Raw genomic sequence first — 57,671 nt, 5'->3', positions numbered from 1 at the left:
TCGTCGCTGCGCTGGTCGCGATGAATGAGTACTGCGGCAAACCGTTAAACGACACGCGTCTGTTGGCGCTGATGGGCGAGCTGGAAGGCCGTATCTCCGGCAGCATCCATTACGATAACGTCGCGCCGTGCTTTCTTGGCGGTATGCAGTTGATGATTGAAGAAAACGGCATTATTAGTCAGCAGGTGCCGGGCTTTGATGAGTGGCTATGGGTACTGGCTTATCCGGGCATTAAAGTTTCCACCGCAGAAGCGCGGGCTATTTTGCCCGCGCAGTATCGCCGTCAGGATTGCATTGCGCATGGACGGCATCTGGCCGGTTTTATTCACGCCTGTTACTCGCGGCAGCCGCAGCTTGCCGCCGCGCTGATGAAAGATGTTATTGCCGAACCATACCGCGCGCGTTTACTGCCGGGCTTTAGCCAGGCGCGGCAGGCGGTATCGGAGATCGGCGCGCTGGCGAGCGGGATTTCCGGATCGGGGCCGACGCTGTTTGCGCTATGCGATAAACCGGAGACGGCGCAGCGCGTCGCGGACTGGCTGAGCAAACATTATCTGCAAAATCAGGAAGGCTTCGTTCATATTTGCCGGCTGGATACGGCGGGCGCACGAGTAGTGGGATAATCAATGAAACTCTATAATCTGAAAGACCATAATGAGCAGGTCAGCTTTGCGCAGGCCGTCACGCAAGGACTGGGCAAACAGCAGGGACTTTTTTTTCCGCACGAACTGCCGGAGTTTAGCCTGACGGAAATTGATGAGATGCTCAACCAGGACTTTGTCAGCCGTAGCGCAAAGATCCTCTCGGCATTTATTGGCGATGAAATACCGCAGCACATTCTGGAAGAGCGCGTCCGCGCGGCGTTTGCGTTCCCGGCACCGGTAGCGCAGGTAGAAAGCGATGTCGGCTGCCTGGAGCTGTTCCATGGTCCGACGCTGGCCTTTAAAGACTTCGGCGGGCGTTTTATGGCGCAAATGCTGACGCATATCAGCGGCGACAAACCGGTGACGATTCTGACCGCAACGTCAGGCGATACCGGCGCGGCGGTGGCTCACGCGTTCTATGGCCTGGAAAATGTGCGGGTCGTCATTCTCTACCCGCGCGGTAAAATCAGTCCGTTGCAGGAAAAACTGTTCTGTACGTTGGGCGGCAACATTGAAACCGTGGCGATCGACGGCGATTTCGACGCTTGCCAGGCGCTGGTGAAACAGGCATTTGATGACGAAGATCTGAAAACGGCGCTGGGGCTGAATTCAGCTAATTCGATTAATATCAGCCGCCTGTTGGCGCAAATTTGCTACTACTTTGAAGCCGTGGCGCAACTGCCGCAGGAGGCGCGTAACCAACTGGTGATCTCCGTCCCCAGCGGCAACTTTGGCGATTTGACGGCAGGGCTGCTGGCGAAGTCGTTAGGCCTACCGGTGAAACGCTTTATCGCCGCTACCAACATTAACGATACGGTGCCGCGTTTCCTGCAGGACGGGAAGTGGGCGCCGAAAGCGACGCAGGCGACCCTGTCGAATGCGATGGATGTCAGCCAGCCGAATAACTGGCCGCGCGTGGAGGAGCTGTTCCGCCGTAAAATCTGGCGTCTGACTGAGTTGGGCTATGCGGCGGTGGATGACACTACGACACAACAGACGATGCGCGAGCTGAAAGCGAAAGGTTATATCTCGGAACCTCATGCGGCGGTAGCGTATCGGGCATTACGCGACCAGTTAAACCCTGGCGAGTATGGCTTGTTTCTCGGCACGGCGCATCCGGCGAAGTTTAAAGAAAGCGTGGAGTCCATTCTGGGAGAAACGCTGGCCTTGCCTGAAGCGCTCGCCGAACGCGCCGATCTGCCGCTGCTTTCACATCATCTGCCTGCGGATTTTGCCGCCCTGCGTAAGCTGATGATGACCCGCCAGTAACCATTGCGCCCGGTGGCGCTGTCGCTTACCGGGCCTATGGGGTGGTGTCGATTTGTAGGCCGGATAAGGCGTAGCCGCCATCCGGCGATGCCGTTACTGCTCGTAGCGTTTAAAGACCAGCTCGTCTTGTGTGGAGGTTTCTTCATCAAAGAAATACCCTTCACGGTCAAACGCGGTAAGCTGTTCCGGCTTCGTTAAGCGGTTTTCAATAATAAAACGGCTCATCAGTCCGCGCGCTTTTTTGGCGTAGAAGCTTACCACCTTAAACTTGCCGTTTTTCTCATCAAGGAACACGGGCTTAATCAGTTCGGCATTCAGTTTCTTCGGCTTCACCGATTTAAAATATTCCTCGGAGGCCAGATTCACCACCACCCGATCGCCCTGCGCCTCAAGCGCTTCGTTGAGCTTATCGGTAATGATATCGCCCCAGAATTGATAAAGATCTTTGCCGCGCGGATTCTCCAGGCGAATCCCCATCTCCAGACGATAAGGCTGCATTAAATCCAGCGGGCGCAATACGCCATACAAGCCAGAGAGCATGCGCAGATGCTGTTGAGCAAAATCAAAATCCGCGTCGTTGAACGTTTCCGCCTGTAAGCCGGTATAAACATCGCCTTTGAACGCCAGAATCGCCTGGCGTGCATTATCCGGCGTAAAATGAGGCTGCCAGTCATGAAAACGCGTGGCGTTGAGATCCGCCAGTTTGTCGCTAATTCCCATCAGCCTGGAAATTTGCGGCGCCGAAAGCTGGCGGGCCTGTTGAATAAGCTGCTGGCTGTGATCCAACAGCTCCGGCTGGGTATAGCGGGTCGTGGCCAGCGGGCTTTGATAATCAAGCGTTTTTGCAGGTGAAATCAGAATCAGCATATCCAGTCCTTGCAGGGAATTTTCTGCGACTTTAGCAAAAAAACGCCGCAGAGTTGACCGATGGTTGCGATTGTCGGCTTAATCGCGCGATGCCGCATCCCAGGTGTCTGGCGCCAGTTGTGGTTCGATATCCGGGAAGCGCCGCGGATCGAACTGCGGTCTTACGCCCAGTTTCCGTTGTCGCAGATAATCGCTGGCGAGGGTATACACCACCGGTGAGAGCAACAAAATCGCCGTCAGATTGGTAATGGCCATACAGGCCATTACCATGTCTGCGAGCTGCCATATCAGCGGAAAACTGATAAGCGTACCGGCAATAACCATGCCAAGCGTCGCAAGGCGTAATAGCCAGATGGCCTTTGCGTTATGTAACCGCAGAAAAAACAGATTGTTCTCGGCGTAAATATAGTTGGCGACGATAGAACTGAACGCGAACAGAATGACGATAAGCGCGACAAAACTGGCGCCCCATTCACCGGTCAACGAAACCATTGCATGTTGGAGAAGCTGAATGCCTTCTGTTGACGAATGGGACGCGTGATTCCCCGCCAGCAGGATAATCATCGCGCTGGCGGTACAGATGATAATGGTGTCGCTGAATACGCCAATCATTTGCACAATCCCCTGCGCGACAGGGTGAGGGGGATACGACGTTGCCGCTGCGGCCGCATTAGGCGTTGACCCCATTCCCGCTTCATTAGAGAACATCCCACGCTGAAAACCGCTGGTAATAGCCTGAGTGAGCGTATATCCGGCTGCGCCTGCCGCGGCTTCCTGCCAGCCAAATGCGCTTTTGACTATCGAGGCGATAACGCCAGGCATTTGCTCAATATGCCAGAGGCAAATGAACACGCTGCCGGCGACCCACAATAACGCGATGATGGGAATCAGCCATTGCATCAGGCGGGCGACGCCTTTGATGCCGCGAATGATAATTAACAGGGCACAGAACGCCAGAGCAATGCCGGAGATAAGCGGCGGAATGTTGAAGGCGAAATGGAGCGCGCGTGAGACGGCATTCGCCTGCACGCTATTAAAAATCAACCCGTAGGCGACGAGCAGAAAGAGGGCGAAAACCACGCCCATCCAGCGCATTCCCAGCCCGCGCGCCATATACCACGCCGGGCCGCCGCGGAACTGGCCTGTCGGGTCACGTTCTTTATAAAGTTGGGCAAGCGAACACTCGGCGAAGGAGGTCGCCATGCCAATGATGGCCGAGACCCACATCCAGAATACCGCGCCGGGGCCGCCTGCGGCGATAGCCAGCGCCACGCCGGCCAGATTACCGCTGCCAATCCGCGCCGCGAAGCTGGTACACAGCGCCTGAAATGACGTCAGGCCGCCTGGCTGCGGGCTAAGGCTGCCTTTCAGACTGCGGCCAAATTGGCGAATATAACGAAACTGAATGAATCCGGTACGCCAGGTAAACCAACATCCTGCGCCGAGCAGCAGGTAAATCATTACCGAGCCCCAGAGTATTTCGTTAATAAAACTGAAAAACTCAGGCATTAACGTCCCTCTTGTTGATGCCGGCACGCTTTGATGATCCTGTATAAGCGTGACCCATGATGTAGATGACCTTGTCAGGCTAATATTAACGGCAGTTTACCATAAATACGGCGGCATCCTTTAATTGCGCATCAACCATTGGCAGATACGCAAACAATCCACAAGGGCAGCCAGGTGCATGTAGGCGGTTGCGCTGTGAGTGCGTCGTGTTATCATCAGGGTAGACCGGTTACATCCCCTAACAAGCTGTTTAAAGAGAAACTCTATCATGACGGACAAATTGACCTCCCTTCGTCAGTTCACCACCGTAGTGGCTGATACCGGAGATATCGCGGCAATGAAGCTGTACCAGCCGCAGGATGCTACAACTAACCCTTCTCTCATTCTTAACGCAGCGCAAATCCCGGAATATCGTAAGCTGATTGACGATGCTGTCGCCTGGGCGAAGCAGCAGAGCAGCGACCGCGCGCAGCAGGTTGTTGACGCGACCGATAAGCTGGCGGTGAATATTGGCCTGGAAATCCTGAAGCTGGTGCCGGGGCGTATTTCTACCGAAGTTGACGCGCGTCTGTCTTATGACACTGAAGCGTCTATCGCCAAAGCAAAACGTATCATTAAACTCTACAATGATGCGGGTATCAGCAACGATCGTATCCTGATCAAGCTGGCGTCCACCTGGCAGGGCATTCGCGCAGCCGAACAGCTCGAAAAAGAAGGCATCAACTGTAACCTGACGCTGCTGTTCTCCTTCGCGCAGGCGCGTGCGTGCGCCGAAGCGGGCGTCTACCTGATCTCGCCGTTCGTAGGTCGTATTCTTGACTGGTATAAAGCCAATACCGACAAGAAAGACTATGCGCCAGATGAAGATCCGGGCGTGGTTTCCGTAACGGAAATCTACGAGTACTACAAACAGCATGGTTACGAAACCGTCGTTATGGGCGCAAGCTTCCGTAACGTAGGCGAAATTCTGGAGCTGGCGGGCTGCGACCGTCTGACTATCGCGCCGGCATTGCTGAAAGAACTGGCGGAAAGCGAAGGGGCGATTGAGCGTAAGCTCTCTTTCTCCGGCGAAGTCAAAGCGCGTCCGGAACGCATTACCGAAGCCGAGTTCCTGTGGCAGCATCACCAGGACCCCATGGCGGTGGACAAACTGGCGGACGGTATCCGTAGGTTTGCGGTAGACCAGGAAAAACTGGAAAAAATGATCGGCGATCTGCTGTAATCATTAACGCGTGGCCCTGATATGGGTCACGCTACCTCTTCTGAAACCTGTCTGTCCTTCCCTTCGCAGTGTATCATTCTGTTTAACGAGACTGTTTAAACGGAATAATCATGAATACTTTACGCATTGGCCTGGTTTCCATTTCTGACCGTGCTTCCAGCGGCGTTTACCAGGATAAAGGTATCCCGGCCCTTGAAGAGTGGCTGGCATCTGCCCTTACCACCCCTTTTGAGCTGCAAACGCGACTGATCCCGGATGAACAGGCGATCATCGAACAGACCTTATGCGAGCTGGTGGATGAGATGAGCTGTCATCTGGTGCTGACCACTGGCGGTACCGGTCCGGCGCGTCGCGACGTCACGCCGGACGCGACCCTTGCCATCGCCGACCGTGAAATGCCAGGTTTTGGCGAGCAGATGCGCCAGATCAGCCTGCGCTTTGTGCCGACAGCCATTCTTTCCCGCCAGGTGGGCGTTATCCGTAAACAGGCGTTAATTCTTAATCTGCCTGGACAGCCAAAATCGATCAAAGAAACGCTGGAAGGCGTAAAAGCGGACGATGGCAGCGTTAGCGTGCCGGGCATTTTTGCGAGCGTGCCGTATTGCATACAACTGCTTGACGGGCCATATGTCGAAACCGCGCCGGAAGTGGTTGCCGCTTTCCGTCCGAAGAGCGCCAGACGTGAGAATATGTCGGCCTGACCGGAAAATACTGATAGTAGGGTTATTCCTCCCGGTGCGGGAGGAATAAAAGAGATTTAGTGTGCCTCGCCGATTGGCAGAATAGTGCGGCCAAATTGCTCGTTTAGCACTTCACCCATCGCCAGATAAATAGCGCTGGCGCCGCAAACCAGACCAACCCAGCCTGCGATATGGATAATGGCTTCGTTACCGGTGATATTGCCGACCGCCAGCAGAGCGAACAGCACGGTCAGGCTCAGGAAAACAAATTGCAGCGCGCGGGCGGCTTTCAGCGTACCAAAGAACATAAACAGCGTGAACACGCCCCACAGACCTAAATAAGCGCCGAGTAGCTGAGCGTCAGGCGCATCCGTCAGGCCCATTTTCGGCATCAGCAGGATAGCGACCAGCGTCAGCCAGAACGAACCGTAAGAGGTAAAGGCCGTTAAACCAAAGGTATTGCCTTTTTTATACTCCAGCAGACCGGCAAAAATTTGCGCGATACCGCCGTAGAAAATCCCCATCGCCAGAATAATACCGTCCAGGGCGAAAAAACCGGCATTGTGCAGGTTAAGCAGAATGGTGGTCATGCCGAAGCCCATCAGGCCCAGCGGTGCCGGATTAGCCAACTTAGTGTTGCCCATAATTCCTCAAAATCATCATAATTGAATGGTGAAATAGTTTCCCAGAATAACGAGTTCCGTATTCGGGGCGCGGCATAATAATCAGGGGGAAGAGGACTGTCTATGATCTAATAAGGGGGAAAAGAAAATATTTCCCCCTGTGAGGGCATTCACGCCTGAACGGCTGCCATCATTCGTCGCAGGCAGGCTATTTGCAACACCGCCGGAATAGTCACGCGATACGCGCTGCCGCTCATCGCTTTGACGCCGTTTAACGCCGCGCCGACCGGGCCGCCAAGACCTGCGCCGCGCAGTAATCCGTGACCCAGGATGCTCATTGCGGCATGGGTACGCAAAATGCGGGTAAGCTGGGTGGAAAGCAGGTGGGAGACCCCTTTTGCCAGACTGCGATCTTTCATGAGCAGCGGCAGCAGTTCTTCCAGTTCAGAAACTTTGGCGTCTACGGCTTGCAGAAATTCCTGCTTATGCGCCGCGTCCATCTTCTGCCAGGTATGACGTAAAAAATGCTCCAGCAGTTGCTGTTCTATTTCAAACGTCGACATGCTTTTATCTGCTTTGAGTTTTAGCCGTTTTGCGACATCCAGCAGAATCGCGCGGTACTGTTTTCCGTGTCCGCGCAATTTGTTGGCGATACTGTCGCCGCCGTAATGCTGAAACTCACCGGCAATGAGCTGCCAGTTACGGCGGTGTTGCTCCGGGTGACCTTCCATCGCTTTGAACAGCTCGTTATGACTAAGGACGCTCGACAAGCGAGCTTTACCCTTTTCGTTATGCGTCAGCAAACGGGCGAAATCGGCGAGTTGTTCTTCGCTACAATGCTGAAGAAAGTCTAAATCCTTGTCGTGTAAATAGGTGACGTTCATTTTCAGTCTGGCTTTTGGAATAGAAATAACAGCGATTAATCGTCGCCAATGACTTTAAGTCTCGCCATATCGGAAGAATTTACCGTATGGCCTGAGAAAGTAATCTTTGATACGCAGCGTTTGTTGTCGTTATCGCTATTAATATTGATCCAGCCTGTCGTCTGGCCCTCTTTGATTGAGGAAGGGACGTTCAGGCTTTGGCTGGCGCTACGCGCAGTTTTAAAATAGACGGATGCGCCGCTAAGTTCGATGTCGCCGTGATCCGCCGTGAGTTGAATGCGCTTCACGATGCGGCAGACGGGAATTTTCAGCGCGAGATCGTTCGTTTCATTTCTGGGCATGGCAATAACACCCAGTATTTTATGGTCGTTCGCGTGCGCGACGCTACTTAACGCCAGGCCGAAAAGCAGGCCGGCGGAAATCGTTAACACAGATCGCATGGAATTTCTCTTTGACGGGTTCAATAAGCAATTACCGTCTATCATACTCTGCTCATGACAACGATTCAGTTTTGTAATCTTTTCTTTTTATTACAATTTTTCTGTGAATAGTATTCGTTGTTTAATTTATTTCATGAATGTTTATCTGTCTGGTTTTCCATCGCGCCCTCTCGTCACTAAAAAATTTTTTCATCTCCCCCTTGATGACGTGGGTTACGACCCCATCTTGTAGTCAACCGCAGTGGTGAGTCTGAAAAAAAACGATTCAGGGTAGTTGAAACCGCACGTTTCGCCCTTATTACAGATTCACAACCACATGATGACCGAATTTTTAGTGGAGACGTTTAGATGGGTAAAATTATTGGTATCGACCTGGGTACTACCAACTCTTGTGTAGCGATTATGGATGGAACGCAGGCACGCGTGCTGGAGAACGCCGAGGGCGATCGCACTACGCCTTCTATCATTGCTTATACCCAGGATGGTGAAACTCTGGTTGGTCAGCCGGCTAAACGTCAGGCAGTGACAAACCCGCAAAACACCCTGTTTGCGATTAAACGCCTGATTGGCCGCCGCTTCCAGGACGAAGAAGTTCAACGTGACGTTTCTATCATGCCGTACAAAATCATCGGCGCCGACAACGGCGACGCATGGCTTGATGTGAAAGGTCAGAAAATGGCACCGCCGCAGATTTCTGCCGAAGTGCTGAAGAAAATGAAGAAAACGGCTGAAGATTATCTGGGCGAACCGGTAACTGAAGCGGTTATCACCGTACCGGCTTACTTTAACGATGCGCAGCGTCAGGCTACCAAAGATGCTGGTCGTATCGCGGGGCTGGAAGTTAAACGTATCATCAACGAACCGACTGCCGCAGCGCTGGCTTACGGTCTGGATAAAGAAGTCGGCAACCGTACTATCGCGGTTTACGACCTCGGTGGTGGTACTTTCGATATCTCTATTATCGAAATCGACGAAGTTGATGGCGAAAAAACCTTTGAAGTTCTGGCAACCAACGGTGATACCCACCTGGGTGGTGAAGACTTCGATACCCGCCTGATCAACTACCTCGTTGACGAGTTTAAGAAAGATCAGGGCATTGACCTGCGTAACGATCCGCTGGCCATGCAGCGCCTGAAAGAAGCCGCAGAAAAAGCCAAAATCGAGCTGTCTTCTGCGCAGCAGACCGACGTGAACCTGCCGTACATTACCGCAGATGCCACCGGTCCGAAACACATGAACATCAAAGTGACTCGTGCGAAACTGGAAAGCCTGGTTGAAGATCTGGTGAACCGTTCTATCGAGCCGCTGAAAGTCGCACTGCAGGACGCTGGCCTGTCCGTGTCTGATATCAACGACGTGATCCTCGTCGGCGGTCAGACCCGTATGCCAATGGTGCAGAAAAAAGTGGCTGAGTTCTTTGGTAAAGAGCCGCGTAAAGACGTTAACCCGGACGAAGCTGTGGCTATCGGCGCAGCGGTACAGGGCGGCGTATTGACCGGTGATGTAAAAGACGTACTGCTGCTGGACGTTACCCCGCTGTCTCTGGGTATCGAAACGATGGGTGGCGTGATGACTCCGCTTATCACCAAAAACACCACCATCCCGACCAAGCACAGCCAGGTGTTCTCTACTGCGGAAGACAACCAGTCTGCGGTAACCATCCATGTGCTGCAGGGTGAGCGTAAACGTGCGTCTGATAACAAATCTCTGGGTCAGTTCAACCTGGATGGCATCAACCCGGCGCCGCGCGGTATGCCGCAGATCGAAGTCACCTTCGATATCGATGCTGACGGTATCCTGCACGTCTCCGCGAAAGACAAAAATAGCGGTAAAGAGCAGAAGATCACCATCAAGGCATCTTCTGGTCTGAACGAGGAAGAAATTCAGAAAATGGTTCGCGATGCAGAAGCGAACGCTGAATCCGACCGTAAGTTCGAAGAGCTGGTTCAGACCCGTAACCAGGGCGACCATCTGCTGCACAGCACCCGTAAGCAGGTTGAAGAAGCAGGCGATAAACTGCCGGCTGATGACAAAACCGCTATCGAGTCTGCGCTGAGCGCGCTGGAAACTGCCCTGAAAGGCGAAGATAAAGCCGCTATCGAAGCGAAAATGCAGGAACTGGCGCAGGTTTCCCAGAAACTGATGGAAATCGCTCAGCAGCAACATGCGCAGCAGCAGGCTGGCTCCGCTGACGCTTCTGCAAACAACGCGAAAGATGACGACGTTGTCGACGCTGAGTTTGAAGAAGTAAAAGATAAAAAATAATCGCCCTTTGAACGGGTAATTACTGGCACGGGCGAAGAGGTTTCCTCTCCGCCCGTGCATGCATGTTAAGGGCAGATAAAAAGAGATGGCGAAAAGAGATTACTACGAGATTTTAGGCGTTTCCAAAACAGCGGAAGAGCGTGAAATCAAAAAGGCGTATAAGCGCCTGGCCATGAAATATCATCCGGACCGCAATCAGGGTGATAAAGAGGCCGAAGCTAAATTTAAAGAGATTAAAGAAGCCTATGAAGTGCTGACCGATGCGCAAAAACGCGCAGCCTACGATCAGTATGGTCACGCCGCGTTTGAACAAGGCGGTATGGGCGGCGGATTTGGCGGCGGCTTTAATGGCGGCGCTGATTTCAGTGATATCTTTGGTGACGTTTTTGGCGATATCTTTGGCGGCGGGCGTGGTCGCCAACGTGCGGCGCGTGGGGCTGATTTGCGTTATAACATGGATCTCACCCTGGAAGAAGCGGTGCGTGGCGTGACCAAAGAGATCCGTATTCCGACGCTGGAGGAGTGCGACGTTTGCCACGGCAGCGGCGCGAAAGCGGGCACGCAACCGCAAACCTGTCCGACCTGTCATGGTTCTGGTCAGGTACAGATGCGCCAGGGATTCTTTGCTGTACAGCAGACCTGCCCACACTGTCAGGGACGCGGTACGCTGATCAAAGATCCGTGTCATAAATGTCACGGTCATGGGCGTGTGGAAAAGAGCAAAACTCTGTCCGTTAAAATCCCGGCGGGCGTGGATACCGGAGATCGTATTCGTCTGGCAGGCGAGGGCGAAGCGGGCGAGCATGGCGCACCGGCAGGCGACTTGTACGTTCAGGTCCAGGTGAAACAACACCCTATTTTCGAGCGTGAAGGCAATAATCTTTATTGCGAAGTGCCGATCAACTTTGCGATGGCGGCGCTCGGCGGTGAAATTGAAGTGCCGACGTTAGATGGTCGCGTGATGCTGAAAGTGCCGAGCGAAACACAAACGGGCAAGCTGTTCCGTATGCGCGGCAAAGGCGTGAAGTCCGTACGCGGTGGCGCGCAGGGCGATTTGCTGTGCCGTGTGGTGGTTGAAACGCCGGTCGGTCTGAGCGAAAAACAGAAGCAATTGCTAAAAGATCTTCAGGAAAGTTTTGGCGGCCCGACGGGAGAGAAAAACAGCCCGCGTTCAAAAAGCTTCTTTGACGGCGTGAAAAAATTCTTTGACGATTTGACTCGCTAGCCTTTTTCCCGTTGTATTTTTCTTCAGCCCGGGTGTTTATCCGGGCTTTTTTCTGCCTGTACGCGCCCAGGCTTCTGCTAAACGCATCGTATCCTCTCATTTGTTGGTATTTTGTTTTACTGATAAACAAATTGATGTTAATCAGCAGGTTTGTATACGCTCATTCTTTAAAAAAACGTGATGTGATGACATTAACGATTGCTTTTTTAGATGCTGTGAATTGATTTATCTTGAGTATTATCTATATTGCTTTTTTTAGTTTCCGGAGGCAGACAGCGAATGGGATCGAAAGGTGCCAACAAGAGCTTTGATTATAATTTAATCAAAATTCTTGACGCTGTTATTTTGTCAGGAAATGCGGCTATGGCGGCAAAAAAGTTAGGCATTACACCGGCTGCTGTCTCTCTGGCGTTAAAGCGCCTGCAGAGTTATTACCCGGAAGAACTGTTTAGCAGAGGGAAAGGCGGGCTCATCCCCACAGCCAAGGCTGTCGACATTCACCAAAATTTCAGTCAGGTGATGAAACTGGTGGATGACACATTTCTCTGTAATAGCAAAAAAGATGAAGCATTCCAGATAACGTTATTAGGCAGTGATATTGTTGAAAGCTATTATCTTTCTCAGCTCTATAACAGCGATATATTTGAGCGTATTTTGATAAATCATTTTACTGTCAGAAATATGAGTCGGGAGCGTATCAGCGAACTTCTGTTTACTGCGCAAGGCGATCTGTTGATTGGTGCCGAACCTTTGCTGGAGTCCGGCATAGAGAATCAAATTATTGATAGTTTTAAATCATTTGTTTGTATCTGTAGCAGTAAACACATGCTGAGTACCCTGTCACAACTGTCGCTACATCATTTTTATTCTTCGCGTCATGCGTTATATCAGCCGGGGATGGGGGCTTCAGTGATATATCATGATAGCGAGTTATTTAAGGATGAGCTTTACTATACTGGCAGGCGTATTGTCGGCTACCGCAGTGATTCGCTTAACGGTTTGGTGAGCATGATCGAAAGAACCTCATTGATTGCATTGATGCCTTTAAAATTAGCGCTTTTTTATAAAAATCATCGTAAATATGACATTAAATTTATTCAGCCTCCGCCCGAACTGGCTTTTAAGTCAGTTCAGGTCTATGCATCCTGGAATAAAAATAGTAGAAATATATCGACGATTAATGAGATGGTAAGTATGTTACAAACGCTTTCCTCATTTCGTCGCTAATACACCTCATTTTTACGCTTTGATTTAATATGGTTTTAAATGATGTGCTTTGATTTTCACCCTCCTGACAGGGCGCTTACACTCCTTGTGTTAATTATTCATTTATAATGATTTCGGAGTGTTAAAATGTCTATTCCCAACCATGTGTCGACAACGGAAGTTGTGCTATTGGAGCTAGAGATCTTACTCACTATTATTTCGATTGGCGCGTGGGGAGGCTTTGTCAGCTATCTTTTACGCAAAGATAAGACAGAATATAATAGTTCTCATGAAAGTATTAAATATTGCTTAACGCAGATCGTGATTTCCTGCTTCACCAGCTTCTTGTTAAGCGCGATTGCGATCGAAAAAGAATGCAGTTTCAACATTGTTCTGTTGGCGGCAGGCTTAGGCGGTGTTTTCGCGAGTCCGATCTTAAAAATTCTTGGGCGGCGGATTAAAAAAATTATCGAAGGAAATAGTTCAGATTAATTATCATTCGCAATATCAGGCTCATCCGTGAGCCTTTTACGCGTCTTTTTTAAGCCTGATTCAGGTCACTCTATTCTTGATCCAGCCATAAATAAATTGTTCGTTATTGTGGTTTTTCTCAGCAACGTTTAAGTAGTACGTGCCCTGACTGCAATTGAGGGCTTTCACCAAAACGGCTTCTCCTTCCTGGCCTCGCCAGGCCAAATAATGTTCGAGAGCGGCAAGCGTCCGCGGGCCAATATTGCCATCCACATGAACATCCGGGTAGCGTTTACCTTGGTGATTAAAGACGTTCAACCAGCGTTGCAGCCACGCACTGGGGTGGTAAGCGCCTATGTTGACTGCCGCATCGCACAGCTCGAAGGAGACTGGCCACGATAGCGTCGAGATGACATCAAAGCCTGGTTTTATCCAGTAATCCTCTTCGAGAATCGCGTAGGCTTCAGCGCGGGTCAGATCCCGCATATCGCCAGCATAGCCATGCGCTCGCGCCGTGGCTTCGGTAATGCCCCAATGGGTGGCGCCGCCTTTATCTTTAGGGTTAAATACGTAACCGCCTTCAAGCGCAATAATTCCATCTATAATTGGATTCATCTTCCCTTTCCTTCGCTTAGTGAATATGCAGATACATGAGAGAACCTAACGTTACTGAAAATACGGTCGTCAGGGCGGCGATGGTTTGCCGTACAATCTGTTTTTTTCTTCCCTTTGTTTCGCTATCCGTCGCGATAATGGCGATATCACTATTCACTTTGAGGCCTTGTCTTGGAATGGTAATAAGAAGATCGTTAATACCAAGCGCTTTAAGGTCACGTCTGATTAAATAGAGAATCTGCGTTAGATTTGCATCATTAACATAGTGGCTTCGACTTCCCCATAACGCGGTGGTTATTTTTTGTCGCTCGATAATCTCCAGATGAGCATTCTCGATGATGAAACTGAGACATTTGGCTCTCATCGCAGTCATTTTAATAACCTGTGAATTTGAGACCGTTCTCAGTTCATATTTACCTTCATTGTAAATGCAGTTGCTATTAATGATATAAGTTTTCATAACGTCTTCCTTTAGAAATGTACATCCTGGTTGTCTGTGGTGACTATATTGTATGAGAAATGTCTTAATCCAATAAATGTCACTGGTTTTATTGTATTGTCATTGTCTATAGCGAGTGTAATCACATTATTTCATTGTAATTAAATGATATTTAATTACATGATAAATGATATTTACTATGTTCTCACCAGAACGGAGTAAGCGGGCGTTGAGAGGTGTTGTTTTCTCTTCGGCAGACGGCGTTGTTAACCTCATTTTTATGATTTTTATGTCATCTAAAAAGATGATGTTTTGTGATTAGCTATTTTTTATGTCTGTCACGATTATGGACCCCGCAGAACGAGCTGCGACAATTTTGAAACGTAAAAGGAAATTTGAAAATGGCTACAAGCAAACTGATTCAAGGCGATACGCTTACTGAAACTACCCATGCAGCGAATGGTTTTGACCCTGCAACAAGCGATGATAAAATAAGCTATACTTCCGCTCGTGTTGCGAAACCGGTATACAATAAATATAAAAACTCCACGACTAAACCGAAGGTATTCGGTTATTACACCGACTGGTCACAGTATGACAGCCGTCTGCAAGGCAATATGTCCCAACCGGGCCGTGGTTATGATTTAACCAATGTGTCACCGACGGCTTATGACAAACTGATTTTTGGCTTTGTTGGTATCACCGGTTTCAGAAAAATTGATAAAGAAAACCGCGACGTCGTAGCAGAAGCGGCAGCGCTGTGTGGCAAAGTGAAATATGAGCCGACCTTCCTCGATCCATGGGGCGATTTCCAGTCTTATATCAACCTGGGTTTTGAAACCAGTGGCTGGGATGTTGATCCGAAAACCGTGACCCAGGCTAACGCCAAAGGTATGCTGGGCGCGCTGCGTGATATGCAGGCAAAAGCGAAAGCCGCAGGTCACACGCTGGCGCTCTCCATGAGTATCGGCGGCTGGAGCATGAGTAACGGGTTCCACGAAACCGCCGCTTCTGACTCCTCTCGTAAAACCTTCGCCAAAGGCGTGGTGAAACTGTTCAAACAGTTCCCGATGTTCAGCGAAGTGGATATTGACTGGGAATACCCGAACGATGAAGGGGCGGGCAACCCGTTTGGTCCGGAAGATGGCGCTAACTACGCGCTGCTGATTGCCGAACTGCGTAAACAGCTGGATTCCGCTGGTCTGAGCAATGTGAAGATCTCTATTGCCGCTTCTGCTGTCACTACCATTTTTGACTATGCGAAAGTAAAAGATCTGTTGGCTGCCGGCCTGTATGGCATCAACCTGATGACCTATGACTTCTTCGGTACGCCGTGGGCGGAAACGCTGGGCCACCACACCAACCGCAAAGCGCTGGAAGAGGGCGGCTGGGCTGTCGAAACCATCGTTGATCACCTGCTGGCGGAAGGCTTCTCCGCTGACCGTATCAACATCGGTTATGCCGGCTATACCCGTAACGCTCGTCAGGTAGAAATTGAATCCCTGTCGCCGCTGAAAGGTTCTTATAACCCAGGAACAGGTGACACTACAGGTTCTTTCGAATCCGGCACCAGCGAATGGTATGACGTCATTTATAGCTACCTGGATCTGGAAAACCAGAAAGGCCGTAATGGTTTCAATGTTTACACCGACCAGGTCGCTGACGCTGACTACCTGTATAGCCCGGAATCTAAACTGTTTTTATCCCTGGATACGCCGCGTACTGTCAAAGCAAAAGGCGAATATGCAGCGAAACTGGGCCTGGGTGGCGTGTTTACCTGGACTATCGATCAGGACAATGGCGTGCTGGTTAACGCCGTGCGTGAAGGTCTGGGTTATGAAATCGAATCTGAAGTTATCGATATGGAACCGTTCTACTTCGAAGGTATCAATGTAGAAAATGATGAAGAGCAGAGCGATAGCGACGACGAGCAGAAGGTCAACCACGCGCCGAAAGCGGCGATTGAACTGATGGTCGTAGGCGGATCTACGGTACAGCTGTCTGGCGCAGGTTCTTCTGATGAAGATAACGATGAGCTGTCCTTTAGCTGGGGCGTGCCTTCGCAAATCGCTGTGGCAGACAAAACTGCAGAAATCATTGAGGTTGTGGTACCGGAAGTTAGCGAAAAAACAGCCTTTCAGTTCACCCTGTTTGTACGCGACTGCTACAACGAACCGTCCTCTCAACAGCGCTTTGTTCTGACGGCTGTGCCTGCGCTATCTCAGGTTCAACCGGAACCGGAGGAGGAAGAAGAAGAGATTATCGTTCCTGTACCGGACGAGGAAGAAGATACCACGCCGGCTGAGGATGATACGCCAGCAGATGACAAAACGTCACCTTACGCGCAGTGGGATGCTTTGACCGTTTATGGCGCAAACTGGGGTTCTTTCGAAATCGTTAGCTGGAAAGGCCATAACTATCAGGTGAAATGGTGGTCTATGGGCAACCAGCCTGACCTGAACTGCGGTGCCGGCGGTGCATGGACCGATCTTGGCGCTTACTAATACACGGTATTAAACACGATGTATTGGGCTTCATGATTCAAGCCCCGGTTTTCCGGGGCTTTTCTCCACCAGGGACAGAGGAAGAGTAGACCATGACCATTTCCATTCATGCCAGCGCATTTGACGTCAACAGCTGGTATCAAAAAATCACCTTAACCTTCATCAATGAGAGCGGTAATCCGGTCGATATGAACCATGCCGCAATATCATTCACGGCTTCCGGGCACATCGATCCATGGGGAAATAGCGGCGGTACGCTCAAAGGGAACCTGCCGCTTACGCTGAATGATAGTTCGTATGGCACGCTGGAAACTAACAACATCATCATTAATAACAGCGATGCATTACTTCTTCAGCCGGGCGAACGTGGGACGCTTTCTTTCAGCCTCGCGGCGACGCAGGTGCCGGTAAAAATGTCCGCCATTACCTTGACGCTGGCGTCATCTTCATCCGAAGACGCAGAGTCTGAAACCCTATCCGATGAGGAGGCGCCAGCGATACCCGCCGCAGATGAACAACCCGCTGAACCCGATGTGCCGGAAAAGGATAACGACCTTCAGGAACACGGCCTTACGCTTAACGTTAGCGAGTTGAATACCGCGAGTTGGTATCAACGCGTCACCTTTACGCTGACCAACCTCTACGCCCAGGCGATAGATCTCAATCAGCTTCAACTGAATTTTACGGCCAGCGCGCACCCCGATCCCTACAGTCCGTTTCAGGGAACAATGCTGGGGAATCAGGCCGTAACGCTGGCCAGCGATGGGGGATGGCCCATCGAGAAGAATACCATCACCATTAATCATGACGGCGCGCTGATGCTGGCGGCGGGGGATACCGCCGAATTACAGTGCTATCTGGCCGCCACGCAGACGCCAGTTGCCATCAGCGATTTGAGCGCGACGTTGGCCCATGACCCTGCCCGTCAGGGAAAAATTTGCGTTCACTTTCCTGCCATGACGCAGACCGTGGCGCTTAAACCGGCGATTGAGCTGCTGTTTCCTGCCGGCGAAACCCGGCGCGTTGTCGGTGAGTGGGGAGAGGTGCTGACAATAGGCGATCTTAGCGCAGGAACGTATCGGCTTACCGTACCGGTACTGGCGAATGATGAGATGCAAATCGCGCCAGTCGAGTCCTCTTTTACCGTTACGCTGCAATCCGGCGATGCCGTCGCGCAGGTCCAGGTATCCTGTCTGCCGATTGTCCGTTATGCCAGCGCGCGTCTGATGATTGACGCCCCTGTGCTTGGTAATGCGAAATTGACCGTTGAGATCGCCGATGCTACGCAAGCGGATGAGCGTACTGTCACGCTTATCGCCAACCAACCGCAGTTAATCACCCGGCTACTGGCGGGGCATCATTATACGGTCAATCTGCAGCCTGCGATGATTAATAACCGCTTTATATCGGCACCCATACAGCTTACGAGTTTTATCCCTGCCGCGGCGCAGGTTGCCGAGGTTGCTGTCGCTTACCAGCAGGCAGCGATCGATACGGCGAGTTTCGTGACGGTGGATGCCACTCTACTGGGCCTGCCTGATGGCGTTGCGCCGCAGCGTTATCTGTTCAGCAGCGGTAAATATCAATACTCATTAATGCTGGAGAGCGGTAGCGATCGGCAGACGTTGGCATTACGTTTTGCGCCCGGGCTGTATGATGTTCAGACGGACGATATTTTCATCGACAGCGTGCCGTGGCGTTGTGAACAGGCCGGGCCGCTACGGTTGTTGCAAAAGGTCAACCATGTGGCGCTGGAGTTTCTGCCCGGCGTGACGCTACAGGTAAAAGGTTGGCCTGATTACCTTGCTCATGGCGGCGTGACGGTTAACGCGCCAGAGACGGTTTCTCTTTATCGCGATATACCGTTTAGCGCGTTGTTTAAATACGATGGTTTTGACGGCGGCGGCGATCCGGTTCCGGCCGCAGAGGTTGACGTGAACGGGGACGGTTTTCTGGATTACGCGACGTTACCGATCCATAAAACCGTTGCGTTGGTGCGCCAGATAGAAAAAGAAGCCGGGCGTAGCGTTATGCCGGTAATGGTTATTTATACCGCGAATGCCAGCGGTGGTAGCGCCCTGGCGGATTTACAGGATGCGCAAAAGCTACGTAACCATTTTGGTAACTTTATTACCCAGTGTCTGGCGGCGCAGTCATACAAAGATGAGACGCATCCTGTCCCGGCCACCTTTGTGCTTAACCCGGATTTTCTGGGGGCGCTACAGCAAGGACCGTATGGCTACACCGTAGTGCGACAAAAAAACAGTGTGCCGGTGAATGCCCAACTGGCGGCGGCGATACAAGCATTACCGGCGATGGCTGGCTTTATCGCGCCTTCGTTGCCGACGTTTAGCGACGATCTCTACGGCTATATTCAGGCGGTGAACTATCTTGTTCGTCAGTTTGCCCCGGATGTGGCTTTTGGCTGGCAGACGAATGTCTGGGCGACAGGAACGGCGGACTGGGTGCTGCGCGATACCGCTGATCCGGTAGCTGAAGGGCAGGCGATCGCCGGATTTATTCATGAACTGGGGGTTTATAGCGGAGAATATGCGCCGGACTTTATTGCGTTTGATAAATTTGAGCGTGACTGTTTCAGTCCTGATGCGCTTGCCCACTATGGCTGGAATGCGACATGCTGGCTTAATTACCTGGCGATGGTCAAACAGGTGACGAAAGTGCTGCTGACGCCCGCCATGCTGTGGCAAATCCCTGGCGGCCATATGCCTACAGTAGAAGAGGGCGTCAGTAAAATCAGCGCTGCGCACTTTGCATCCGGCGGAACCTTTTTTATGGGTGACGCCCGCATTGGCAGCGATCCTGACACGTTCTCTTTGCAGCTACTCAATACGGCCTTAAATAGCGCGACTTACGGCGTCCCGACCGTCGGCGACTTTTTACGTAAAGATAAAGGGTATGACTGGAGCCAGATGCAGGCGCTGAACCTACCGGACTTTAACGTCTTTTCGATCTTATGGGGCGGTGGTTCCACTATCAGTATTACGACAATCCATTCTAACGGTGAAGACGGCGGCTGGCTGGCGGATAAAATGGTAGAGTATTATGCTGCCCCTCGCTATTTTAGATAATATCACTATTTATTTGCATTAATCTGGACTATTGGTTTGAGATTCGAAGGCGCGTTCTTTCGAATCTCTTTTCCTGCGGCCCCTGAACTCTCATTCTTTATGCGTAATTCGTTATTACTTTTCTGTAATTATTTTGTATTAAGAATTGTCTTAATTTTAAAAATATTGCGTATTAGTGCTTTTTGAATACAGAAATACTGTATAGCGATGTTATTTATTATTAATTTAAGCGCTTTTTTAGAGGTTATACTGTGGCGCTACATTGAGTAGACAATCGTTAATGAAAAAAATGATGAACGACGCTTTTGCTAAAGATAATAATGAGAATTTATTACACTCTTTTCTTTTTTCTCAGCAGGCTAAACCTCACGCGGCGATTGATGCCTTATTTTCGGCGTTGTTGCCATTTGGTCAACCGTTTACGCTGGGTATCGGCGATGAGTTTTATTTACAGGCAAATGATGAAAACTACATTGTATTACTGGAATCAGGCGTTGTTTCTTTCTGTCGTGATGACAACCGACTCCATATATCTTCATCGTTTGCGCCATCGGTCGTGGGTATGGTTGACAGCTATGGCGCTACCTATAACGCCCCCGCGCGACCGGAACATTTTTTGCTCGCAGAAACGGTTTGTACCGGTAGATTTGTTCGCCTGCCGGATTTTATAAAAATCGCCAATGAATGCGATTTGTGGCACGACGTGGCCCGTTGTCTGGCTTACCGTCTGATGGTGATGAGCGCGCGCGATCGTGAATTAGTCGGCGTCGATTCTTACCTGAAAGTTCGGGCGCTGCTGACTGAAGTCTGGGCTTATCCACAGGACTACCGGGAAAACATTATCGTGTTGAATTTTATTCAACGACGTACCGGGATATCGCGCAGTCGGACCATGAAGATTCTGTCTGAACTAAAAAAAGGCGGGTATATCCATATTGATAATGGGCGGCTGACGGCGCTCGGAAAACTGCCAGTGGCGTATTAATGCACTATATGAAACGATATATTTACATATCTCGATTGAATTTATCTATTATTGTTAATAAAATGTTATATTGAAAGTTGTTGTAAAGGCTGTTTTTAAAAAGTCAACATGGCTAAAGGGTATAAGCCGAACGACTGGTGTAAAGTTAATATAAAACAACAGGTTATATCTGGTCCTATAAAACCAAATGTCGATGATTGCAACTTGCCGTTGGCTTGCTAATAATTAATAACATCGTTATCTCATTATAACGTAAAGATTAACTCACGACGTTGAGTGGCTGTTTTATTGCTTCTGACATTTATGTCAGAACAAGAAGACGCTTTTTTTCGCATAAGAAAAAGTCGTGATATTGCTGTGAAGAAATATCAGCAGCCGTTTCGTTAAAAAATCTGATTACCCTCATTTTTATATTTAAAAGGAGCTTGAATGAAAAAGCCTGTACTAGCATTAATGGTCTCTGCGATTGCCTTTGGCGGAATGTTGTCCACTGCGCAAGCGGATACTACAACCGTCACTGGCGGTACGGTAAATTTTGTCGGACAGGTCGTTGACGCCGCCTGTTCTGTTTCCGCTGACTCTGTCGATCAGACCGTGACATTAGGCCAGGTTCGCGCCAGTAAATTAACCGAGGCCGGTATGGTGGCGAATCAAAAAGAAGATTTCACCATTAAACTGGAAGACTGCGATACTCAGACCAGCCAGAATGCGGCGGTGATTTTTAATGGCCAGCAGGACGCAAACCAGCCGGGTTCGCTGGCGAATACCGCTGGGGCAGGTTCGGCGACGAATGTGGCATTACAACTTTATGGACCAGATGGCCAGGCGCTGAATATCGGTGAATCGTCCAGTACTGTTACGTTGAACGATGGCGAAAACGTTATTCCGCTTAGCGTGGATTATATCGCTACCGGTACGGCGAGTGCCGGTAATGTTACCGCGACGGCGACATTTAGCATGGTTTATTCCTGATTCCTTATCGGGATTTTTTTCTCGCCTGTTGGGAGGCGAGAAAGGGGCGTTACGCGCGTCACGGCGCGTAACAAACCGACGGCATCAGGATATTACGCAGATGAAAAAAAACGTACCGATTTTTCTTCGATTATTGCTACTTCTGTCGGCGGCCGGCCTGTCGTTTGCCGCGCAGGCGGGAGGCATTGCGCTGGGCGCGACCAGGGTGATTTATCCGCAGGGAAGTAAGCAAACCTCCTTGCCGATTATTAATTCTTCTGCCAGCAATGTTTTTTTAATTCAGTCATGGGTCGCCAATGCCGATGGTTCACGCTCGACGGATTTTATCATTACGCCGCCTCTCTTTGTGATCCAGCCTAAAAAAGAAAATATATTACGCATTATGTATGTCGGGCCGTCATTACCGACCGATCGCGAAAGCGTATTTTATTTAAACAGTAAAGCGATACCCTCTGTCGATAAAAATAAACTGACCGGCAACTCCCTGCAAATTGCGACGCAAAGTGTGATTAAGCTATTTATCCGCCCGAAAAATCTGGCGGAGGCGCCAACCCATGCCCCGTCGACGCTTCGCTGCCGTAACGAGCGCGGCCAGCTAACGATTACTAACCCTTCGCCGTACTACGTTTCGATGGTTGAACTGTACAGCGCGGGGAAAAAACTGCCGAATACTATGGTACCGCCGAAAGGCGCGATCACTCTCCCGGCGACGCCCGGCCAGGTATCTTTGCGCACGGTAAATGATTTTGGCGCAACGACGCCAGCACGCGTTTGTTCAGCTTCATGATGTTATGCGTAATCAGCTTTTCATGACGCGATATTACTCCAGCGTAGCTAAACCTGTATTAACCCCGCTGGCGTTGGCTATCGCATTGACGCCTGTGCCGGGGTGGGCGGAAAACTATTTCAACCCGGCATTTCTGTCTGACGACCCGTCTGCGGTGGCCGACTTATCGACCTTTTCCCGTAATGCCCAGGCGGCGGGAATGTATCGCGTTGACGTTTACCTGAACAATACGTTTCTCACGACCAGAGACATTACCTTCCAGGCGGTGAAAACGACGGGAAAAAGCGCGCCCACCGATGACAGCGGATTACGCGCCTGCCTGACGCCTGAAATGCTTAAAAATATGGGGGTAAACACCGGGGCGTTTCCACTGTTGGCGAAGGCGGCGGCGGGAAGTTGCCCGGATCTTGCCAGTGCGATACCGGCCGCCCGGACCCGCTTTGATTTTGCGCAGCAACGTCTCGACATTAGCATCCCGCAGGCGGCGATGGTTGCCAGCGCCAGAGGCTATATCCCGCCACAATACTGGGATGAAGGAATTAACGCGTTGCTATTGAATTACACCTTTACCGGCGCGAATAGTCAGGATCGGAGCGCAGGCGGCAGTGCGGAGAACAGCTATTTTCTTGGGTTGAATAGCGGCCTTAATCTGGGGGCCTGGCGGTTACGCGACTATTCCACATGGAACGCGAATAGCGGCGATCAGAATAGCGACAGCGACTGGCAGCACATCAGTACTTATCTGGAACGTGATGTGGACTTTTTGCAGGGAGAACTGACGGCAGGCGATAGTTATACCCCCTCCGCATTATTCGACAGCCTTCCTTTTCGCGGGCTACAACTGGCGTCTGACGACAATATGTTGCCAGACAGCATGAAGGGCTTCGCGCCGACCATTCACGGCATTGCCAGAAGCAACGCGCAAGTGACCATTCGGCAAAACGGCTACATCATCAATCAGCGCTATGTGCCGCCTGGGGCATTTACCATTAATGATCTCTATCCCACCGCCGCCAGCGGCGATTTGACTGTTGAAGTCAAAGAGTCCGACGGTTCTATTAATCGCTACAACGTGCCCTATTCCGCCGTGCCGATTCTACAACGAGAAGGGCGGCTGAAGTATGCGGCGACGGTGGCGGAGTATCGCAGCGATAGTAGTCAAAAAGAGAAGGTGAAATTCAGTCAGGCGACCTTGATATGGGGGTTACCGCATGGTTTTACGCTGTATGGCGGAACACAGCTTTCCAGTCATTATCACGCGCTGGCGATCGGCAGCGGCGCAAATCTGGGCGACTGGGGCGCGGTGTCGCTGGATGTCACCCAGGCCGCCAGTACGCTGGCGGATAATAACACCTACCAGGGGCAATCGCTGCGTTTCCTGTATGCCAAATCGCTTGCACAGTCAGGAACCAATTTACAGCTTATGGGCTATCGCTATTCAACCTCGGGCTTTTATACGCTGGATGATACCGCGTGGAAACGGATGAGCGGCTATGACGAGGACAATCGAACTGACAGCGATAAAAGCAGGCCGGAATGGGCGGATTATTACAATCTTTATTATACCAGGAGGGGGAAAGTACAACTCGATATCAATCAACAGCTAGGCGGGTTGGGATCGCTTTTTATTACTGGCAGTCAGCAAAGTTACTGGCACACTGATGAAAAGGATTCTTTGTTGCAGGTGGGATACAGCGATACGCTGGCGGGTATTGCGTGGAGCGTTTCGTATAACAATAACAAATCCGCAGGCGATGCGGAGCGCGATCAAATTTTCGCGCTGAATATCTCGGTGCCGCTAAGTCAATGGTTGCAACACGATGATGAGGTTACGCGCCATCACAATGTTTACGCTACCTTTAGCACCAGTACGGATAAACAGCATAACGTTACGCAGAATGCGGGCCTTAGCGGCACACTGCTGGACGAAAACAATCTTAGTTACAACATACAGCAAGGTTATCAGAATCACGGTATTGGCGAAAGCGGTACCGCCAGCCTGGAATACGATGGGGCGAAAGGCAATGCCAACATTGGCTATAACGTTAGCGATAACGGCGATTACCGGCAGGTGAATTATGGCCTGAGCGGCGGCCTGGTGGCGCACGCGCATGGAGTGACGCTAAGCCAGCCGCTGGGCAATACCAATATTTTGATTGCCGCGCCGGGCGCAGCTAATGTCGGCGTTGTCGACCAGCCGGGTATTCATACGGACGCGCGTGGCTATGCGGTGGTGCCGTATGCGACAACATATCGCCAAAACCGTATGGCGCTGGACGTTAACGCCATGGCTGATGATGTCGATATTGATGACGCGGTGACTCGCGTTGTGCCGACCGAAGGTGCGCTGGTTCTGGCCAGCTTTAAAGCGCGAGTCGGCGAGCGTGCCCTGGTAACGCTGAATCATAACGGTAAGCCTGTACCCTTTGGCGCAACGGTGACGGTGAATGATCGCCATGCGGAGGCGATTGTTGACGAGGCCGGGGAAGTCTATCTTTCCGGGTTGTCAGCGCAAGGCATTCTGCACGTTCGCTGGGGGAACCTGCCGGATCAACAGTGTGTCGCGTCCTATCATCTCTCTTCCTCCCGTCAGATTCTGAGTCGACAACATGCGGAGTGTCATTAAATGAAAATACCTCTTTTATTTGCTCTGCTGGTGGGAAGTGTCGTATCGCAGTACGCATTCGCAGACGTGTGTAAAAACGTTAACGGTGTACCTTCCAGTATTAATTACGATTTAACGACCACTCTGACGGCAGAACAAAACCAGGTGGGAACGACGGTTCAACTGGAAAAAAGCCAGGAAGTCAATGTACAGGCGGTATGTCCCGCCGGCGCGGCGACCTATAGCCAGACTTATCGCTCCTATGTGTCGCAATATCCGGTCGTAGAAACGAGCGGTAACTGGAAATATTTAAAGCTGGACCCGGACTATCTTGAAGGCGGAATGCGAATTGAGGATTCTGCGGTGGGTGATATTTATCCGCCAATAAACAATGTCCTGATGGGATATGATGAAAATGTGAAAGCGGGTCAACCGTTTTACGTTCGTGACTCAAATCTGGAGTTTCAGCTCAAAATTGTTAAACCGTTCGTCGGCACGGTGAATATTAGTCCAAAGACTATGTTCAATGTTTATGTCATGACCGCCGCAGGCGATCCGCTGACAGATGTCGTGTACAGCATTCTTTATAGTGGAACGGTGACCGTACCGCAAAGCTGCGAAATTAACGCCGGACAAACGATTCTGGTGAATTTCGGCGCATTATACAGCGGCAATTTCAGCCACGCAGGCCAAAAGCCGGAGGGGGTACGAGCGAAAAAATTCAGCGTACCGGTAAAGTGTAGCGGCCTGGATTCGCAGGTCAATTTAACGATGCGTCTTATCGCTACGCCGGATAGCCACGTTCCCCAGGCTATCGCTTCGGATAATGCCGATGTCGGTGTAGTGGTCGAAACCGATGAAGGAAACGCGCTTATCCCCAATGATGTGCAGAGCGTCGCGCCTTTTGTCACCGATAGCGCCGGACGCGCTAACATCACATTGCAAGCCTACCCGGTGAGTACAACAGGAGAAACGCCAGCGGAAGGGGCGTTTACCGCGCTGGCCAGCCTGCGAGTGGACTTTGACTAAATGAACAGATCACACTGCGCTCTTTTTGCCATGGGACTGATGCTGTGTCCACAAATCAATGCCAGCGCTGACGACCTCGCTTATAACCTCGAATTTACCGGCACTATTGTGGCGCAAACCTGCGACATAGATATTTCCAGTCTCAGTCAAAGTATTGATTTAGGACAGTTTGCGGTCGGCGATTTTCCTTCGACGGGAACAACAACAAAATTTAAGCCCTTTAATATCAACCTCAAAAATTGTTCCCGAGGAATTGCCGGGGCGAAGATCTGGTTTACCGGCGAACCCGATCCAGACAATCCCGCGCTATTAGCGATCACCGATACCGGAATGGGAAGCGGAAGTATGTTAGCAAGCGGTGTAGGGGTGGAAATTCTGAATGATGATCAGGATACCGTCAGTATCAATAATGCCGACTCGGTGGTCTATCCGTTGAAAGCCGGACGCAACACGCTGTCTTTTTATATTCGCTATAAATCGACCCGGCCGACGGTCACGTCCGGGAACGCGACGGCGGTCATGTATTTCGATATGCAGTATGAATGAGGAGCCATCGTAATTATGCGTAACGATATCCTGTACGGCATCGGGATGCTGCTGGCGGCATTCGGCGTCCAGGCACACGATGGCCGGGTCTATGTCTCCGGAACCATCACGGACAATACGTGTTCGCTCTCTCCAGGCTCGGAAAATATCAACGTGGCGATGGGCGCGGTTTCTCAACGGCAGTTTTATCGCGCGGGCGACGGTTCCGCCTGGCAACTTTTTGCTATCGATTTACAGAACTGCGGCAGCACTGCCAGCGGTGTAACGGTCAGTTTTAGCGGTGCGGCGGACAGTCGTAATACGGATTTACTGGCGCTTACAGCGGGGGAAAGCGACGCTTCAGGCATTGGGATTGCGCTTTATGACCAAAATAAAACCTTAATCCCACTGGGGCAGGAGAGTGATGTAGTCACGCTCAGCCCGGGCCAGGCGTCGGCGCATCTGCAATTTTACGCGCGTTATCTTGCCGATGGCGGCACGGTAACGCCTGGGGACGCCAATGCCTCCGCAACCTTCATTCTTGCCTATGAATAAGTTCTTTTTACGCTGCGCGATATGTTGGTGCTTGCTTCCCATATCATGGGCGCAGGCTGGCGTGGTGATTGGCGGTACTCGCTTTATCTATCATACGGGCGCCCCGGCATTAAGCGTACCGGTAAGTAACCATTCAGACGCGTCATGGTTAATTGATACGCATATTTTATCCGGCGGTCGCTGGCCAGGAACCCAAAACGAAGGGAATATCACGCCCTTCGTGGTCACGCCGCCATTATTTATGCTTTCAGCGCGCCAGGAAAACACGTTGCGGGTGGTTTATACCGGTGAACCGCTACCTGCGGACAGGGAAAGTCTGTTTACCTTGAGTATCGCCGCTATTCCCTCCGGTAAACCGGAAGTGAACCGTGTACAAATGGCGTTCCGCTCTGCATTAAAGCTGATTTATCGCCCGGAGGGACTCGCCGGCGATCCGCAGCAGGCCTACCGGCATCTGGTCTGGTCGCTTACCCCCGATGGCGCGACGGTACGAAATCCTACACCCTATTACGTTACGCTCTTTTTATTACGCGCTAACGAGCGCGCCCAGGACAACGCCGGGGTCGTGGCACCCTTTGCAACGCGCCAAACGCACTGGTGTCGGCATACGGTTCGCTGCACTGTGCGCTGGCAAAGTATTAATGACTATGGGCGGGTAATGCCAGCGCAAACCGTGGATCTGACGCGTATGCATTAACCTATTTTTCAGGCGTCTCCCGATAGCGGGAGGCTTTCCGAACTTATCGAGCGAGACTTTTATTATGTATTATCACGCGTTAAAACTTTCCCGACTGGCGATATTGACGTTGGCAGGCGTTGCCGTATCCGCCTCGGCAATCGCTGCCGATTCTGTCCCGACGTCGCAAATTGGCCCGACGGCGGAAGCCTACATCGTCAGTCATCCGGATAAAGTGGGAGAGGTGGTGGCAACGTATTTGGCCGAACATCCTGAATTTTTGGTCGCCGCCAGCGAGACGTTGCATCAGCGTCAGCAGATTGCGCAACAACAGGCGTATGTTCAACTGGCATTACAGTATCGTGCTGAGTTGCTCAGTAGCAACAGTCCTTCCGTTGGACCCGACGATGCAAAAGCGGCGGTGGTGATGTTCTTTGATTACCAGTGCTCGTGGTGTAGCAAAATGGCGCCTGTGGTCGAAAACCTGATTAAGGCGAACCCGGATACTCGGTTTATTTTCAAAGAGTTTCCTATTTTTTCCTCCCGCTGGCCGGTATCCGGACTGGCGGCAAGAGTCGGCGAGCAGGTGTGGCTCACCCAGGGCGGGGCGAAATATCTCGACTGGCATAATGCCCTGTATGCTACCGGCAAAGTGGAAGGGCAGCTTAACGAACAGGATGTCTACACGCTCGCGCACCATTATCTAACGCCAACGCAGTTGGCCGCCGTAAAAGAAGCGCAAAGCAGCGGTGCAGTACATGATGCGCTCCTCACTAACCAGGCACTGGCGCAGCATATGGACTTTAGCGGCACGCCTGCTTTTGTCGTCATGCCTCAGACGCAAAACGGTGATGTAAAACGGGTGACCGTGATCCCGGGAAGCACGACTCAGGATATGTTGCAAATGGCGATTCAGAAAGCGAAGGGGTGATATTCGCTCAGTGGAGAACGCACAGGAGTGAAAGTAAAATGAAGTCTATGCGTTGCGTCATACCGGTGATTTTACTTTCCTTTATCGTTCATGAAGGGACAGCGAAACCGACCGCTCAGATTCATTTTATGGGATCGGTTGTTGAGGCAGGCTGCTGGAATGACGTGGGAACCTTAGAAATTCAATGCCATAATAAAGAGGGGATTGAACGTTATATTATTGTCGAGAATATTATCACGCCGATATCGTCTCCTCATGCAACGGTAAAACGCGATTATTTGGATGAAGATAAGCAATTAACAGTGCTACGCATTGTCTATGACTGAACCGCGTAGCAGACCGCAGATGGTGTCCCGTCAGTGTCGTGTGAGGATATTATGAAAAATGTTCTCACCTTCCCGGGACACGGTCTACAGATTTTATCTTCAGATAAACGGCGCTAAAAAGAAAAGTACGATCAATAAAAAAAGAGTGGGAATACCAATAGATATAATCTTATTACATCGGTGAGTATGATGTTGAATAGCTTGTGGCGGCATGTCAGCAGAGTCTATGATAAATCTTTCATCGATTTTTATCCCCTGCCTGGGGAGCGTGACGAACAGTTCGAAAAGCCCGATTTGTTGTAAATCTCGTCGCAGCAGATAAAGCAGTTGCGTCAGATTAGCATCGCTAACAAATTGGCTTCGCTCTCCCCAAACTGCGTGTGAAATCATTTCTCGCGTAATCAACTTTCTGTACGCATTTTCAATAAGGTAGCTTAAACAGCGCGCACGCATTAGCGTCATCTTTAGCACTTTTTTATCATGTAATGATATTATTTCTCTTAACGACTCATTATAAATAAATTCGTTATTAATAGTGTATTGTCTCATGAATTCACTCCATTTTGATATTCATAAGGTAAGTTTGACACTGTCAGTGTGTTCACTGGCGGTAAAGTACTCCTTACATCAGCACGGATAAGCGTAGAGAACCTCAAAGAAATAAGAGAATCATTTGTGATTAAATAGGATAACATTATATTTTTTTACTTTTTTATAAAGTATGCCAGATGTTTTTGATGTTTTTTTATAAAATAGTATTATATGTTTTTATTTCACACAGACTGAAATGATGCCAATAAAATTATAATTTAATAACAAACAGGTAGAAGAAATGATTTACTTATTGAAATAAATGTGGTGTAAGGTTAATCTGCGCCTTAAATGATGGTGCCAGATTATACCAGCCAGGATAACCTATATGCGGCCAATAAAAAATGCTAAAAAAATTGACTACAATCTGATCAAAGTATTCGATATGGTTATTACTGAAGGAAATGCAACCAGGGCGGCCAGGAAGCTGGATGTCACGCCTGCGGCGATCTCTCAGGCTCTTCTTCGCTTACAAAATCTTTATGGTGAAGAGTTATTTATCAGAACCCGCAAAGGATTAGTCCCGTCCAGCAAAGGTAAATCGCTCCACAAGGTATTTCGCCAGGCAATTGAATCTATAGAAAGCACACTTTGCGATAACACATATGCTCAGGAGAGTAATGAACTCATTGTTCTGGGGAGTGATATAACTGAAAATTATTATTTTCCGGCATTGCTGGATATTATGTTGGTGAACCGATATGTTATTAAACACTATGCGATTAAAAAAACAGGGGAATACTCACCAGCCTCCATGCTGACGCATGGCTATGCGGATGTCATCATGGGAACTCTGGAAATTAAGAATGAGATGATCGAAAGTTATCTTATTGATAATTTATCTGATTTTGTTTGTGTTTGTGGTGAAAAAAGTCCATTGGTTGGGCTTGAAAAAATTTCTTTATATAATTTTTATGCTGCCAGACATGCTGTCTATCATTCAGATATGCTCTCTTCTTTCACCGCTGATAGCATTGATTTATTCAAGAACAGTACGCCTTATGCGGGGCGCAGGGAAATATGTTATTATAGTGATTCACTATTTGGAGTGATAGGTGTTGTTGAAAAAAGCGATATGGTTGCGATTTTGCCAGGGAAGATTGCTACTTATTTTAAAGATGTGCGACGTTATAATATAAAAATACTACGTATGCCGGATGAAATAATTTTTCGTACATTACCCGTTTATGCTTATCTGGCTACAAACAACACCCATTATAAAAATGCCAAAAAACTGATATCAACATTTCAGTCGACCTTTCTTTTTAGCCAGGAAAAGCAGCCTGATGCTTTGGTTGAAGGGAGCACGTCCTTATGCGGTCTGTCGGTTTAGTAACAAATTATCGTATTAAATAAATAACCATTGTGACCATGGTCAGTAAAGCGAAAAATAATGTCATATATTTATCTCCTTCTTTTTTTAAAGAAAATGGGAGGTTTTTGTTTTCATTGCTGATAATAATGTTAGCATCAACTTTAATACCAGTTCGGGGCACCGTGGAAAAAAACTGGCTCAGGCCAAAGCCTTTAAGGTCGCGCCGTAGTAGATATAATACTTGGGTCAGGTTGGCGTCGCTGATAAATTGACTTCTTTCCCCCCAAAGTTCATCAGTGAGTTGTTTTTTATAAATAATCTCTTGTTGCGCGTGATTCAGCATATATTCCAGGCACTTTATACGCATTGCGGCAATTTTTATCATTTTTCCCGTTTTTATGTTTTTTAGCTCATTGGTCTTATCATTGTAAGTGTGTGTGCTGTTAATTAAATAAATAGTCATGATGTTATTTTATGGGTTTAATTGGGGTGGCGATAATAATATGCATATTAAATTTAGGGATCAACTGGCGTGACTGTAATAGCGTCTTTTTTCCAGAGAAAATCGTATCGCGTCACAAAAATGATGGTTTTTTAGAAAAGCTAAAATTTTATTTTTAGTCACTCTAAAAATAAAATGATAGTAGTGTTAATTTTTATCAGTAGATTGATGTATTTTGATTGATTTATTGTTGGTGTTAAATAATTTGAATTATGACGCAAGGCCTATGTCAACCATTAAAAAGGTATAGGCTATTGGTCACAATGCATTAATGCTACATAATTGTTATGCTTTTATAGTAGTGCCGGGGGAAATAAAAATACCGGATGATAAAGAATAATTTTAGTCTGGGTTTTATTTTATGGATGTTTTATTTTAAATTACTAAACCGATTTCTCTTGTTTAAGTAGGGTTATTTGCTACGCAACTGGCTGGCATGTTGTGGCCGTTCGTTGTCTGTATCTGAATTAATCAGGAGAAACGTATGAATAAGAAAAATCCGTCAATGGTTAACTTGCCTGCACCGCGTGAGCCGATTAACCAGAAAATCGACACCAATAACGCATTGGTGTTAAACCATAACGCTATACATGAACAACGATTAGCGGAGATCACACAATCTAATACCTGTGACAAGGCCATTGTAACCGCAAATCCCTATGGGACCGCCCCGTTGAGTCTCTACCTGGGGGTTTGGATTGATGAAGCTGCCGCGCTTGAGATCAATGTTGTTGACAGCGAAGCGACGACAGAGGCAGTGCGTTATCAATATGATGTACATCCGGGCGCTAACCTTATTCCTGTGTGTGGGATGGTATCCGCGGTGAATAATCAGATTACCCTGCGCCTTGCCTCGCAAATTGTCGGGCAATATACAGTCATGACAGACGCATTACCGCCCACGGATTCGGCTAACGTGAGCCTCGGTTTCCCCATTATTAGCGTCTCCTGTCCTGCGCAGCAGGCCTCGCTGATGGAGGAAGGGCTTTATTTCTCCACCTATTTTGATCGGTATAATCTGGCTTTTGATCATAACGGGATTGTCCGGTGGTATGTAAGTCAGGAAATCCCTTCTTATAATTTTGTCAGAATGGATAATGGCCATTTCCTGGCGACGTCACAGGGAATAAACCATTGTCTGAATATGTATGAATTTGACATTATGGGACGGGTTTATACGGTTTATCTCCTCGACAATGAGTTCCATCACTCCATTCTTCCCATTGAGAATAATCTGGTGATTGCGCCTTCAGAATATAGCAATGGACGGCCAGATGGTTACTCAACCGGGAAAGATGGCGTTTCTATTATTAACTTATCTACCGGGCTTGAAGTCGCCTATTACGATATGCTGTATGTGATGGATTATTCCAGATCGCCGCGTCCTTCCGGAAGCGCGCCAGGTCAGGACGTATCAATGGATGACTGGCTGCACATCAACCAAAGTTATATTAATGAACCCAACAATTTGCTGATCTGTTCCGGTCGACATCAGAGCGCGATTTTTGGCGTAAATGTGGATTCCGGCGAACTGCGCTTTATTATGGCGAACCATGAGAATTGGTCTGACGAATTCAGGCAATACTTATTAACCCCTGTCGATGATGATGGTATCCCGCTGTATGATCTTACCTCGCCGGGAGGGATTGATGCGGCAGATAAGAATTTCTGGACCTGGGGGCAGCATAACATTGTTGAAATTCCAAATGATGAGCCAGGTATTCTGGAGTTTATGGTCTTTGATAATGGTAACTATCGTTCACGCGAAGATGCGAACAGCCTGTTACCGCTCGATAACTTCAGCCGGGTGGTTCAGTTTAAAATAAACCTAAACACGATGACCGTAACGCGTCCGTATGAGTATGGAAAAACGGAAGTCGGGAACCGGGGCTATAGCAGTTTTGTGAGCGCTAAGCATTTATTGACTAATGGTCACCTGGTTATTCACTTCGGCGCGACGACGGTTGATGAGTTTGAACATACCATTACCGCGCAACCAGGCTCCAGCGATCTTGTCGATCCGGATGAAGGGCAACAGGCGTTAGGCCGACTGGTATTACAAGAAATCAATAAAGAGACGAAAGAGGTCTTATTCGAAGCGATGGTGACGTCGGGCTATTTCAAGAACGAAGAGACGAATGGCACGAATTATCGTTATGATATTTCTGCATTTCGGGTATACAAAATGCCGCTGTTTGCATAACTAAGTATGTTATGCGGCCGGTTATCGACCGCATAACATTATGGCTTATTTGCTAATATCATCCACGCGCATGGTGTGGTCAGGTTGAATATTGTTAACCTGCTTCATATAGTTAACCAACGCCGGTGCGGTTTGTATCCCTATATATTTGATATTTTTACCTTTAGTGAAGGTAAATCCGCCACCACCTTTACCGATAAAGGAATCCAGCGCGACGGTATAGAGTTTATTGTCTTCTACCGGTTTGCCTTTGATATCAAATTCAACAATACGCTGGCCCAGCGGTTTGGTGCTGTCATATTTAAACTGGACGGTTTTCGATACGTGCAGCATACCGTTTTTCAGATCGGCAGCGTGTGACATGATGGATTTCAGGTCCTTACCGCTGATTTCCATGCTCATGACATCGTTGGTGAACGGATACATACTCAGCACATCACCATAGGTGATATTACCTTTAGGCAATTCGGTACGGATGCCGCCAGCATTATAGAAGGATGCGTCGGCGCCAGGAACGGTAGCCATCAGGGCATCGGTGATTAAGTTGCCGGTTGGCGCGGATTCACCGTAAGAACGGGTCAGCACTTCCGGAGAGTGCGCGACCACCTCATCGGTAATTTTCTTAACCTTATTATCCCATTCATCAATTTTGGCCTGCGTGACCGGATCTGGCTTATAAGTATCCGCATACATGGTGATCAACTTACCATTGTAGCTGTCCACTTTTTTGGTTTCCGGGTTCCAGTCAAGCACCAGTTTACCTAATTCGATGGTGTACGCATCCGTGGAAACGACAAGGGTATCGCCCACTTTAATCGGTTCTGGCGTACCTTTATGCGCATGGCCGGTAATCAGGACGTTAAGTCCATAGCCTTCCAGCGATTTCGCCATATCAACGTCGGTTTTCAGCGCGCGTGCGACATCAGCCTCGCCCGCGCTGGATTGCATACCCGGCACGCCTTCGTGGGCGAGCAGCACGGTCAGGTCAACTTTCCCTTTTAACTCTTCCAGCTGTTTTTTCACATAAGGAATCGGATCGCGGCAGTCAACGCCTTCACGCACGCCTGCGGCAATCGCTTCATAGAATGCGGAAACGCCGTGCATACCGATGACGCCGATCTTGAATCCATCTTTTTCCACGATAGTATACGGTTCTTTAATTAATGGCGTATCTGTGCCGCTGTAAAAAACATTATCCAACAATACCGGGAATTGCAATTTGCTGAGTTGTTTAACCAGATTCTCATGGCCATGGTCAAATTCATGGTTACCGACAGAGACGGCGTCGTAAGGCATGGTATTTAAAATATCAATAATAGCCTCGCCTTTGGTCAGCGTACTAATAAAAGGTCCGGTGAAATAGTCGCCAGCATCAAAGAAAAAGACATCCTTCTCTTTCGCTTTTGCATCTTTGACAATTTTCGAGATGGGTGCAAAGCCCCCTACCGGACGTGTCTTGGATACATAGGGGATAATTTCTGGGGTTACATGGGCATGTAAATCGTTTGTATAATAAATTGTGATATCACGCGCATCGGCTGAAAAGGAAATGGCTGAAGTCAAACCAATGCACAGCGACAATAGGGATATCGAAAACTTTTTGTTCATATAAACCATCCATTTACGCTACATTAAAGAAAAACGATGTCTGTAGTCGTGTCATTCACAACTACAAACCGGGGAAATTAAGTAATATTCATCAAGTTTATTAATTATTAAAACTCGAAGCCGATCAGGTAATTCATACGGTCGCCGTAGCCGTCATACCCCAATTTATTATTGAAGTAACGGTAAGAGACGGAGGCGGTCCATCGCGGCATAAATTTCCATGTAAACGTTACCGCGCCGTTCAGGCCGGTCGTCCCACCCTGTTGTTCGGCGTAGGCATCATTACGATCCATTTCAACTTCGTTCCAGTTTGAAATGACGAACTTTTCATTAAACATATCGAAGTTATAAGCCGCGACCCAACCGAGAACATAACCGTTAAAGCCTGTCGCCTGTCCATACTTTTTAGAGGTATAATCGTTCGATAAGTTATGAACAGCGAAATAGGGCTTAATAAAGCCTGATGGGCTGGTTAAACCCAGATAACCTACCCCGTACATCATGTTTAATTCATCACCGAATTTATTCTCCATCGACATATAGAGTTTCATCATTGCGGTAAAGTTAGAGCCTTCTACCACCCTATAATGTCCCAGAAATTGGGTAACATGGTTACGGCCTTCTACAGGATGGTTGAGCACGTTCATTTCATAAAATGATGCAAATTCGCCCCTGTCAAACACGGCGCCGAAATCGGCTACCGCTTTCCACACTTCGCCGCGATCGACATTGACAAAGCCTTTATTCCAGTCGCCATATCCGAAGCTAAGTTTACCGTATACGCGTTTCAACTCCGCTGCCTGGCCATTAAAGCAAGAGAAAAGAACACATGCGGCGAGTAGACTATTAATATATTTCTTATTTTTCATGCTCAACTCCATGAGGTAAAAACACAGTGAAATGTTGTGTAAAGAAGCGAATTCTAAGGAGTGTCTTTTTATACGTAGGTGATAGATGTCTCAAAAATATCAGCGATATATAATCGTCAAATATTCGTGTCAGATAATGTTGTTTGTTGTGTGATAACTATTTGATTTATAGTTTATGTCTCTGTTGTAAAAGTCACACCGGATAGCATGAAATTAATGAAACTTCGAATGGGGATAATTTCTCACAAAGACAACTTACTGCCAGTAAATGAGGGTGTTACCGTTGAAGCAGCAACATATATTGACATCATAATAGCGGTTCTGACACATGGACCATATTTGAGATCTGCGTCACTCGTTCGTGATTCCTTTTTTTATAGACTGCTTCAGGCGTGTTTTCTTTAGCACGAAATATATTTATGGTATTAATATTATAATACATGTGAATAATTATCTGCGATAAAACGATGTTGATGGAAGAAATATAAGATAAATCGAATATATATAGTGCAATTAATTTAGGCTGTATTCCACAGCCGGGTCTATCGGCAAATATATCGTAATCAGACCGTGCGATAACTCAAAGGAGTTGAAATGAAAAGAACAGTCGTTGCCAGTATGATAGGGTTGGCGCTATGCGCTGGAAGCGTATTATCAACCGCACAAGCGGCAAGCGCAAAGCGCCCTAACTTAGTCATTATTCTGGCGGATGATTTAGGGTATGGCGATCTCGCCACCTACGGGCACCGCATCGTTAAAACACCTAACATAGACAAACTGGCGCAGGAGGGGGTGAAATTTACCGACTATTATGCGCCAGCGCCTCTGTGTTCTCCTTCCCGCGCGGGCCTGTTAACCGGTCGTATGCCGTTCCGTACCGGAATCCGTTCCTGGATACCGGAAGGCAAAGATGTTGCGCTGGGGCGTAATGAACTGACTATCGCCAATCTGCTAAAACAGCAGGGCTACGATACGGCGATGATGGGGAAATTACACCTGAATGCGGGCGGCGATCGCACCGATCAGCCGCAGGCGAAAGACATGGGCTTTGACTATACGTTGGTTAATCCGGCGGGATTTGTCACCGATGCTACGCTGGACAACGCCAAGGAGCGCCCGCGCTATGGCGTGGTGCATCCTACGGGGTGGATTCGTAATGGCCAACATATTGGCCGCGCAGATAAGATGAGCGGCGAGTTTGTGAGCTCTGAAGTGGTGAACTGGCTGGATAATAAAAAAGACGATAATCCGTTCTTCTTATATGTCGCCTTTACCGAAGTCCATAGCCCGCTGGCGTCGCCGAAAAAATACCTTGATATGTATTCGCAGTACATGACCGACTACCAGAAGCAGCATCCGGATCTGTTCTACGGCGACTGGGCAGACAAACCGTGGCGCGGCACTGGCGAATATTACGCCAATATCAGCTACATGGATGAGCAGGTCGGTAAAGTGCTGGATAAAATTAAGGCGATGGGCGAGGAAGATAACACCATCGTCATCTTTACCAGCGACAACGGCCCTGTCACGCGTGAAGCGCGTAAGGTATACGAGCTGAACCTGGCCGGGGAAACCGACGGTCTGCGCGGGCGTAAAGACAACCTGTGGGAAGGCGGCATTCGCGTACCGGCAATCATCAAATACGGCAAGCACATTCCACAGGGGATGGTAACGGACACGCCGGTATATGGTCTTGACTGGTTGCCGACGCTGGCCAACATGATGGACTTTAAACTTCCGACCGATCGTACCTACGACGGTCAGTCTTTAGTTCCGCTCCTGAAGGACAAGACTTTAAAACGCCAGAAACCGCTGATCTTCGGTATCGATATGCCGTTCCAGGATGATCCGACGGATGAGTGGGCGATCCGCGACGGCGACTGGAAGATGATCATCGATCGCCAGAATAAACCCAAATATCTCTATAACCTGAAAACCGATCGTTTCGAGACGCTCAATCAAATTGGTAAACAGCCGCAGATTGAGAAACAGCTTTACGGTAAGTTCCTGAAGTATAAAAAGGATATTGATAACGATTCGCTGATGAAAGCCCGTGGCGATAAGCCGACGCCTGTCACCTGGGGCTAATGGAATAATTATAAAAAATTAAGTATGCCACTTAGGGCGATGCCCACCTGATCCGGTCACTCTGTGCCGGATCAGGTTCTTTTATTTCAGGGAAGGTAATGATGTTTGGGAAAAGTTGTCAGGTCATGGTTAAACCAACCGGATCGGTGTGTAACCTTGACTGTAAGTACTGTTTTTATCTGGAGAAAGAAAAGCTCTATCCGGATCGAAAAAACCATTACAAAATGTCGGAAGAGACCCTCGAACTCTTCATCAGGCAGCAGATTGCCGCACAGGATATTGATGAGGTCATTTTTGCGTGGCAGGGCGGGGAACCCACATTAATGGGCATCCCGTTTTATCGTAAAGCCGTTGAATTTCAGCAGCGCTATTGTGGCGGCAAAACCATCGTCAATACCTTCCAGACCAACGGCATCCTGATCAACGACGACTGGGCGACCTTCTTCCGGGAGCATGATTTTCTGGTTGGCGTCTCTATTGATGGCGATGCCGCGTTACACGATGAATGGCGAGTGACGCGCTCCGGAAAGCCGACGCATGAAAAAGTAGAAAATGCGGTGCGTTGTCTGGCGCAACACGACGTAGAATTTAATACCCTCACGGTAGTTAACCGTACCAATATGCATCATCCTGTTCAGGTCTATCGCTACCTGAAAAGCATTGGTAGTCGCTATATGCAATTTATCCCTTTAGTTGAACGCTGCGGGGAAAATGGACTGGCGCAGCCGCAGGATAAACATATCGCGATGACGCCGTGGTCGGTCGATAGCCTGCAATTTGGTCAGTTTCTGAATGCGGTATTTGATATCTGGATCCGTGAGGATATCGGCGATATCGGCATCCAGCTATTTGAACAGACGCTGGCGGCCTGGTGCGGCCTGCCGCCGCAGGTTTGCGTTTTTGCTCCTACCTGCGGCAGCGCGTTTGCGATGGAAATGAACGGCGATGTTTATAACTGCGATCACTTCGTCTATCCGCAATTTAAACTGGGGAATATCCACCAGAAGACGCTGCGTCAAATGAATCAGGGCGAACAAAATCGCCAGTTCGGCAGCGATAAACAGCGTTCAATGGCGCAGGAGTGCCATCGCTGTCAATGGAAGTTCGCCTGCTATGGCGGCTGTCCGAAACATCGTTTTTTACCCTCTGCGTCAGGCGCAACCAATCATAACTATCTGTGTGCAGGTTATCAGGCTTTTTTCTCGCATACCGCGACGGCGATGAGTGCCATGCGAACCCTGTATGAAAAAGGCATCTCACCTGCAGAAATAAAGTCAATATTTGTTTGAAGGTAGTATTCGCAGGGAGTGAATATGTTTTCTCACATTAATGTCGATGCTTGCAAAACGCCAGGCTGCAAAAATCTGGGGATTCTGGGGAGTCCAGACTATCTACCGCAAGGGAAAAATGTTCTCTGTCGAGCGTGCGGTTTTTTGTTCCCCATTATCTCAGCCAGATCGCTTAATCTTTTTCGCCAGGCGGCGAATCAACCCTGGAAAGGTCTGGTGAAGTCCTGTCCGCATTGTGGCGGGACGTCGCTGAAAAAATATGGTTTTTCCACTAAAGGTGAACGGCGTATGTATTGCCGCCAGTGTAATAAAACGTTCATCTCCTATACCGCTATCAGAAGCGACGCCAGACAAGAGAACCTTGCCACGTTGATTGGCGAAGGAGCGTCGCTAGTTGAAATACGCGCGGCGCTGGCGATAGACAGCACGGGTTTTAGCCGCGAATTACAAAAACTGTCCCGTCGCGCTAATCAAGCGGAACGCGATTTTGTGTTTCCCGCGTTTGACATCGCTATGAGCACGCGGGCGTTTCGTGTGAAATTTAACGGCGGCGACAGCAGCTTATACGTGTTGGTGACGGCGGAAGAAGAGAGCGGTAAGGTCGTCGCGATCTCAACGAATTACTCCGCCCAACCGGTGGAAGCGGATTATCAATATCATTCTGATTACGAAGAACGACTCCCGTCCGGCACGCTGGCGCATCTGGTGCAGCGAAAAGAGGCGATGACCATGCGCCGTAATGTATTATTTGATGTGGATTACGGCCCCGCTATTTTATATAAAAACGATCCGGGGATGTTAGTAAAACCCGTATTACCTGCTTATCGACATTTTGAGTTGGTTCAGGCGTTGACGGATGAGCGCTCCCTGAATGTCCAGCATTATCTCGATCACGAATGCTTCATTCTGGGCGGCTGTATGATGGCGAATTTTAGCTATCTTCGTCAGGGTCGCTGCCATATTTCGTTTGTGCGTGAAAGAGGCGTTACGCCGCCCAAACGCGATCTTCCTCCGCGGTTGTTTTTGAGCGGAGGAATTCGCAACAACGTCTGGCGTACATTTTCCACACGGGATTATGCGATGGCAGTATGCAATCTCACAGGAAATAAAAAGGTGAGTTTGTTACGCCATGCGACGTTAAATAGCGCGACGGCGTTTATTCGCTATGTTCACAACCATCCCTTCCTGCCGCATCTTAACCGGATGTCTCCTGGCAATGTTGTTGCCGTACTGGATTACCTAAAATTTGAATATAACGCTTCACGTAACTGAGTTGCTAAAATAAAAGGTGTGATGAGGTGTTGTTGCGGTATTTTATTCGGACGGCTTAAAAATCCAGAGTATTAATTTTCGTGGTCCCCATGAGGGGCGATGAGATTAATACACTGGAGATTTATCATGAATACGTTGACTGCAACGTCTGTTGTCCTTCCTGCGCCGCGTCCGGCAATTAATCAGGGTATCGATATCAATAATGAAATGGTGCTTAACCATACTGCTATTTATGAAAATAGCCTTGCGCAGGTCACGCAAGAGAATACGGTAGAAAATGCGCTGATGTTGTTAGACCCTTACGGCACGGCGCCTTTAAGCGCTTATGCCGGGGTCTGGAGTCTGGAACCGGCTGAGATCATGGTCACGGTCCAGGATGCGGCAAAAACGGCGATGCCGATAGAACATCTTTACACCCTTACGCCAGGCGCAAATCTGTTGCCGGTTCTGGGGCTGGTAGCGGAGACTGAAAACCATATTGTCTTTTCTCAGGCAGATACGCCAATTGCCGTCTATACGCTCACCACACAGCCGTTACCGCCGGTAGATTCCGCGGAGGTCGTATTAGGTTTTCCAATTATCAACGTGACGCAACCTGCTACCGATGCGGACAAGATGGCGCCAGGGTTTTATTTTATTACGCATTTCGATCGCTATAATTATGCATTAGATCAGAATGGTCTGGTGCGCTGGTACGTCACTCAGGATTATCCATCTTATAATTTTGTTCGAATTGATAATGGCCATTTTCTCACCACTTCAGAAGCGAAAAATACCTATCTGGATATGTATGAGTTCGACATGATGGGGCGTCTTCACACATTCTATAATCTCGATAATCAATTTCACCATTCTATCTGGCCGTGGGGCAGCAATACCATTGTTGCGCCCTCTGAATATACCTCGGGTCGGCCCGACGATTTGAAAACCAATGAAGACGGCGTATCGGTTGTCGATCTGACTACCGGGCTGGAGACCGCTTACTACGATATGGCGAAGGTGCTGGATACGACGCGGGTTTCCCGTCCTTCAGGTACGGCGCCGGGAGAAGACCCGACGGTTAAAGACTGGCTGCACATAAACCAGAGCTACGTGAATGAGACGAATCAGTTGTTAATTGCATCCGGGCGTCATCAGAGCGCGGTGTTTGGCGTCGATCTGCAAACGCAAGCGTTACGCTTTATTTTGTCAACGCATGAAGACTGGGACGACGCTTATCAGCCTTATCTTTTAACCCCGGTCGACAGTGACGGTGTGGCGCTTTACGACTTTAGCAAACAGGAGGATATCGACGCGGCCGACCGTGACTTTTGGACGTGGGGCCAGCATAACGTCGTTGAAATCGCCAATAATACGCCGGGTATAGTGGAGTTTATGGTATTTGATAACGGTAACTACCGTTCGCGTGATGACAGCAAAAGCCTGTTATCGCCGGATAACTACAGCCGCATTGTCCATTTCGTGGTGAATATGAATGAGATGACCGTTATGCGGCCATTTGAATACGGCAAGGAGCTGGGCGCGCGTGGCTACAGTAGCTGCGTTAGCGCGAAAGCGATCCAGCAGAATGGCAATATTGTGGTGCATTTTGCCGACTGCACGTTTGATGAAAATGGCCGCGCCATCTCTTGCCAGCCTGGCGAGAGCGATATTATCGATCCGCAGGCGGGCAGCGAGGCGATGGGGCTGCTAATTTTACAGGAGATTGCGCCTACGGAGAAAACCGTGCTTTTTGAAGCGACCATGACGTCAGGTTACTACAAAAACGCGGAAACGAACGGGGAAGGCTATCGCTACGATATTACCAGTTTCCGGGTGTATAAAATGGATCTGTACGCGTAGCGGTCTATCATCAATGACTGACTGCACTAAAAAAGTCCGGCGTAAGTCGGACTTTATTTCGTAAAAAACGAGCTATTCATCATATATAATCTAATTTTAACGATGAGTCAGGCGAGGTAAGATAGTGGATTCGAAGAATTCACCTGATTGAGAGAATAAAAAGTGAAACATCTGCACCGATTTTTTAGCAGCGATGCCTCTGGGGGCATCATTCTCATCATCGCTGCTGCGCTGGCTATGCTGATGGCCAATATGGGCGCGACCAGTGGATGGTATCATCATTTTCTGGAGACGCCGGTTCAGCTACGGGTTGGGGCGCTTGAAATCAACAAAAACATGCTGTTGTGGATCAACGATGCGCTGATGGCCGTGTTTTTCCTGTTGATTGGCCTGGAAGTTAAGCGCGAACTGATGCAAGGCTCGTTAGCCAGTCTGCGCCAGGCCGCTTTTCCGGTGATTGCCGCCATCGGCGGGATGATTGTACCGGCATTGCTCTATCTGGCCTTTAACTACTCCGATCCGGTCACTCGCGAGGGCTGGGCTATTCCTGCCGCGACGGATATCGCCTTTGCGCTGGGCGTGCTGGCGCTGTTGGGCAGCCGGGTTCCGCTGGCGCTGAAAATTTTCCTGATGGCGCTGGCGATCATCGATGATCTCGGCGCCATCGTTATTATCGCACTGTTTTATACCAGCGATCTTTCTATCGTCTCGCTGGGCGTGGCGGCGTTCGCGATTGCCGTGCTGGCGCTGCTGAACCTGTGCGGCGTCAGGCGGACAGGGGTATATATTCTGGTCGGGGCAGTGCTGTGGACGGCGGTACTGAAGTCCGGCGTTCACGCGACGCTGGCAGGCGTCATTGTCGGTTTCTTTATTCCGCTGAAAGAAAAACACGGTCGCTCGCCGGCGAAGCGTCTGGAGCATGTTCTGCACCCGTGGGTCGCGTACCTGATCCTGCCGCTCTTCGCTTTTGCGAATGCCGGCGTTTCTCTTCAGGGCGTCACGATTGACGGTCTGACCTCCATGCTGCCGTTGGGAATTATTGCCGGTCTGCTGATTGGTAAGCCGCTGGGGATTAGCCTGTTTTGCTGGCTGGCGCTGCGTTTCAAGCTGGCGCATCTGCCGCAGGGAACCACTTATCAGCAAATCATGGCGGTCGGCATTTTGTGTGGCATTGGCTTTACGATGTCCATCTTTATCGCCAGCCTGGCATTTGGCAATGTCGATCCGGAACTGATTAACTGGGCGAAATTGGGCATTTTGATTGGTTCATTGCTCTCCGCAGTGGTGGGGTATAGTTGGTTGCGCGCGCGTTTGAACGCGCCGGCATAATCAGTACGAAGGAAAGGGGGAGCGATGTATCGCTCCCTTGCGACATTGAGCAGGGAGAGAAATGAGCATGTCTCATATTAACTACAACCATCTTTATTACTTCTGGCATGTCTATAAAGAAGGTTCTGTCGTGGGCGCCGCAGAGGCGCTTTTTCTGACGCCGCAAACCATTACTGGTCAAATTAAAGCCCTGGAAGAGCGTTTACAGGGGAAGCTATTTAAACGTAAGGGACGCGGTCTTGAACCCAGCGAACTGGGCGAGCTGGTTTTTCGCTATGCGGACAAAATGTTTACGCTAAGCCAGGAGATGCTGGATATCGTCAATTACCGCAAAGAATCAAACCTGTTATTTGATGTCGGCGTCGCCGATGCTTTATCTAAGCGTCTGGTCAGCAGCGTTCTGGATGCGGCGGTGGTGGTGGACGAACCCATACATCTGCGTTGCTTTGAGTCCACGCACGAAATGTTGCTCGAACAGCTCAGCCAGCACAAGCTGGATATGATTATCTCCGACTGCCCGATAGATTCCACGCAGCAGGAGGGGCTATTCTCAGTCAAAATCGGCGAATGTAGCGTCAGTTTCTGGTGTACGAATCCGCTTCCTGAAAAAGCGTTCCCTGCCTGCCTGGAAGAGCGACGGTTGCTGGTGCCGGGACGTCGCTCGATGCTGGGGCGTAAATTGTTGAACTGGTTTAATTCGCAGGGGTTGCAGGTTGAGATCCTCGGTGAATTTGATGACGCGGCCTTAATGAAGGCGTTTGGCGCGACGCACGATGCGATTTTTGTGGCGCCGAGCCTTTATTCGCTGGATTTTTATGCCGATGAGTCGGTAATAGAGATTGGGCGCGTGGAGAATGTCATGGAAGAATATCATGCGATTTTTGCCGAGAGAATGATCCAGCATCCGGCGGTGCAGCGTATTTGCAATGCGGACTACTCGGCATTGTTTAAACTACAGTAGACGTACCTACCGTAATACTTCCGGCTGCGGTATTAACCCGCAGCCGGAATCATTCTACAAATTCAGTAGGCTGCGGTACTGCCCCCCTTCGCGGATAAACACCGGAATTCTGTTCAGTGGCGTAGCGTACTGCAGCGTCTGCCCTCCTGAATAGCTTTCACCGGTCGCAAGATCCGTCCATGTTTCCCCTTCCGGTAGCCAGACATCACGTTCGTGCATACCTTCATGCATGACGGGGGCGATCAGCAGGTCAGGACCAAAACAATACTGGTCGGTGATTGCCCAACTTGTTTCCTGTTCGGGGAATTCAAAGAACAGGGGGCGCATCACTGGCGTATTGTGCTTATGGGTTTCCTCCATCAGCGCTTTGATATAGGGCTTGAGTTTTTCTCGCAACGCCAGGCAACCTGTCAGTACGTCGCATACTTCCTCACCGTAGCTCCAGACCTCGTTCGGCGCACCTGTAGGGCACTGGGCGATACCATCCCGGTACGGTTGTGCGGGTAAAATCTGCGGATCGCGGTTGCCGTGCAGACGCATCACCGGGCTAAAGACGCCCCACTGGAACCAGCGAATCAGCAATTCATGGAATTTCGGGTCGTGAATATTACCGCCATGGAAACCGCCGATATCCGTCGTCCACCACGGTATCCCCGCGATTCCCATATTGAGTCCGGCGGCAAACTGGTTGCGTAGCGATCTAAACGAGGAGTGAATATCACCCGACCAGACCAGCGCGCCGTACTTCTGACTGCCGGCCCAGGCGCAGCGTAGCAGGTTGATAACCTGGTCTTCGCCATCGGCTTTCATGCCGTCAAAAAAGGTTTTAGCGTACATACGTGGGTAGATATTGCCTACTTCCAGTACCGGCCCGGCGTGGTAGCGATAGTTGTCGTAGTCGTAAACGCTGAACTCAGGTTCGGCTTCATCTAACCAGAATAACTTCACGCCTTTATCGTAATAGTTGCGTTTGGCTTTGCCCCAGACGTAGTCGCGCGCGCCCGGATGAGTCGCATCAAAGAAAGTGGTGTTGCCGAGGAAATCCATATTGATCGGCAAGCCACGTTCCGTTTGCACCAGCCAGCCGTTTTCGCGCATCTCCCGATAGCTTTCGGTACGGTTATCCACCGTCGGCCAGACGGAGACCATCAGCTCAATTCCCAGCGATTTCAGTTCGGCAATCATGGCATCAGGATCGGGCCAGTCGCGCGCATCGAACATCCAGTCACCCTGATTCGGCCAGTGAAAGAAGTCGATAACGATCACCGAGATAGGCAGATTGCGGCGCTTATATTCGCGGGCGACCTCCAGCAGCTCTTCCTGAGTACGATAACGGAGTTTGCACTGCCAGAAGCCCATGGCGTAGTCCGGCATCATCGGCGGTGTGCCGGTAGCCAGCGCGTAAGCCCGGCTAATTTCTGCCGGGGTATCGCCAGCCGTGATCCAGTAGTCCAGTTGCTCGCTGACTTGTGCTTCCCATTCGGTAACGTTGTGGGCAAAGGTTACGCGCCCGACTGCCGGGTTGTTCCATAAAAATCCGTAGCCCAGACTGGAGAGCATAAACGGTACTGAGGCCTGGGAGTTACGTTGCGCCAGCTCAAGCACGCATCCTTTGAGATCCAGGTTGGCCTGTTGATACTGCCCCATACCATAAATTTTTTCCCCTTCGGTGGCTTCGAAGCGGGCTTTCAGTGAATATTTCCCACCCTGAATAGGGCGGAACTCGCGTCCCTCAAGGTTGAGTGCGCTGACGTACTGGCCGTGAGAAGATTCATCCTCGCCAATTTCGCCCCGCAAGCGCCAGAACTCCTGCAACAGAGGTTTGTGTGGATGGCGGTAAAAGGTAACCTGTCCTTTTTGATTGACGATAGCGATAATTTTGCCGTTAGTCAGCGTTGCCTGGTGGTGCTCATAATCAATGTGACACTGGCTTTCTGCGACGGGCTCAGTCAATGCCCAGTCTTCATTTCTCATTACCGGCAGATGACGGCCACTGCGTACGCGCAGGCTGTTCTCGCCCCAGGGTTCAATCCATAAATAGCGATCGTTTTGCTGCCAGACCAGGCGACGCGGGTCGTGTTGCATAAATGGCATAGTGGTGCCTCCCATATTCGAGGGTGAAGGTAAAGATGGTTTTAGTTGGTGGTTTCCAGATCGTGGCGAATCTTCTCTTCCATCGCTTCGTATTTGCGAAAGAAAAGTAGTGGGATCGCTGCGAGCGCGAAGAGTAGGGCGGGTGCCCAGATAAAGGCCCAGGTAATTCCCTCCAGACCCGCAGCACTCTGGGCATGGTTGGGAACATAGCCAAAACTGTTCATGATCCAGGCGGCGAAAGCGGTGCCGAGGCCACTACCCATCTTGATGCAGAAGGTGCTGCCGAAGGCGATAAGAATGCCGGTAGCCTTAATACCGGTCTTCCAGGCGCCGAAATCGACGGCGAAGCCCAGCATGGCAAATGGCATTGAGCAGGCGATACCGCTGCCGATATTGCCGAGTATCCAGGCGGCGATGAGAAAAGTAATGTTGTCCGCTGCCAGCCACATCATGACGCCGCCAAACGTGGCGACCAGCAAACCGCCTACCCATATCCAGGTTTTAGCCAGGTATTTGCTAAAGAAGGGGATAGCGATGATAAACAGGATCTGAATTGTCGCCAGGCTGTTAATCAGCGGTACCAGATCCTTACGGTCGAGATTGTAGGTCAGATAATAGACAATGGTCGTGGAGCGCTGCTGTAGGGCAATCCAGAAGATCAGATTAGCCAACACCATCAGGATCCACGGCCAGTTACCTTTCATCGCCGCGAAACTTTTTTTCATCGGCAACTTAGGTTCATGCTGTATTTTATCCGCATCCATTTCACGAATGTTTTTAAACGCAAAGAGCGTTAGCGCGCAAGATATAATGGCAAACGTAATTGCCGTATAAATAAAACCAGCGTGATCATCACCGTTACCTAAAAAAGCGACTAACGGTAAGGCGGTCGCGTTCATTAATAAAACCCCAATTTGCCCACCGGTCATTCGCCAGGAATTTAAAACCAGTCTTTCCTTGGGAGATAAGGTCATCAAGGGTAATATTGCACTGAGTGGTGTATTAAGTCCGGTAAATAGAATACTGGCAATCATATAAGATATTGCTGCATAGATGGCTTTTCCTGTCATACTGATATCAGGAGACCAAAATGACAGCGCGCTGAATACCGCAAAAGGCAGCGGTAACCATAAAAACCAGGGACGACATTTACCGTAGCGTGAACGCGTTTTATCGATGATGATCCCCCAGATGGGGGCGTCTATGCCATCGACAATACGCGCCAACAGCAGGATAACGCCTGCTACGGCAAGGCTAATACCCGCAACGTCTGTGTAGAAATATAAAATGTACGTTGAACCGAAGCAGTACAGCAGATTACCCGCCACATCCAAAGAGCCGTAGCTAATACGCTGTAGTAAAGACAATGATGCTGACCCGGAAGGCTGGGTATCCTCAATGACAGAACTCATAATGATAACTCCGATATTGGTACGATACGCCCAGAAAAACAACCTCTACTTTCTAAGCAAGTTTTAAATATTATTTTTATGTCGTTTCTAAATTTAACCTCAGATTAAAATGAGTGAGTAAGGTGTACATGAAAAGTAGTTAACCCGACGGCATCAATCAATTATCAAATCTTACATCAGGATTGCGTTTATTAGTTTTTGAATGAGCGATGCTTCTATTTGCTAAGGTGGTCACAGTTTTTTTAATAATGAAATAAAAAAAGGAAAACAGTGAAAGAAAATAACTTTCAAGTATTACGTGACTAAGGGAGGGGTAGCTGAAAAAATAGGCTGGTCAGGAAGAGCGTGAACGAGTGAGGTAAGCGCCAGCGGTTGACGAGCAAAACGGCAGATAGCAGGCATAAAAAAACCCGCTTTACGCGGGTTTTTTTACAAAGCTGATAACAAGCAGGCGATTAAGCCAGTTTGTTGATCTGTGCAGTCAGGTTAGCTTTATGACGTGCAGCTTTGTTTTTGTGGATCAGACCTTTAGCAGCCTGACGGTCCACGATCGGTTGCATTTCGTTAAATGCTTTCAGTGCAGCAGCTTTGTCGCCAGCTTCGATAGCTGCGTATACTTTCTTGATGAAAGTACGCATCATAGAGCGACGGCTTGCGTTGTGCTTACGAGCCTTTTCAGACTGAACGGCGCGCTTCTTAGCTGATTTGATATTAGCCAAGGTCCAACTCCCAAATGTGTTCTATATGGACAATTCAAAGGCCGAGGAATATGCCCTTTTAGCCTTCTTTTGTCAATGGATTTGTGCAAATAAGCGCCGTTTAAATTGCAGCACTCGTTGCGTAGTGATGGCGCAGGATTCTACCAGCTTGCGTGCTGTGAATACAGCCTTTCCATGAGAAAAATTGCATTAAGCGGCGGGTTTTGGGGCGGAGTTTGCCGCATGGCGATGAAAAGCATCTTCTTTATGTTTCCTCAGGGCAATAGTCGGTTAACCTTGACCGCTGTACAAGGTATACTCTTGCGATTTTCACTGTTTTGAGTCAGACATGAAGCTGATACGCGGCATACATAATCTCAGTCAGGCCCCGCATGGGTGTGTGCTGACCATTGGTAATTTCGACGGCGTACATCGGGGGCATCGCGCTCTACTGCAGGGTTTGCAGGAAGAAGGACGCAGACGCGGTCTGCCGGTGGTGGTCATGATTTTCGAACCGCAGCCGCTGGAGCTGTTCGCGACGGATAAAGCGCCCGCTCGCCTGACGCGCCTGCGTGAAAAACTGCATTACCTTGCGCAGTGCGGCGTGGACTATGTGCTGTGCGTGAAATTCGATCGCCGCTTTGCCGCTTTGACGGCGCAAACGTTTATCAGCGAACTGCTGGTGGAGCGACTTGGCGTGCAATTTCTTGCCGTCGGCGATGATTTCCGCTTTGGTGCTAGCCGCGCGGGCGATTTCTTGTTATTACAGAAGGCGGGGGCGGAGTATGGTTTTGCGGTTTCCAGCACCCAAACCTTTTGTGAAGGCGGCGTGCGTATCAGTAGTACCGCAGTGAGACAGGCGCTGGCGGAAGATAACCTGGCGCTTGCCGAAAGCCTGCTGGGACATCCCTTTACTATTTCCGGGCGTGTCGTTCATGGCGACGAGCTGGGACGTACCATTGGCTTCCCGACGGCGAACTTACCGCTGCGCCGTCAGGTCTCCCCGGTCAAAGGGGTCTATGCGGTGGAAGTCACCGGGCTTGGCGATAAGCCGTTACCCGGCGTAGCGAACATTGGCACTCGTCCAACGGTGGCTGGCGTGCGTCAACAACTGGAAGTGCATCTGCTGGATGTTGTAATGGACCTCTACGGTCGCCATATAGATGTAATACTGCGTAAAAAGATACGTAATGAGCAGCGATTTGCGTCGCTTGATGAGCTAAAAGCGCAAATCGCACGCGATGAGTTAACGGCCCGCAAGTTTTTTGGGCTAGCCGGGCAGGTGTAACCCTGACGGTGTTTATCAAACCGAAATACGGAACCGAGAATCTGATGAGTGACTATAAATCGACCCTGAATTTGCCGGAAACAGGGTTCCCGATGCGCGGCGACCTCGCCAAGCGTGAACCGGGAATGCTGGCGCGTTGGACCGATGATGATCTGTACGGCATCATTCGTGCGGCCAAAAAAGGCAAAAAAACCTTCATTCTGCATGATGGCCCTCCATATGCGAATGGCAGCATTCATATTGGTCACTCAGTTAACAAGATTCTGAAAGACATTATCGTGAAGTCCAAAGGACTGTCGGGATTTGACTCGCCTTATGTGCCGGGCTGGGACTGTCACGGTTTGCCTATCGAGCTGAAAGTCGAGCAGGAGTTCGGTAAGCCGGGCGAGAAATTCACTGCCGCTGAATTCCGCGCCAAGTGCCGCGAATATGCCGCTACGCAGGTTGACGGCCAGCGTAAAGACTTCATTCGTCTGGGCGTGTTGGGCGACTGGTCGCATCCGTACCTGACCATGGACTTCAAAACCGAAGCCAACATCATCCGCGCGCTGGGCAGAATTATCAAAAACGGTCATCTGCACAAAGGCGCTAAGCCGGTGCACTGGTGCGTTGACTGCCGCTCCGCGCTGGCGGAAGCGGAAGTTGAATATTACGACAAAACGTCACCGTCTATCGACGTGGCGTTCCGTGCCGTCGATCAGGATGCGGTGAAAGCGAAGTTTGGTTTGCCGGGCGTTAGCGGCCCTGTGTCGCTGGTTATCTGGACCACCACGCCGTGGACTCTGCCGGCTAACCGCGCCATCTCCCTGGCGCCGGACTTTGATTATGCGCTGGTGCAGATTGACGGCCAGGCGGTGATTCTGGCGAAAGATCTGGTTGAAAGCGTCATGCAGCGTATTGGCGCGGCTGAATACACCATTCTCGGCACTGTTAAAGGCGCGGAGCTGGAACTGCTGCGCTTTACCCATCCGTTTATGGGCTTTGACGTGCCGGTGATCCTCGGCGATCACGTCACCCTGGACGCCGGTACCGGCGCGGTACATACCGCCCCTGGCCACGGCCCGGATGACTACGTGATCGGCCAAAAGTATGGCCTGGAAACGGCTAACCCGGTTGGGCCGGACGGCGCTTACCTGCCAGGCACATATCCAACGCTTGACGGTGTTAACGTCTTCAAAGCGAACGATATCGTTATTGAACTGCTGAAAGAAAAAGGCGCGCTACTGCATGTCGAAAAAATGCAGCACAGCTATCCGTGCTGTTGGCGTCACAAAACGCCGATCATTTTCCGCGCGACCCCGCAGTGGTTCGTCAGCATGGATAAAGAAGGGCTTCGTCAACAGTCGCTGAAAGAGATCAAAGGCGTTCAGTGGATCCCGGACTGGGGTCAGGCGCGTATTGAATCAATGGTCGCTAACCGTCCTGACTGGTGTATCTCACGTCAGCGTACCTGGGGCGTACCGATGTCGCTGTTCGTGCATAAAGAAACGCAGGAGCTGCTGCCGATTGAGCGTACTCTGGCGGCGATGGAAGAGGTGGCGAAACGCGTCGAAGTTGACGGTATCCAGGCGTGGTGGGATCTCGACCCGAAAGAGATCCTCGGCGAAGATGCTGATCAATACGAGAAAGTTCCGGATACGTTGGACGTTTGGTTTGATTCCGGTTCCACCAGTTACTCCGTGGTTGACGCACGTCCGGAATTCGCCGGTCATGCTGCCGATATGTATCTGGAAGGGTCTGACCAGCATCGCGGCTGGTTTATGTCCTCCCTGATGATTAGCGTGGCGATGAAAGGCAAAGCGCCATACCGCCAGGTACTGACTCACGGCTTCACCGTCGATGGTCAGGGGCGCAAGATGTCCAAGTCCATCGGTAACACCGTGTCGCCGCAGGATGTGATGAATAAACTGGGCGCGGATATCCTGCGTCTGTGGGTGGCGTCTACTGACTATACCGGCGAAATGGCGGTCTCTGACGAGATCCTCAAACGTGCTGCCGACAGCTATCGTCGTATCCGTAATACCGCGCGCTTCCTGCTGGCGAACCTCAATGGCTTCAATCCGGCCACCGATATGGTCAAACCGGAAGAGATGGTGGTGCTGGACAGGTGGGCGGTGGGCTGCGCGAAAACGGCGCAGCAAGAGATTCTGAAGGCATACGAAGCTTACGACTTCCATGAAGTGGTACAGCGCCTGATGCGCTTCTGCTCCGTTGAAATGGGCTCGTTCTACCTCGACATCATCAAAGACCGCCAGTACACCGCGAAGGCCGATAGCGTCGCGCGTCGTAGCTGCCAGACTGCGCTGTATCATATCGCAGAGGCGCTGGTTCGCTGGATGGCGCCGATCATGTCCTTCACGGCTGATGAAATCTGGGGCTACCTACCGGGCGAGCGTGAAAAATATGTCTTCACCGGCGAATGGTACGACGGGTTGTTTGGCCTGGAAGAGAATGAAGAATTTAATGACGCATTCTGGGACGATGTCCGCTATATCAAGGACCAGGTCAACAAAGAGCTGGAAAATCAGAAAGCCAATGGCATCAAATCGAACCTGGAAGCAAAAGTGACGCTGAAATATGCTGACGATGCTAACGGTACGATCAAGAAGCTGAAACTGTTGGGTGAAGAGGTCAGATTTATCTTCATTACTTCCCAGTTCGTGATTTCTGAGCAAGCGGGGGGTATTGATGATGAAAATATTCAGTACAATGCTGGTAATACGACAGTTCAAGCAGTGGTAACGCGTGCCGAGGGTGATAAGTGTCCGCGCTGCTGGCACTACACTACTGATGTCGGCAAGGTGGCGGAACATGCAGATATCTGCGGACGCTGTGTCAGCAACATCGCCGGTAATGGCGAACAACGTAAATTTGCCTGATGAGTAAACCACTCTGTTCAACAGGACTACGCTGGCTATGGCTGGTAGTAGTCGTGCTGATTATCGATTTGGGCAGCAAATACCTGATCCTCCAGAATTTCGCTCTGGGGGATACGGTAGGGCTGTTCCCGTCGCTTAATCTGCATTATGCGCGTAACTACGGCGCGGCTTTTAGCTTCCTGGCGGATAGCGGCGGCTGGCAGCGCTGGTTCTTTGCCGGGATTGCGATAGGGATCTGCGTAATTCTTTTGGTGATGATGTATCGCTCGAAAGCGACGCAGAAGCTGAATAACATCGCTTATGCGTTAATCATCGGCGGCGCGCTGGGTAACCTGTTCGACCGCCTGTGGCACGGCTTTGTTGTCGATATGATCGATTTTTACGTCGGCGACTGGCATTTCGCGACGTTCAACCTTGCCGATAGCGCGATCTGTATCGGCGCGGCGCTGATTGTACTGGAAGGCTTTTTGCCGAAGCCGACAGCGAAAGAACAGGCATAAGCGTAAATACCGGGTGGCGCTTATCCGGTTTTGTAGGCCTGATAAGCGCCGCGCCATCAGGCAAACGTGGTGCCGGATGGCGGTGAAAACGCCTTATCCGGCCTACGGTTTTATCGTTCTTTGTGCCTCCGGGCAAAACACGTGAGCAATTTGCATGTCTAAATCCGTACAGAGCAACAGCGCGATCCTCGTTCACTTCACCCTGAAACTGGATGATGGCTCAACGGCGGAATCTACCCGCAATAACGGCAAGCCAGCCCTGTTCCGTCTTGGCGATACCTCGCTTTCCGAAGGTCTGGAGCAGCAGCTTCTGGGGTTGAAAGAAGGGGAAAAGAAAGCGTTTTCGCTGGAGCCTGACGCCGCGTTTGGCGTCCCCAGTCCGGACTTGATCCAGTATTTCTCGCGCCGTGAGTTTATGGCGGCGGGCGAGCCGGAAGTCGGGGCGATTATGCTTTTTACCGCAATGGATGGCAGCGAAATGCCTGGTGTGATTCGCGAAATCAACGGCGACTCGATTACCGTTGATTTTAACCATCCGCTGGCCGGGCGTACCGTTCATTTTGATATTGAAGTGCTGGAAATCGATCCGGTGCTGGAGGCATAAACATGCAGATCCTGTTGGCCAACCCACGCGGTTTTTGCGCCGGGGTAGACCGCGCTATCAGCATTGTTGAAAATGCGCTCGCCATTTACGGCGCGCCAATTTACGTTCGGCACGAAGTCGTGCATAACCGCTATGTAGTGGACAGCCTGCGCAAGCGCGGGGCGATCTTCATAGAGCAAATTAGCGAAGTGCCGGATGGCGCCATTCTGATCTTCTCCGCTCACGGGGTTTCCCAGGCGGTGCGTAACGAGGCGAAAAGCCGCGATCTTACCGTTTTTGACGCCACCTGCCCGCTGGTGACGAAAGTCCATATGGAAGTGGCGCGCGCCAGCCGTCGCGGTGAAGAATCCATTCTCATCGGCCACGCCGGGCACCCGGAAGTGGAAGGTACCATGGGCCAGTACAGCAACCCGGAAGGGGGGATGTACCTGGTTGAGTCGCCAGAGGACGTCTGGACGCTGAATGTCAAAAATGAAGGCAAGCTCTCCTTCATGACGCAAACCACGCTTTCCGTGGACGATACGTCCGATGTGATTGATGCGCTGCGTAAACGCTTTCCGAAAATCGTCGGCCCGCGCAAAGACGATATTTGCTATGCCACTACTAATCGTCAGGAAGCGGTGCGGGCGCTGGCGGAGCAGGCTGACGTGGTGCTGGTGGTCGGCTCGAAAAACTCTTCTAACTCTAACCGGCTGGCGGAACTGGCCCAACGGATGGGAAGAACCGCGTTTCTTATCGACGATGCGGCGGATATCCAGGAGGCATGGGTGAAAGAAGCCGCCTGCGTCGGCGTCACCGCTGGCGCTTCCGCGCCGGATATTCTGGTGCAGAATGTTATTGCGCGTCTGCGCGAGTTTGGCGGCGGCGAAGCTGTCACGCTTGAGGGGCGCGAAGAAAATATTGTTTTCGAAGTGCCGAAAGAGCTGCGTGTGGATGTTCGTGAAGTAGAGTAAATTTTTCACGCTCCGGTTATGCGAAGATGCCAGATACTCTGTCTGGCATTTTTTATGGAGCAGATATGCGTTTGCCAATCCTACTTGATACCGATCCGGGCATTGATGACGCGGCTGCGATTGCCGCTGCGCTGTTCGCCCCCCAGCTTGATCTGCAACTGATAACCACTGTCGCAGGCAATGTTTCCGTTGAAAAAACGACCCGTAATGCGTTGCAGCTTCTGCATTTCTGGAACAGCGATATCCCACTTGCCCAGGGGGCCGCGACGCCGCTGCTGCGTCCGTTACGCGATGCGGCATACGTCCACGGCGAATCCGGCATGGAAGGCTATGATTTTGTCGACCATCAGCGCCAACCGTTGGCGAAGCCTGCGTTTATCGCTATCCGGGATGTGCTGATGAACGCCCCGGAGCCCATGACATTAGTGGCGATTGGGCCATTGACCAATATTGCGTTGCTACTGATGCACTATCCGGAATGCCGCTTCAACATTCATCGGCTGGTGATTATGGGCGGTTCCGCAGGGCGCGGCAATTTTACGCCTAATGCTGAATTTAACATTGCTGTCGACCCGGAAGCCGCCGCCCACGTATTTCGTAGCGGCATTGAGATTGTGATGTGTGGGCTGGATGTCACGAATCAGGCAATGCTCTCGCCAGATTTTCTGAATAAACTGCCCGCGCTGAATCGTACCGGTAAGATGTTGCACGGTCTGTTCAACCATTATCGCAGCGGTAGTATGCGCACTGGCGTCCGGATGCACGATCTCTGCGCGATCGCCTGGCTGGCGCGCCCGGAATTATTTACCCTTAAACCCTGCTTTGTGGCGGTGGAAACGCAGGGGGAATATACCGCAGGCACGACGGTCGTTGATATTGAGGGGCGGCTGGGAAGACCGGCAAACGTTCAGGTAGCGCTGGGCATTGATGTTGCCGGATTTCAACAGTGGACTGCAGACACGCTGGCATTGGCGCAATGATCCCTGCGCTTCTACCCCGATGACGTTACGTATTCCGTAACGTCATGTCTTTTACTGATATCGCTCCCTGTTTATCATTAATTTCTAATTATCGGCGATTTTAGATGGCGGCCTCGTCAGAGGCTGGTTACTCTGAAAACGGTTTACATCATTTTAACGTAAGAGAATAACTATGCATGAAGCACAGATCCGCGTCGCGATTGTCGGCGCGGGAGGACGCATGGGCCGTCAGTTAATTCAGGCCGCGTTGCACATGGAGGGTATTCAGCCAGGCGCCGCGCTGGAACGTGAAGGGTCTTCATTGCTGGGTAGCGATGCGGGCGAGCTGGCAGGCGTGGGGAAAACGGGCGTCATCATTCAAAGCGATCTGGCGTCGGTCAAAGATGATTTCGATGTTCTGGTCGATTTTACCCGTCCTGAAGGCACACTGGCGCATCTGGCATTCTGCCGTAAACATGGTAAAGCGATGGTTATTGGCACCACCGGTTTTGATGAGGCCGGTAAACAGGCTATTCGCGACGCCGCGCAGGAGATCGCCATTGTTTTTGCGGCTAATTTCAGCGTGGGCGTCAATGTGATGCTTAAACTGCTAGAAAAAGCGGCGAAAGTGATGGGCGACTATAGCGATATTGAGATTATCGAAGCGCATCATCGTCATAAAGTCGATGCGCCGTCAGGAACCGCGCTGGCGATGGGAGAGACGATTGCCCATGCGCTGAATAAGGATCTGCAAGACTGTGCGGTTTTCAGTCGGGAAGGGCATACCGGCGAGCGCGTACCGGGAACGATTGGCTTTGCAACCGTTCGGGCGGGCGACATCGTCGGCGAGCATACCGCGATGTTTGCCGATATTGGCGAGCGCGTAGAGATTACGCATAAAGCTTCCAGCCGCATGACGTTTGCAAATGGCGCGTTGCGATCGGCATTATGGCTAAAAACGAAGAAAAATGGGCTATTTGACATGCGTGATGTGCTGGGGCTGGATGTATTATAACGACTAAGAGCCTATCCCATTAGGGCTATTTTACTTGCCATTTTGGACCTGGGCAGT

50 protein-coding genes (1 of these 50 running past the window's edge) are annotated in these 57,671 nt (G+C 50.1%); 36 read left to right on the top strand and 14 right to left on the bottom strand.

Going from position 1 to position 57,671, the window contains the following annotated elements:
• A protein-coding gene (gene thrB, locus ACLD4K_RS07305) for a homoserine kinase (protein ID WP_411011618.1) crosses the window boundary here: on the top strand, window positions 1-623 show its 3' portion. Its footprint begins 307 nt before the window's first position; the window shows 623 of its 930 coding nt (coding positions 308-930); its start codon lies beyond the left edge, outside the window; it ends in the stop codon at window positions 621-623.
• Between the two features lie 3 nt (window positions 624-626).
• Complete coding sequence (thrC, locus tag ACLD4K_RS07300; RefSeq protein ID WP_183059818.1) at window positions 627-1,913, top strand: threonine synthase; 1,287 nt, start codon at window positions 627-629, stop codon at window positions 1,911-1,913.
• Window positions 1,914-2,006: 93 nt separating this feature from the next.
• Here the strand turns inward: thrC and yaaA are convergent, their stop codons facing one another.
• A complete protein-coding gene (yaaA, locus tag ACLD4K_RS07295; RefSeq protein WP_000906175.1) occupies window positions 2,007-2,780 on the bottom strand; it encodes a peroxide stress protein YaaA in 774 nt (257 codons plus the stop codon).
• A 78-nt stretch (window positions 2,781-2,858) separates the two neighbouring features.
• The gene (locus ACLD4K_RS07290) at window positions 2,859-4,289 is read right to left on the bottom strand and encodes an alanine/glycine:cation symporter family protein (protein ID WP_411011617.1); all 1,431 of its coding nucleotides are present in this window, start codon (window positions 4,287-4,289) and stop codon (window positions 2,859-2,861) included.
• A gap of 268 nt (window positions 4,290-4,557) precedes the next feature.
• Between ACLD4K_RS07290 and tal the strand changes: the two genes are divergently transcribed.
• On the top strand, window positions 4,558-5,511 hold the full coding sequence (gene tal / locus ACLD4K_RS07285; RefSeq protein WP_411011616.1) for a transaldolase B: 954 nt from the start codon (window positions 4,558-4,560) through the stop codon (window positions 5,509-5,511).
• Between the two features lie 110 nt (window positions 5,512-5,621).
• Complete coding sequence (gene mog / locus ACLD4K_RS07280; protein WP_038390295.1) at window positions 5,622-6,212, top strand: molybdopterin adenylyltransferase; 591 nt, start codon at window positions 5,622-5,624, stop codon at window positions 6,210-6,212.
• A 56-nt stretch (window positions 6,213-6,268) separates the two neighbouring features.
• Here mog and satP read toward each other — a convergent pair whose 3' ends face one another.
• The 3 genes from satP to ACLD4K_RS07265 all read right to left on the bottom strand — a co-directional run bounded on the left by satP (window position 6,269) and on the right by ACLD4K_RS07265 (window position 8,138).
• Complete coding sequence (gene satP, locus ACLD4K_RS07275; RefSeq protein WP_000528525.1) at window positions 6,269-6,835, bottom strand: acetate uptake transporter; 567 nt, start codon at window positions 6,833-6,835, stop codon at window positions 6,269-6,271.
• A gap of 149 nt (window positions 6,836-6,984) precedes the next feature.
• Window positions 6,985-7,698 carry an acidic protein MsyB gene (gene msyB / locus ACLD4K_RS07270; protein ID WP_411011615.1) on the bottom strand — a complete coding sequence of 238 codons (714 nt, stop codon included), beginning with the start codon at window positions 7,696-7,698 and terminating at the stop codon, window positions 6,985-6,987.
• 35 nt (window positions 7,699-7,733) lie between these two features.
• Window positions 7,734-8,138 carry a DUF2541 family protein gene (locus ACLD4K_RS07265; protein WP_001258084.1) on the bottom strand — a complete coding sequence of 135 codons (405 nt, stop codon included), beginning with the start codon at window positions 8,136-8,138 and terminating at the stop codon, window positions 7,734-7,736.
• A gap of 348 nt (window positions 8,139-8,486) precedes the next feature.
• Between ACLD4K_RS07265 and dnaK the strand changes: the two genes are divergently transcribed.
• From dnaK to ACLD4K_RS07245, 4 genes are all read left to right on the top strand, one after another.
• A complete protein-coding gene (dnaK, locus tag ACLD4K_RS07260) occupies window positions 8,487-10,403 on the top strand; it encodes a molecular chaperone DnaK (RefSeq protein WP_000516126.1) in 1,917 nt (638 codons plus the stop codon).
• 85 nt (window positions 10,404-10,488) lie between these two features.
• Window positions 10,489-11,628, top strand: a complete 1,140-nt coding sequence (gene dnaJ, locus ACLD4K_RS07255; RefSeq protein ID WP_001119009.1) for a molecular chaperone DnaJ — start codon at window positions 10,489-10,491, stop codon at window positions 11,626-11,628.
• 279 nt (window positions 11,629-11,907) lie between these two features.
• Window positions 11,908-12,855, top strand: a complete 948-nt coding sequence (locus ACLD4K_RS07250) for a LysR family transcriptional regulator (protein WP_411011614.1) — start codon at window positions 11,908-11,910, stop codon at window positions 12,853-12,855.
• Window positions 12,856-12,981: 126 nt separating this feature from the next.
• On the top strand, window positions 12,982-13,326 hold the full coding sequence (locus ACLD4K_RS07245; RefSeq protein ID WP_183059813.1) for a phage holin family protein: 345 nt from the start codon (window positions 12,982-12,984) through the stop codon (window positions 13,324-13,326).
• Window positions 13,327-13,386: 60 nt separating this feature from the next.
• On the opposite strand, the gene ACLD4K_RS07240 is transcribed toward ACLD4K_RS07245, so the two are convergent.
• Both ACLD4K_RS07240 and ACLD4K_RS07235 read right to left on the bottom strand, forming a co-directional pair.
• Window positions 13,387-13,920 (bottom strand): glycoside hydrolase family 108 protein, encoded by a 534-nt coding sequence (locus ACLD4K_RS07240; protein WP_001068135.1) that lies wholly within the window; start codon window positions 13,918-13,920, stop codon window positions 13,387-13,389.
• Between the two features lie 16 nt (window positions 13,921-13,936).
• Window positions 13,937-14,380, bottom strand: a complete 444-nt coding sequence (locus tag ACLD4K_RS07235) for a transcriptional regulator (RefSeq protein ID WP_183059812.1) — start codon at window positions 14,378-14,380, stop codon at window positions 13,937-13,939.
• A 380-nt stretch (window positions 14,381-14,760) separates the two neighbouring features.
• Here ACLD4K_RS07235 and ACLD4K_RS07230 point away from each other — a divergent pair, with 380 nt between their 5' ends.
• From ACLD4K_RS07230 to ACLD4K_RS07175, 12 genes are all read left to right on the top strand, one after another.
• On the top strand, window positions 14,761-16,863 hold the full coding sequence (locus ACLD4K_RS07230) for a glycosyl hydrolase family 18 protein (RefSeq protein WP_183059811.1): 2,103 nt from the start codon (window positions 14,761-14,763) through the stop codon (window positions 16,861-16,863).
• 92 nt (window positions 16,864-16,955) lie between these two features.
• On the top strand, window positions 16,956-19,952 hold the full coding sequence (locus ACLD4K_RS07225; RefSeq protein ID WP_411011613.1) for a chitinase: 2,997 nt from the start codon (window positions 16,956-16,958) through the stop codon (window positions 19,950-19,952).
• Between the two features lie 280 nt (window positions 19,953-20,232).
• On the top strand, window positions 20,233-20,937 hold the full coding sequence (locus tag ACLD4K_RS07220; RefSeq protein WP_411011612.1) for a helix-turn-helix domain-containing protein: 705 nt from the start codon (window positions 20,233-20,235) through the stop codon (window positions 20,935-20,937).
• A gap of 429 nt (window positions 20,938-21,366) precedes the next feature.
• A complete protein-coding gene (locus ACLD4K_RS07215; RefSeq protein WP_411011611.1) occupies window positions 21,367-21,909 on the top strand; it encodes a fimbrial protein BcfA in 543 nt (180 codons plus the stop codon).
• A gap of 100 nt (window positions 21,910-22,009) precedes the next feature.
• Entirely contained in the window at window positions 22,010-22,696 is a 687-nt protein-coding gene (bcfB, locus tag ACLD4K_RS07210) for a fimbrial biogenesis chaperone BcfB (RefSeq protein ID WP_411011610.1), read from the top strand.
• A gap of 4 nt (window positions 22,697-22,700) precedes the next feature.
• A complete protein-coding gene (bcfC, locus tag ACLD4K_RS07205; RefSeq protein ID WP_411011609.1) occupies window positions 22,701-25,322 on the top strand; it encodes a fimbrial usher BcfC in 2,622 nt (873 codons plus the stop codon).
• On the top strand, window positions 25,323-26,330 hold the full coding sequence (locus ACLD4K_RS07200) for a fimbrial protein BcfD (protein ID WP_183059806.1): 1,008 nt from the start codon (window positions 25,323-25,325) through the stop codon (window positions 26,328-26,330).
• The gene (locus ACLD4K_RS07195; protein ID WP_023182482.1) at window positions 26,331-26,876 is read left to right on the top strand and encodes a fimbrial protein BcfE; all 546 of its coding nucleotides are present in this window, start codon (window positions 26,331-26,333) and stop codon (window positions 26,874-26,876) included.
• A 15-nt stretch (window positions 26,877-26,891) separates the two neighbouring features.
• Complete coding sequence (locus ACLD4K_RS07190) at window positions 26,892-27,410, top strand: fimbrial protein BcfF (RefSeq protein ID WP_411011608.1); 519 nt, start codon at window positions 26,892-26,894, stop codon at window positions 27,408-27,410.
• The gene (locus ACLD4K_RS07185; protein WP_183059804.1) at window positions 27,376-28,107 is read left to right on the top strand and encodes a pili/flagellar-assembly chaperone; all 732 of its coding nucleotides are present in this window, start codon (window positions 27,376-27,378) and stop codon (window positions 28,105-28,107) included. The genes ACLD4K_RS07190 and ACLD4K_RS07185 overlap by 35 nt, the downstream gene beginning before the upstream one ends.
• A 64-nt stretch (window positions 28,108-28,171) precedes the next feature.
• Complete coding sequence (locus ACLD4K_RS07180) at window positions 28,172-29,017, top strand: DsbA family protein (RefSeq protein WP_183059803.1); 846 nt, start codon at window positions 28,172-28,174, stop codon at window positions 29,015-29,017.
• Between the two features lie 38 nt (window positions 29,018-29,055).
• A complete protein-coding gene (locus tag ACLD4K_RS07175; protein WP_000839831.1) occupies window positions 29,056-29,343 on the top strand; it encodes a hypothetical protein in 288 nt (95 codons plus the stop codon).
• Window positions 29,344-29,442: 99 nt separating this feature from the next.
• Here the strand turns inward: ACLD4K_RS07175 and ACLD4K_RS07170 are convergent, their stop codons facing one another.
• Window positions 29,443-29,892: a transcriptional regulator gene (locus ACLD4K_RS07170; RefSeq protein ID WP_183059802.1), complete on the bottom strand. Its 450-nt coding sequence runs from the start codon at window positions 29,890-29,892 to the stop codon at window positions 29,443-29,445.
• Window positions 29,893-30,262: 370 nt separating this feature from the next.
• On the opposite strand from ACLD4K_RS07170, the gene ACLD4K_RS07165 reads away from it, so the two are divergent.
• On the top strand, window positions 30,263-31,267 hold the full coding sequence (locus ACLD4K_RS07165) for a LysR family transcriptional regulator (RefSeq protein WP_183059801.1): 1,005 nt from the start codon (window positions 30,263-30,265) through the stop codon (window positions 31,265-31,267).
• 7 nt (window positions 31,268-31,274) lie between these two features.
• On the opposite strand, the gene ACLD4K_RS07160 is transcribed toward ACLD4K_RS07165, so the two are convergent.
• Window positions 31,275-31,712, bottom strand: a complete 438-nt coding sequence (locus tag ACLD4K_RS07160; RefSeq protein WP_183059800.1) for a transcriptional regulator — start codon at window positions 31,710-31,712, stop codon at window positions 31,275-31,277.
• A 523-nt stretch (window positions 31,713-32,235) separates the two neighbouring features.
• Here ACLD4K_RS07160 and ACLD4K_RS07155 point away from each other — a divergent pair.
• Entirely contained in the window at window positions 32,236-33,954 is a 1,719-nt protein-coding gene (locus tag ACLD4K_RS07155; RefSeq protein WP_411011607.1) for an aryl-sulfate sulfotransferase, read from the top strand.
• Between the two features lie 45 nt (window positions 33,955-33,999).
• Here the strand turns inward: ACLD4K_RS07155 and ACLD4K_RS07150 are convergent, their stop codons facing one another.
• A complete protein-coding gene (locus ACLD4K_RS07150; protein WP_411011606.1) occupies window positions 34,000-35,571 on the bottom strand; it encodes a bifunctional metallophosphatase/5'-nucleotidase in 1,572 nt (523 codons plus the stop codon).
• Between the two features lie 98 nt (window positions 35,572-35,669).
• A complete protein-coding gene (locus ACLD4K_RS07145) occupies window positions 35,670-36,431 on the bottom strand; it encodes an outer membrane protein OmpK (protein WP_000791534.1) in 762 nt (253 codons plus the stop codon).
• A gap of 594 nt (window positions 36,432-37,025) precedes the next feature.
• Here ACLD4K_RS07145 and ACLD4K_RS07140 point away from each other — a divergent pair.
• The 6 genes from ACLD4K_RS07140 (at window position 37,026) to nhaR (ending at window position 45,212) form a co-directional block, all read left to right on the top strand.
• A complete protein-coding gene (locus tag ACLD4K_RS07140) occupies window positions 37,026-38,519 on the top strand; it encodes a sulfatase (protein WP_411011605.1) in 1,494 nt (497 codons plus the stop codon).
• A gap of 98 nt (window positions 38,520-38,617) precedes the next feature.
• Complete coding sequence (locus tag ACLD4K_RS07135) at window positions 38,618-39,808, top strand: anaerobic sulfatase maturase (protein ID WP_000971148.1); 1,191 nt, start codon at window positions 38,618-38,620, stop codon at window positions 39,806-39,808.
• An 18-nt stretch (window positions 39,809-39,826) separates the two neighbouring features.
• The gene (locus ACLD4K_RS07130) at window positions 39,827-41,080 is read left to right on the top strand and encodes a hypothetical protein (protein WP_001055834.1); all 1,254 of its coding nucleotides are present in this window, start codon (window positions 39,827-39,829) and stop codon (window positions 41,078-41,080) included.
• A gap of 126 nt (window positions 41,081-41,206) precedes the next feature.
• Complete coding sequence (locus ACLD4K_RS07125; protein ID WP_411011604.1) at window positions 41,207-42,922, top strand: aryl-sulfate sulfotransferase; 1,716 nt, start codon at window positions 41,207-41,209, stop codon at window positions 42,920-42,922.
• Window positions 42,923-43,084: 162 nt separating this feature from the next.
• Window positions 43,085-44,251 carry a Na+/H+ antiporter NhaA gene (gene nhaA / locus ACLD4K_RS07120; protein ID WP_411011603.1) on the top strand — a complete coding sequence of 389 codons (1,167 nt, stop codon included), beginning with the start codon at window positions 43,085-43,087 and terminating at the stop codon, window positions 44,249-44,251.
• 61 nt (window positions 44,252-44,312) lie between these two features.
• Window positions 44,313-45,212, top strand: a complete 900-nt coding sequence (gene nhaR, locus ACLD4K_RS07115; protein WP_000062872.1) for a transcriptional activator NhaR — start codon at window positions 44,313-44,315, stop codon at window positions 45,210-45,212.
• Between the two features lie 54 nt (window positions 45,213-45,266).
• Here nhaR and ACLD4K_RS07110 read toward each other — a convergent pair whose 3' ends face one another.
• The 3 genes from ACLD4K_RS07110 to rpsT all read right to left on the bottom strand — a co-directional run bounded on the left by ACLD4K_RS07110 (window position 45,267) and on the right by rpsT (window position 49,437).
• A complete protein-coding gene (locus ACLD4K_RS07110) occupies window positions 45,267-47,306 on the bottom strand; it encodes a TIM-barrel domain-containing protein (RefSeq protein WP_411011602.1) in 2,040 nt (679 codons plus the stop codon).
• Between the two features lie 41 nt (window positions 47,307-47,347).
• Window positions 47,348-48,718: an MFS transporter gene (locus tag ACLD4K_RS07105; RefSeq protein ID WP_411011601.1), complete on the bottom strand. Its 1,371-nt coding sequence runs from the start codon at window positions 48,716-48,718 to the stop codon at window positions 47,348-47,350.
• Between the two features lie 455 nt (window positions 48,719-49,173).
• On the bottom strand, window positions 49,174-49,437 hold the full coding sequence (rpsT, locus tag ACLD4K_RS07100) for a 30S ribosomal protein S20 (protein WP_001518655.1): 264 nt from the start codon (window positions 49,435-49,437) through the stop codon (window positions 49,174-49,176).
• 105 nt (window positions 49,438-49,542) lie between these two features.
• Between rpsT and ACLD4K_RS07095 the strand changes: the two genes are divergently transcribed.
• From ACLD4K_RS07095 to dapB, 8 genes are all read left to right on the top strand, one after another.
• A complete protein-coding gene (locus tag ACLD4K_RS07095; RefSeq protein WP_001538903.1) occupies window positions 49,543-49,758 on the top strand; it encodes a DUF2575 family protein in 216 nt (71 codons plus the stop codon).
• Between the two features lie 7 nt (window positions 49,759-49,765).
• Complete coding sequence (ribF, locus tag ACLD4K_RS07090; protein WP_000767311.1) at window positions 49,766-50,704, top strand: bifunctional riboflavin kinase/FAD synthetase; 939 nt, start codon at window positions 49,766-49,768, stop codon at window positions 50,702-50,704.
• A 44-nt stretch (window positions 50,705-50,748) separates the two neighbouring features.
• Window positions 50,749-53,583 (top strand): isoleucine--tRNA ligase, encoded by a 2,835-nt coding sequence (gene ileS, locus ACLD4K_RS07085; protein ID WP_411011600.1) that lies wholly within the window; start codon window positions 50,749-50,751, stop codon window positions 53,581-53,583.
• Window positions 53,583-54,083: a signal peptidase II gene (gene lspA / locus ACLD4K_RS07080; RefSeq protein WP_000042736.1), complete on the top strand. Its 501-nt coding sequence runs from the start codon at window positions 53,583-53,585 to the stop codon at window positions 54,081-54,083. The genes ileS and lspA overlap by 1 nt, the downstream gene beginning before the upstream one ends.
• Window positions 54,084-54,237: 154 nt before the next feature.
• Window positions 54,238-54,687 (top strand): FKBP-type peptidyl-prolyl cis-trans isomerase, encoded by a 450-nt coding sequence (gene fkpB / locus ACLD4K_RS07075; protein ID WP_411011599.1) that lies wholly within the window; start codon window positions 54,238-54,240, stop codon window positions 54,685-54,687.
• 2 nt (window positions 54,688-54,689) lie between these two features.
• Window positions 54,690-55,640 (top strand): 4-hydroxy-3-methylbut-2-enyl diphosphate reductase, encoded by a 951-nt coding sequence (ispH, locus tag ACLD4K_RS07070; protein ID WP_001166422.1) that lies wholly within the window; start codon window positions 54,690-54,692, stop codon window positions 55,638-55,640.
• Window positions 55,641-55,705: 65 nt separating this feature from the next.
• Window positions 55,706-56,620 (top strand): ribonucleoside hydrolase RihC, encoded by a 915-nt coding sequence (gene rihC / locus ACLD4K_RS07065; RefSeq protein ID WP_183059790.1) that lies wholly within the window; start codon window positions 55,706-55,708, stop codon window positions 56,618-56,620.
• 172 nt (window positions 56,621-56,792) lie between these two features.
• Window positions 56,793-57,614, top strand: coding sequence for a 4-hydroxy-tetrahydrodipicolinate reductase (gene dapB / locus ACLD4K_RS07060; RefSeq protein ID WP_183059789.1), 822 nt, complete (start codon window positions 56,793-56,795; stop codon window positions 57,612-57,614).
• The last annotated feature ends 57 nt before the right edge of the window (window positions 57,615-57,671 follow it).

Source organism: Salmonella sp. 741265055_HSA (genome assembly GCF_046569525.1).
GTDB classification, from domain to species: domain Bacteria; phylum Pseudomonadota; class Gammaproteobacteria; order Enterobacterales; family Enterobacteriaceae; genus Salmonella; species Salmonella enterica.
Note: the sequence above shows the minus strand (reverse complement) of the source record. Positions and strands in the feature narration are given on the sequence as shown.

Bases quoted from the DNA above. Each gene is read 5' to 3' on its own strand.
- thrC (WP_183059818.1), top strand. From the start codon at position 627: ATGAAACTCTATAATCTGAAAGACCATAATGAGCAGGTCAGCTTTGCG.
- yaaA (WP_000906175.1), bottom strand. From the start codon at position 2,780: ATGCTGATTCTGATTTCACCTGCAAAAACGCTTGATTATCAAAGCCCG.
- ACLD4K_RS07290 (WP_411011617.1), bottom strand. From the start codon at position 4,289: ATGCCTGAGTTTTTCAGTTTTATTAACGAAATACTCTGGGGCTCGGTA.
- tal (WP_411011616.1), top strand. From the start codon at position 4,558: ATGACGGACAAATTGACCTCCCTTCGTCAGTTCACCACCGTAGTGGCT.
- mog (WP_038390295.1), top strand. From the start codon at position 5,622: ATGAATACTTTACGCATTGGCCTGGTTTCCATTTCTGACCGTGCTTCC.
- satP (WP_000528525.1), bottom strand. From the start codon at position 6,835: ATGGGCAACACTAAGTTGGCTAATCCGGCACCGCTGGGCCTGATGGGC.
- msyB (WP_411011615.1), bottom strand. From the start codon at position 7,698: ATGAACGTCACCTATTTACACGACAAGGATTTAGACTTTCTTCAGCAT.
- ACLD4K_RS07265 (WP_001258084.1), bottom strand. From the start codon at position 8,138: ATGCGATCTGTGTTAACGATTTCCGCCGGCCTGCTTTTCGGCCTGGCG.
- dnaK (WP_000516126.1), top strand. From the start codon at position 8,487: ATGGGTAAAATTATTGGTATCGACCTGGGTACTACCAACTCTTGTGTA.
- dnaJ (WP_001119009.1), top strand. From the start codon at position 10,489: ATGGCGAAAAGAGATTACTACGAGATTTTAGGCGTTTCCAAAACAGCG.
- ACLD4K_RS07250 (WP_411011614.1), top strand. From the start codon at position 11,908: ATGGGATCGAAAGGTGCCAACAAGAGCTTTGATTATAATTTAATCAAA.
- ACLD4K_RS07245 (WP_183059813.1), top strand. From the start codon at position 12,982: ATGTCTATTCCCAACCATGTGTCGACAACGGAAGTTGTGCTATTGGAG.
- ACLD4K_RS07240 (WP_001068135.1), bottom strand. From the start codon at position 13,920: ATGAATCCAATTATAGATGGAATTATTGCGCTTGAAGGCGGTTACGTA.
- ACLD4K_RS07235 (WP_183059812.1), bottom strand. From the start codon at position 14,380: ATGAAAACTTATATCATTAATAGCAACTGCATTTACAATGAAGGTAAA.
- ACLD4K_RS07230 (WP_183059811.1), top strand. From the start codon at position 14,761: ATGGCTACAAGCAAACTGATTCAAGGCGATACGCTTACTGAAACTACC.
- ACLD4K_RS07225 (WP_411011613.1), top strand. From the start codon at position 16,956: ATGACCATTTCCATTCATGCCAGCGCATTTGACGTCAACAGCTGGTAT.
- ACLD4K_RS07220 (WP_411011612.1), top strand. From the start codon at position 20,233: ATGAAAAAAATGATGAACGACGCTTTTGCTAAAGATAATAATGAGAAT.
- ACLD4K_RS07215 (WP_411011611.1), top strand. From the start codon at position 21,367: ATGAAAAAGCCTGTACTAGCATTAATGGTCTCTGCGATTGCCTTTGGC.
- bcfB (WP_411011610.1), top strand. From the start codon at position 22,010: ATGAAAAAAAACGTACCGATTTTTCTTCGATTATTGCTACTTCTGTCG.
- bcfC (WP_411011609.1), top strand. From the start codon at position 22,701: ATGCGTAATCAGCTTTTCATGACGCGATATTACTCCAGCGTAGCTAAA.
- ACLD4K_RS07200 (WP_183059806.1), top strand. From the start codon at position 25,323: ATGAAAATACCTCTTTTATTTGCTCTGCTGGTGGGAAGTGTCGTATCG.
- ACLD4K_RS07195 (WP_023182482.1), top strand. From the start codon at position 26,331: ATGAACAGATCACACTGCGCTCTTTTTGCCATGGGACTGATGCTGTGT.
- ACLD4K_RS07190 (WP_411011608.1), top strand. From the start codon at position 26,892: ATGCGTAACGATATCCTGTACGGCATCGGGATGCTGCTGGCGGCATTC.
- ACLD4K_RS07185 (WP_183059804.1), top strand. From the start codon at position 27,376: ATGCCTCCGCAACCTTCATTCTTGCCTATGAATAAGTTCTTTTTACGC.
- ACLD4K_RS07180 (WP_183059803.1), top strand. From the start codon at position 28,172: ATGTATTATCACGCGTTAAAACTTTCCCGACTGGCGATATTGACGTTG.
- ACLD4K_RS07175 (WP_000839831.1), top strand. From the start codon at position 29,056: ATGAAGTCTATGCGTTGCGTCATACCGGTGATTTTACTTTCCTTTATC.
- ACLD4K_RS07170 (WP_183059802.1), bottom strand. From the start codon at position 29,892: ATGAGACAATACACTATTAATAACGAATTTATTTATAATGAGTCGTTA.
- ACLD4K_RS07165 (WP_183059801.1), top strand. From the start codon at position 30,263: ATGCGGCCAATAAAAAATGCTAAAAAAATTGACTACAATCTGATCAAA.
- ACLD4K_RS07160 (WP_183059800.1), bottom strand. From the start codon at position 31,712: ATGACTATTTATTTAATTAACAGCACACACACTTACAATGATAAGACC.
- ACLD4K_RS07155 (WP_411011607.1), top strand. From the start codon at position 32,236: ATGAATAAGAAAAATCCGTCAATGGTTAACTTGCCTGCACCGCGTGAG.
- ACLD4K_RS07150 (WP_411011606.1), bottom strand. From the start codon at position 35,571: ATGGTTTATATGAACAAAAAGTTTTCGATATCCCTATTGTCGCTGTGC.
- ACLD4K_RS07145 (WP_000791534.1), bottom strand. From the start codon at position 36,431: ATGAAAAATAAGAAATATATTAATAGTCTACTCGCCGCATGTGTTCTT.
- ACLD4K_RS07140 (WP_411011605.1), top strand. From the start codon at position 37,026: ATGAAAAGAACAGTCGTTGCCAGTATGATAGGGTTGGCGCTATGCGCT.
- ACLD4K_RS07135 (WP_000971148.1), top strand. From the start codon at position 38,618: ATGATGTTTGGGAAAAGTTGTCAGGTCATGGTTAAACCAACCGGATCG.
- ACLD4K_RS07125 (WP_411011604.1), top strand. From the start codon at position 41,207: ATGAATACGTTGACTGCAACGTCTGTTGTCCTTCCTGCGCCGCGTCCG.
- nhaR (WP_000062872.1), top strand. From the start codon at position 44,313: ATGAGCATGTCTCATATTAACTACAACCATCTTTATTACTTCTGGCAT.
- ACLD4K_RS07110 (WP_411011602.1), bottom strand. From the start codon at position 47,306: ATGCCATTTATGCAACACGACCCGCGTCGCCTGGTCTGGCAGCAAAAC.
- ACLD4K_RS07105 (WP_411011601.1), bottom strand. From the start codon at position 48,718: ATGAGTTCTGTCATTGAGGATACCCAGCCTTCCGGGTCAGCATCATTG.
- ribF (WP_000767311.1), top strand. From the start codon at position 49,766: ATGAAGCTGATACGCGGCATACATAATCTCAGTCAGGCCCCGCATGGG.
- ileS (WP_411011600.1), top strand. From the start codon at position 50,749: ATGAGTGACTATAAATCGACCCTGAATTTGCCGGAAACAGGGTTCCCG.
- lspA (WP_000042736.1), top strand. From the start codon at position 53,583: ATGAGTAAACCACTCTGTTCAACAGGACTACGCTGGCTATGGCTGGTA.
- fkpB (WP_411011599.1), top strand. From the start codon at position 54,238: ATGTCTAAATCCGTACAGAGCAACAGCGCGATCCTCGTTCACTTCACC.
- ispH (WP_001166422.1), top strand. From the start codon at position 54,690: ATGCAGATCCTGTTGGCCAACCCACGCGGTTTTTGCGCCGGGGTAGAC.
- rihC (WP_183059790.1), top strand. From the start codon at position 55,706: ATGCGTTTGCCAATCCTACTTGATACCGATCCGGGCATTGATGACGCG.
- dapB (WP_183059789.1), top strand. From the start codon at position 56,793: ATGCATGAAGCACAGATCCGCGTCGCGATTGTCGGCGCGGGAGGACGC.